General features: G+C 71.9%; 56 protein-coding genes, 1 tRNA gene and 3 pseudogenes (1 of these 60 cut by a window edge). 15 read left to right on the top strand and 45 right to left on the bottom strand.

The features are described from left to right. The 3 genes from BGP03_RS10515 to BGP03_RS10505 form a co-directional block, all read right to left on the bottom strand. On the bottom strand, positions 1-1,284 hold the 5' portion of the coding sequence (locus BGP03_RS10515; protein WP_298799474.1) for an aldehyde dehydrogenase family protein. The gene continues 198 nt to the left of window position 1, outside the view; 1,284 of the gene's 1,482 nt are visible here — the first part of the coding sequence; the start codon lies at positions 1,282-1,284; the stop codon falls past the left edge of the window. A 78-nt stretch (positions 1,285-1,362) separates the two neighbouring features. Next, on the bottom strand, positions 1,363-2,022 hold the full coding sequence (gene nucS / locus BGP03_RS10510; protein WP_298799473.1) for an endonuclease NucS: 660 nt from the start codon (positions 2,020-2,022) through the stop codon (positions 1,363-1,365). Between the two features lie 10 nt (positions 2,023-2,032). Beyond that, on the bottom strand, positions 2,033-4,834 hold the full coding sequence (locus tag BGP03_RS10505) for a LuxR family transcriptional regulator (RefSeq protein ID WP_298799472.1): 2,802 nt from the start codon (positions 4,832-4,834) through the stop codon (positions 2,033-2,035). Positions 4,835-4,919: 85 nt separating this feature from the next. Between BGP03_RS10505 and BGP03_RS10500 the strand changes: the two genes are divergently transcribed. From BGP03_RS10500 to BGP03_RS10485, 4 genes are all read left to right on the top strand, one after another. Beyond that, positions 4,920-6,116: an amidohydrolase family protein gene (locus BGP03_RS10500; RefSeq protein ID WP_298799471.1), complete on the top strand. Its 1,197-nt coding sequence runs from the start codon at positions 4,920-4,922 to the stop codon at positions 6,114-6,116. A gap of 9 nt (positions 6,117-6,125) precedes the next feature. Further along, entirely contained in the window at positions 6,126-6,302 is a 177-nt protein-coding gene (locus BGP03_RS10495) for a hypothetical protein (protein ID WP_296367862.1), read from the top strand. After that, positions 6,280-6,813: an NUDIX hydrolase gene (locus BGP03_RS10490; protein WP_296367861.1), complete on the top strand. Its 534-nt coding sequence runs from the start codon at positions 6,280-6,282 to the stop codon at positions 6,811-6,813. The genes BGP03_RS10495 and BGP03_RS10490 overlap by 23 nt, the downstream gene beginning before the upstream one ends. Positions 6,814-7,117: 304 nt before the next feature. Then, positions 7,118-8,290, top strand: a complete 1,173-nt coding sequence (locus tag BGP03_RS10485; protein WP_296367859.1) for an acyl-CoA dehydrogenase family protein — start codon at positions 7,118-7,120, stop codon at positions 8,288-8,290. Between the two features lie 56 nt (positions 8,291-8,346). Here BGP03_RS10485 and BGP03_RS10480 read toward each other — a convergent pair whose 3' ends face one another. Both BGP03_RS10480 and BGP03_RS10475 read right to left on the bottom strand, forming a co-directional pair. Continuing rightward, positions 8,347-9,408 carry a cytochrome P450 gene (locus BGP03_RS10480; protein ID WP_298799470.1) on the bottom strand — a complete coding sequence of 354 codons (1,062 nt, stop codon included), beginning with the start codon at positions 9,406-9,408 and terminating at the stop codon, positions 8,347-8,349. A 242-nt stretch (positions 9,409-9,650) separates the two neighbouring features. Beyond that, complete coding sequence (locus tag BGP03_RS10475) at positions 9,651-9,785, bottom strand: hypothetical protein (RefSeq protein WP_298799469.1); 135 nt, start codon at positions 9,783-9,785, stop codon at positions 9,651-9,653. An 85-nt stretch (positions 9,786-9,870) separates the two neighbouring features. Here BGP03_RS10475 and BGP03_RS10470 point away from each other — a divergent pair, with 85 nt between their 5' ends. The 3 genes from BGP03_RS10470 (at position 9,871) to BGP03_RS10460 (ending at position 11,950) form a co-directional block, all read left to right on the top strand. After that, positions 9,871-10,644 (top strand): enoyl-CoA hydratase-related protein, encoded by a 774-nt coding sequence (locus tag BGP03_RS10470; RefSeq protein WP_298799468.1) that lies wholly within the window; start codon positions 9,871-9,873, stop codon positions 10,642-10,644. Between the two features lie 83 nt (positions 10,645-10,727). Beyond that, positions 10,728-10,898, top strand: coding sequence for a hypothetical protein (locus tag BGP03_RS10465; RefSeq protein WP_296367853.1), 171 nt, complete (start codon positions 10,728-10,730; stop codon positions 10,896-10,898). Positions 10,899-11,083: 185 nt separating this feature from the next. Then, positions 11,084-11,950 carry a transporter substrate-binding domain-containing protein gene (locus BGP03_RS10460; RefSeq protein ID WP_298799467.1) on the top strand — a complete coding sequence of 289 codons (867 nt, stop codon included), beginning with the start codon at positions 11,084-11,086 and terminating at the stop codon, positions 11,948-11,950. On the opposite strand, the gene ehuA is transcribed toward BGP03_RS10460, so the two are convergent. The 4 genes from ehuA to ehuB are packed head-to-tail and all read right to left on the bottom strand — an operon-like array spanning position 11,951 to position 14,955. Continuing rightward, complete coding sequence (gene ehuA, locus BGP03_RS10455) at positions 11,951-12,712, bottom strand: ectoine/hydroxyectoine ABC transporter ATP-binding protein EhuA (protein WP_296367850.1); 762 nt, start codon at positions 12,710-12,712, stop codon at positions 11,951-11,953. A 16-nt stretch (positions 12,713-12,728) separates the two neighbouring features. Continuing rightward, on the bottom strand, positions 12,729-13,379 hold the full coding sequence (ehuD, locus tag BGP03_RS10450; RefSeq protein WP_296367848.1) for an ectoine/hydroxyectoine ABC transporter permease subunit EhuD: 651 nt from the start codon (positions 13,377-13,379) through the stop codon (positions 12,729-12,731). Beyond that, positions 13,376-14,053 carry an amino acid ABC transporter permease gene (locus tag BGP03_RS10445; protein WP_296367846.1) on the bottom strand — a complete coding sequence of 226 codons (678 nt, stop codon included), beginning with the start codon at positions 14,051-14,053 and terminating at the stop codon, positions 13,376-13,378. The genes ehuD and BGP03_RS10445 overlap by 4 nt, the downstream gene beginning before the upstream one ends. Further along, positions 14,050-14,955: an ectoine/hydroxyectoine ABC transporter substrate-binding protein EhuB gene (ehuB, locus tag BGP03_RS10440; RefSeq protein WP_296367845.1), complete on the bottom strand. Its 906-nt coding sequence runs from the start codon at positions 14,953-14,955 to the stop codon at positions 14,050-14,052. The genes BGP03_RS10445 and ehuB overlap by 4 nt, the downstream gene beginning before the upstream one ends. Before the next feature lie 142 nt (positions 14,956-15,097). On the opposite strand from ehuB, the gene BGP03_RS10435 reads away from it, so the two are divergent. Next, the gene (locus BGP03_RS10435; RefSeq protein WP_296367842.1) at positions 15,098-16,069 is read left to right on the top strand and encodes a hypothetical protein; all 972 of its coding nucleotides are present in this window, start codon (positions 15,098-15,100) and stop codon (positions 16,067-16,069) included. Here BGP03_RS10435 and BGP03_RS10430 read toward each other — a convergent pair whose 3' ends face one another. The 7 genes from BGP03_RS10430 to BGP03_RS10400 form a co-directional block, all read right to left on the bottom strand. Further along, positions 16,070-16,336: a hypothetical protein gene (locus tag BGP03_RS10430; protein WP_296367839.1), complete on the bottom strand. Its 267-nt coding sequence runs from the start codon at positions 16,334-16,336 to the stop codon at positions 16,070-16,072. 413 nt (positions 16,337-16,749) lie between these two features. Continuing rightward, a complete protein-coding gene (locus BGP03_RS10425) occupies positions 16,750-17,754 on the bottom strand; it encodes a dipeptide ABC transporter ATP-binding protein (protein WP_296367838.1) in 1,005 nt (334 codons plus the stop codon). Positions 17,755-17,771: 17 nt separating this feature from the next. Next, positions 17,772-18,794 (bottom strand): ABC transporter ATP-binding protein, encoded by a 1,023-nt coding sequence (locus BGP03_RS10420; protein ID WP_296367836.1) that lies wholly within the window; start codon positions 18,792-18,794, stop codon positions 17,772-17,774. Next, positions 18,791-19,804, bottom strand: coding sequence for an ABC transporter permease (locus tag BGP03_RS10415; protein ID WP_296367833.1), 1,014 nt, complete (start codon positions 19,802-19,804; stop codon positions 18,791-18,793). The genes BGP03_RS10420 and BGP03_RS10415 overlap by 4 nt, the downstream gene beginning before the upstream one ends. Before the next feature lie 101 nt (positions 19,805-19,905). Further along, entirely contained in the window at positions 19,906-21,642 is a 1,737-nt protein-coding gene (locus BGP03_RS10410) for an ABC transporter substrate-binding protein (RefSeq protein ID WP_298799466.1), read from the bottom strand. A 32-nt stretch (positions 21,643-21,674) separates the two neighbouring features. Further along, positions 21,675-22,670 (bottom strand): ABC transporter permease, encoded by a 996-nt coding sequence (locus tag BGP03_RS10405; RefSeq protein ID WP_296367817.1) that lies wholly within the window; start codon positions 22,668-22,670, stop codon positions 21,675-21,677. A gap of 127 nt (positions 22,671-22,797) precedes the next feature. Then, complete coding sequence (locus tag BGP03_RS10400) at positions 22,798-24,792, bottom strand: protein meaA (RefSeq protein WP_298799465.1); 1,995 nt, start codon at positions 24,790-24,792, stop codon at positions 22,798-22,800. 207 nt (positions 24,793-24,999) lie between these two features. On the opposite strand from BGP03_RS10400, the gene BGP03_RS10395 reads away from it, so the two are divergent. Beyond that, on the top strand, positions 25,000-25,326 hold the full coding sequence (locus BGP03_RS10395) for a hypothetical protein (RefSeq protein ID WP_298799464.1): 327 nt from the start codon (positions 25,000-25,002) through the stop codon (positions 25,324-25,326). Between the two features lie 37 nt (positions 25,327-25,363). Here BGP03_RS10395 and BGP03_RS10390 read toward each other — a convergent pair whose 3' ends face one another. Further along, positions 25,364-26,188 (bottom strand): DUF1206 domain-containing protein, encoded by an 825-nt coding sequence (locus BGP03_RS10390; protein ID WP_296367811.1) that lies wholly within the window; start codon positions 26,186-26,188, stop codon positions 25,364-25,366. Between the two features lie 70 nt (positions 26,189-26,258). Next, positions 26,259-27,527, bottom strand: coding sequence for a UDP-N-acetylglucosamine 1-carboxyvinyltransferase (murA, locus tag BGP03_RS10385; RefSeq protein ID WP_298799463.1), 1,269 nt, complete (start codon positions 27,525-27,527; stop codon positions 26,259-26,261). Positions 27,528-27,573: 46 nt separating this feature from the next. Here murA and BGP03_RS10380 point away from each other — a divergent pair, with 46 nt between their 5' ends. Beyond that, positions 27,574-28,152: a cob(I)yrinic acid a,c-diamide adenosyltransferase gene (locus BGP03_RS10380; protein WP_296367808.1), complete on the top strand. Its 579-nt coding sequence runs from the start codon at positions 27,574-27,576 to the stop codon at positions 28,150-28,152. A gap of 229 nt (positions 28,153-28,381) precedes the next feature. Here the strand turns inward: BGP03_RS10380 and BGP03_RS10375 are convergent, their stop codons facing one another. From BGP03_RS10375 to glyA, 13 genes are all read right to left on the bottom strand, one after another. After that, entirely contained in the window at positions 28,382-28,834 is a 453-nt protein-coding gene (locus tag BGP03_RS10375; RefSeq protein ID WP_296367807.1) for a DUF2550 domain-containing protein, read from the bottom strand. A 10-nt stretch (positions 28,835-28,844) separates the two neighbouring features. Further along, positions 28,845-29,228, bottom strand: coding sequence for a F0F1 ATP synthase subunit epsilon (locus tag BGP03_RS10370; RefSeq protein WP_296367806.1), 384 nt, complete (start codon positions 29,226-29,228; stop codon positions 28,845-28,847). Positions 29,229-29,231: 3 nt separating this feature from the next. Then, on the bottom strand, positions 29,232-30,665 hold the full coding sequence (gene atpD, locus BGP03_RS10365) for a F0F1 ATP synthase subunit beta (protein WP_296367804.1): 1,434 nt from the start codon (positions 30,663-30,665) through the stop codon (positions 29,232-29,234). Next, on the bottom strand, positions 30,665-31,636 hold the full coding sequence (locus BGP03_RS10360; RefSeq protein ID WP_296367802.1) for a F0F1 ATP synthase subunit gamma: 972 nt from the start codon (positions 31,634-31,636) through the stop codon (positions 30,665-30,667). The genes atpD and BGP03_RS10360 overlap by 1 nt, the downstream gene beginning before the upstream one ends. 12 nt (positions 31,637-31,648) lie before the next feature. Further along, positions 31,649-33,292: a F0F1 ATP synthase subunit alpha gene (gene atpA, locus BGP03_RS10355; protein WP_296367800.1), complete on the bottom strand. Its 1,644-nt coding sequence runs from the start codon at positions 33,290-33,292 to the stop codon at positions 31,649-31,651. A 63-nt stretch (positions 33,293-33,355) separates the two neighbouring features. Further along, complete coding sequence (locus tag BGP03_RS10350) at positions 33,356-34,186, bottom strand: F0F1 ATP synthase subunit delta (RefSeq protein ID WP_296367798.1); 831 nt, start codon at positions 34,184-34,186, stop codon at positions 33,356-33,358. After that, positions 34,186-34,752, bottom strand: a complete 567-nt coding sequence (locus BGP03_RS10345; protein WP_296367796.1) for a F0F1 ATP synthase subunit B — start codon at positions 34,750-34,752, stop codon at positions 34,186-34,188. The genes BGP03_RS10350 and BGP03_RS10345 overlap by 1 nt, the downstream gene beginning before the upstream one ends. A 25-nt stretch (positions 34,753-34,777) precedes the next feature. Then, a complete protein-coding gene (locus BGP03_RS10340; protein ID WP_296367794.1) occupies positions 34,778-35,059 on the bottom strand; it encodes a F0F1 ATP synthase subunit C in 282 nt (93 codons plus the stop codon). A gap of 46 nt (positions 35,060-35,105) precedes the next feature. Continuing rightward, the gene (locus BGP03_RS10335; RefSeq protein WP_296367792.1) at positions 35,106-35,828 is read right to left on the bottom strand and encodes a FoF1 ATP synthase subunit a; all 723 of its coding nucleotides are present in this window, start codon (positions 35,826-35,828) and stop codon (positions 35,106-35,108) included. Next, positions 35,825-36,229, bottom strand: a complete 405-nt coding sequence (locus BGP03_RS10330; protein ID WP_296367790.1) for a hypothetical protein — start codon at positions 36,227-36,229, stop codon at positions 35,825-35,827. Before BGP03_RS10330 ends, BGP03_RS10335 begins: the two co-directional genes overlap by 4 nt. A gap of 46 nt (positions 36,230-36,275) precedes the next feature. Then, positions 36,276-36,476: an AtpZ/AtpI family protein gene (locus BGP03_RS10325; protein ID WP_296367788.1), complete on the bottom strand. Its 201-nt coding sequence runs from the start codon at positions 36,474-36,476 to the stop codon at positions 36,276-36,278. A 436-nt stretch (positions 36,477-36,912) separates the two neighbouring features. Further along, complete coding sequence (locus BGP03_RS10320; RefSeq protein WP_296367786.1) at positions 36,913-38,112, bottom strand: MraY family glycosyltransferase; 1,200 nt, start codon at positions 38,110-38,112, stop codon at positions 36,913-36,915. A gap of 31 nt (positions 38,113-38,143) precedes the next feature. Next, a complete protein-coding gene (glyA, locus tag BGP03_RS10315) occupies positions 38,144-39,424 on the bottom strand; it encodes a serine hydroxymethyltransferase (RefSeq protein ID WP_296367784.1) in 1,281 nt (426 codons plus the stop codon). A gap of 80 nt (positions 39,425-39,504) precedes the next feature. Here glyA and BGP03_RS10310 point away from each other — a divergent pair, with 80 nt between their 5' ends. Next, a complete protein-coding gene (locus tag BGP03_RS10310) occupies positions 39,505-40,200 on the top strand; it encodes a TetR/AcrR family transcriptional regulator (protein ID WP_298797878.1) in 696 nt (231 codons plus the stop codon). A 161-nt stretch (positions 40,201-40,361) separates the two neighbouring features. Here BGP03_RS10310 and BGP03_RS10305 read toward each other — a convergent pair whose 3' ends face one another. The 7 genes and pseudogenes from BGP03_RS10305 to rho all read right to left on the bottom strand — a co-directional run bounded on the left by BGP03_RS10305 (position 40,362) and on the right by rho (position 46,400). Next, complete coding sequence (locus tag BGP03_RS10305; RefSeq protein WP_296367780.1) at positions 40,362-41,009, bottom strand: L-threonylcarbamoyladenylate synthase; 648 nt, start codon at positions 41,007-41,009, stop codon at positions 40,362-40,364. Positions 41,010-41,026: 17 nt separating this feature from the next. Then, entirely contained in the window at positions 41,027-41,887 is an 861-nt protein-coding gene (gene prmC, locus BGP03_RS10300) for a peptide chain release factor N(5)-glutamine methyltransferase (protein WP_298797876.1), read from the bottom strand. Between the two features lie 88 nt (positions 41,888-41,975). Further along, a complete protein-coding gene (gene prfA / locus BGP03_RS10295; protein ID WP_298797874.1) occupies positions 41,976-43,040 on the bottom strand; it encodes a peptide chain release factor 1 in 1,065 nt (354 codons plus the stop codon). Between the two features lie 139 nt (positions 43,041-43,179). Continuing rightward, the gene (rpmE, locus tag BGP03_RS10290) at positions 43,180-43,395 is read right to left on the bottom strand and encodes a 50S ribosomal protein L31 (RefSeq protein WP_296367774.1); all 216 of its coding nucleotides are present in this window, start codon (positions 43,393-43,395) and stop codon (positions 43,180-43,182) included. Positions 43,396-43,654: 259 nt separating this feature from the next. Beyond that, complete coding sequence (locus BGP03_RS10285; RefSeq protein ID WP_298797873.1) at positions 43,655-43,987, bottom strand: hypothetical protein; 333 nt, start codon at positions 43,985-43,987, stop codon at positions 43,655-43,657. Between the two features lie 9 nt (positions 43,988-43,996). Beyond that, positions 43,997-44,188 (bottom strand): hypothetical protein, encoded by a 192-nt coding sequence (locus tag BGP03_RS10280; protein WP_298797872.1) that lies wholly within the window; start codon positions 44,186-44,188, stop codon positions 43,997-43,999. A gap of 296 nt (positions 44,189-44,484) precedes the next feature. Next, a pseudogene (rho, locus tag BGP03_RS10275) lies at positions 44,485-46,400 on the bottom strand (transcription termination factor Rho). Here rho and BGP03_RS35845 point away from each other — a divergent pair. Further along, complete coding sequence (locus BGP03_RS35845; protein WP_363093546.1) at positions 46,303-46,710, top strand: hypothetical protein; 408 nt, start codon at positions 46,303-46,305, stop codon at positions 46,708-46,710. The pseudogene rho and the gene BGP03_RS35845 overlap by 98 nt on opposite strands. Positions 46,711-46,754: 44 nt before the next feature. Here BGP03_RS35845 and BGP03_RS35840 read toward each other — a convergent pair. The 6 genes and pseudogenes from BGP03_RS35840 to argS all read right to left on the bottom strand — a co-directional run. Next, positions 46,755-46,808: pseudogene (locus BGP03_RS35840) on the bottom strand (hypothetical protein); the annotation flags it as partial. 371 nt (positions 46,809-47,179) lie between these two features. Next, positions 47,180-48,082 carry a homoserine kinase gene (thrB, locus tag BGP03_RS10270; RefSeq protein ID WP_296367767.1) on the bottom strand — a complete coding sequence of 301 codons (903 nt, stop codon included), beginning with the start codon at positions 48,080-48,082 and terminating at the stop codon, positions 47,180-47,182. Beyond that, positions 48,082-49,098 (bottom strand): threonine synthase, encoded by a 1,017-nt coding sequence (gene thrC, locus BGP03_RS10265; RefSeq protein ID WP_296367979.1) that lies wholly within the window; start codon positions 49,096-49,098, stop codon positions 48,082-48,084. The genes thrB and thrC overlap by 1 nt, the downstream gene beginning before the upstream one ends. 86 nt (positions 49,099-49,184) lie before the next feature. Further along, positions 49,185-50,531, bottom strand: a complete 1,347-nt coding sequence (locus BGP03_RS10260) for a homoserine dehydrogenase (RefSeq protein ID WP_296367765.1) — start codon at positions 50,529-50,531, stop codon at positions 49,185-49,187. Between the two features lie 502 nt (positions 50,532-51,033). Further along, a complete protein-coding gene (gene lysA / locus BGP03_RS10255; protein ID WP_296367763.1) occupies positions 51,034-52,476 on the bottom strand; it encodes a diaminopimelate decarboxylase in 1,443 nt (480 codons plus the stop codon). A gap of 94 nt (positions 52,477-52,570) precedes the next feature. Continuing rightward, on the bottom strand, positions 52,571-54,214 hold the full coding sequence (gene argS / locus BGP03_RS10250) for an arginine--tRNA ligase (RefSeq protein WP_296367760.1): 1,644 nt from the start codon (positions 54,212-54,214) through the stop codon (positions 52,571-52,573). Positions 54,215-54,332: 118 nt separating this feature from the next. On the opposite strand from argS, the gene BGP03_RS10245 reads away from it, so the two are divergent. The 3 genes from BGP03_RS10245 (at position 54,333) to BGP03_RS10235 (ending at position 56,149) form a co-directional block, all read left to right on the top strand. Next, a complete protein-coding gene (locus tag BGP03_RS10245) occupies positions 54,333-55,178 on the top strand; it encodes a DUF3105 domain-containing protein (RefSeq protein WP_296367758.1) in 846 nt (281 codons plus the stop codon). After that, the gene (locus tag BGP03_RS10240; RefSeq protein WP_296367756.1) at positions 55,175-55,891 is read left to right on the top strand and encodes a DUF305 domain-containing protein; all 717 of its coding nucleotides are present in this window, start codon (positions 55,175-55,177) and stop codon (positions 55,889-55,891) included. The genes BGP03_RS10245 and BGP03_RS10240 overlap by 4 nt, the downstream gene beginning before the upstream one ends. Before the next feature lie 183 nt (positions 55,892-56,074). Beyond that, a tRNA-Arg gene (locus BGP03_RS10235) sits at positions 56,075-56,149 on the top strand. A 208-nt stretch (positions 56,150-56,357) separates the two neighbouring features. Here BGP03_RS10235 and BGP03_RS10230 read toward each other — a convergent pair. Next, positions 56,358-56,494 (bottom strand): annotated as a pseudogene (locus BGP03_RS10230) (maleylpyruvate isomerase family mycothiol-dependent enzyme); the annotation flags it as partial.

Genomic DNA, 56,494 nt, shown 5'->3' with positions numbered 1-56,494 from the left:
GATGCCGGCGAACGAGATCACGCTGTTGATCGCCACCATGCCGCAGCGCAGCTGCGCCGCGATCTCCTCGCCGCGCTTCTTCGAGAACACGGTGGCGCCCAGGCCGTAGCCGGTGCCGTTGGCGCGGCGCACGGCCTCGTCGACGTCCGGCACGCGGTTGACGACGATCAGCGGCCCGAACGTCTCCTCGGTGATCGCGGTGGAGTCCTCGGGCACGTCGACGATCACGACGGGGTCGATGAACGGCGGGTGCACCGACGACGGCCCGCCGACCACGGCGCGGCCGCCCTTCGCCAGCGCGTCGTCCACGTGACCGGCGACGATGTCGGACTGGGACGCCATGGTCATGGGGCCGAAGTCGCCGGGGCGCAGCGCCTCGGCCTTGCGCACGACGTGGCTGATGAACCGGTCGGCGACCTGCTCGACGACGTACACGCGCTCGACGCCGACGCAGGTCTGACCCGCGTTGGACATGCCGCCCCAGACGGTGGCGTCGGCGGCGGCCTCGAGATCGGCATCCACGTCGACGATCAGCGGGTCCTTGCCGCCGCACTCGATGAGCACCGGGGTGAGGGTGTCGGCGCAGGCGGCCATCACGCGCTTGCCGGTGGCGGTGGAGCCGGTGAAGGCGATCTTGCCGACGCCCTTCGCGCGGCACAGCGCGGCGCCGGTCTCCCCGAACCCGGTGACGACCTGCAGCAGGGGGTGGCCCTCGGCGATCTCGGCGAGCGAGTCGGCCAGCGCGGTGCCGACGCCCGGCGTCAGCTCGCTGGGCTTGAACACCACGGCGTTGCCGGCCGCGAGCGCGTAGCCGATGGAGCCCATCGGTGTGAACACCGGGTAGTTCCACGGCCCGATGACGCCGACGACGCCGATCGGCGCGTAGGTGATCGTCGCGGCCTGGTTGGCCATGAGCATCCCGGACGAGACCTTGCGCTTCCCGAGGACCTTCTCGGCGTGCTTCGCGGCCCAGTCGAGGTGGTCGATGGCCAGTACGAGCTCGAGGCGGGAGTCGTCGAACGGCTTGCCGGTCTCGTCGGACACGACGCGGGCGATGTCGTCGAGGCGCCGGACGAGCGCCTTGCGCCACTCCCCCAGCCGCTTGCCGCGCTCGGTGAAACCGAGACCGGCCCACCACTGGCCCGCCTCGACGGCCCGGGCGACGGCCTGCTCGACGGCGGCCTCGTCGTGGACGGGATGGGTACCGACGACCTCGCCGGTACGGGGGTCGAGCGACTCGAAGGTCGCCGGTACGGCGTCTGCGGGCACCTCGGTGGCGGTCACTACTCCAGAGTAGGCCCCGGGGTCGTGCGCGGAAATCAGTGCTCCGACACCGTTTTCCGCGCACGGGCGGCGGAGCCGCTAGAACAGGCGCAGATCCGTGCTCTCAGTGCCGCGCAGGGCGTCGTAGTCGACCACGAGACAACGGATGCCGCGGTCCTCGGCCAGCGTGCGGGCCTGGGGCTTGATCTGCTGGGCCGCGTAGACGCCCGCGACCGGCGCGAGCAGCGGGTCGCGGTTCATGAGCTCGAGGTAGCGGGTGAGCTGCTCGACGCCGTCGATCTCACCGCGCCGCTTCACCTCGACGGCCACGGACTTCCCCGCCGCGTCGCGCAGCAGCAGGTCGACCGGCCCGATCGCCGTCATGTACTCGCGGCGCACCAGCGTGTAGCCCTCGCCGAACGTGGTCGGGTGGGCGGCCAGAAGCTCCTGCAGGTGTGCCTCCACACCGTCCTTGACCAGGCCGGGGTCGACTCCCAGCTCGTGCTTCGTGTCGTGCAGCACCTCGTCGATGGTGATGACGAGCGACTCGTCGGCCTTGTTGCGCACCGTCCACACGCCGGGCTGCTCCTCGAGCCAGCACGGCGGGCTCATCCAGTTCAGCGGCTTGTAGGCGCGGTCGTCGGCGTGGATGCTCACCGACCCGTCGGCCTTCACCAGCAACAGCCGCGGGGCCATGGGGAGGTGGGCGGTGAGGCGGCCGACGTAGTCGACCTGGCAGCGAGCGATGACGAGACGCACCGGCGAGACCCTACTGCCTCCGGGTCGCCACCCACGCCGCGATCTGGCTGCGGCCGGAGAAGCCCAGCTTGGCCAGGACGTGCTGGACGTGGGTCTCCACCGTGCGCTCGGAGATGTGGGCGGCGGCCGCGATCTGGCGGTTGGTCAGGCCCCGGCCCACCAGCTCGGCGATCTCGGCCTCACGGCGGCTGAGCGGGCCGCCGTCGTCGGAGGCCATTGCGTCGACCTGCGCTCGCAGCGGCGCCATGCCCAGCCGGTCGGCGGTCGCACCGGCCGCGGCGGCCAGGGCGGCGGCCTCGTCGAGGGCCCGGCCACCGGCCCGCAACGCGGTCGCGAGCCGGTAGCGCGCGAGGGCCGCGAACGGCGCCAACCCGGCGGCGTCGTTGACCGTGACGGCCGTGCGCAGGTGCCGGACGGCCGCATCCGGGCGGCCGGCGGCGAGCGCGGCCATGCCCAGATAGAGGTGCATCGAGCCGCTCGTGGTGATCGCCCCGGCGCCGCCGACGGCGTGCAGGTCGGCGTAGGGCAGCAGCAACCGGTGGCAGGTCCCGGCCGTGCCGGCGTCACCGAGGTCGGCGGCCAGCTGCGCCCGCACCACCTCCACGGTCATGCCCATGAACGCCGGGATCCGCGGCGAACCCGGCCCGGGCAGGCCCTCGTACCAGCGGCGGGCCTCGGCCGCCCGACCGGACGCGACGAGCATCTGGGCGTAGGACGCCCGCGACAGACCCGTGAACGACTGTTCCAGGGCGGGGTTGCCGAGGAACCAGGACACGTCGCCGGGATCGCCACCGGTGAGCGCGGCGAGGGTGAAGCGCAGCGACCGGCCCGTCGCGGCGGCCCCCTGGTGCCCGCCGTCCAGCGCGAGGGCGATCGACTCGTCGTTGAGCTGCGCCGCCTCGGTGAACCGGCCGCGCCCGAACGCCAGCGCCACGCGGCTGCGCAGCAGGTGCAGCCGGGCCATCGGCTGGCGGAGTGCGACGACGATGGGTTCCAGCAGGTCCACCTCGGCCTCGGCCTCGGCGACCCGGCCGGCCTGCAGCAGCGCGTCGAACCGCCAGAGGTGGCCCCACATCGCGTCGGACGCGCTGCCCGACCGCTCCGCCACCGCGAGCATGCGCCCGCCGAGCACGAGACGGGCGGCGTTGCCGTCGGCGTCGGAGAAGACCAGCTGCCGGGACCTCAGCGCACTGACCAGCGACGACGAGTCGTCGAGCCGTTCGGCCATCGCGAGGGACTCCTCGCTGGCGGCCAGCATGCCCGGGCGGTCGGCGGCCAGCACGCGACAGTGCGCGAGCTGTGCCAGCAGCCGGGCCCGCAGGGGGCTGTCGGTCCCGGGCAGCCCGCGCAGGGCCTCGGTGCACCACCCCTGCACGGTGACGAGCCATTCGGCCTCCGACACCTCCGGCATGCCGAGCGCAGCCCGCCCCAGCGCGGCGTGGTCGCCCGTGCGCCGCGCCAGCTCCGCCGCCTCGGTACAGGTCCCGATCGCGGCCGGTACGTCGTGGGCGAGCGCCTGCGCCCGGGCGGTGTCCAGCAGGAGCTCGATCCGCTCGGCCGGGACGAGCACCGCGGCACCGACGGCCTGCGCCCGGCCGTACAGGCGCGCCGCCTCCTCGTAGGCCAGCTGCGCCGTGGCCAGCCGGGCCGCGCCGCACGTCCACCCGCACGCCGCGCCGGCGTCGCCGAGCGGGAGCGCCGCGAGCGCGTGGTGGGCCAGCTCCGGCAGCACGTCCGGATCCCCCGCGGCGGGTTCCAGCACGCCGACCGCGGCCAGGTGGATCCGGGCGCGGTCGGCCGGGGCCAGCTCGACGAGCAGCGTCTCCCGCACGAGGTCGTGACCGAACCGCAGCCCGGGACGCCCGGGCGGACGCTCCAGCAGACCGTCGTCGACGGCCGGCCGCAGCAGGTCGAGCAGGTCGCCCGCCGTGACGCCGGCCGCCCCGGCCACCAGCGCGAGATCGGGCTCGCGGCCGATCACCGCGGCGACGTCGAGCAACGCCCGTGCGGCGTCGGGCAGCCGGGCCAGCCGCCGGCGGACCACGTCACGCACGGCGGCCGGCACCCGCGACGCGTCGGGGTCGCTCGTCCACGCCCGGCCCAGCTCGCCGACGAAGAACGGGTTGCCGCGCGTGCGGCGGGTGACCGTGGCGACCATCCCGGCCGACGGGGCCCGGCCGAGGCGGTCGGCCAGTGCCGTCGCCACGTCCGGTTCGTCGAGCCCCGCCAGCTCCAGGCGGACGGCGCCGGGCAGCCAGGTCCCGGCCAGCTCCGCCGTGCGGTAGGTGGCCACCATGAGCAGCCGGGCGTCGGCCGTCTCCCGGGCGAGGTGCGTGAGCAGCGCCCGCGACGCCGGGTCGGCCCACTGCACGTCGTCGAGCACGAGGACGAGGCCGGTGGGCGCCGCGAGGTCGGTGAGGAACCCCGCCACCGTGTCGAAGAGGGCGAAGCGCTGCTCGGGGCCGTCCGTCGGTGCGGCCGGGCCCAGTTCGGGGGCGATCCGCGCCAGGTCCCCACGGCGCCCCGCCAGGAGCGTCCCGACGCGCTCGGGGGAGGCGGTGGCCAGCCAGGCACGCAGGATCCGGCGCCACGGCCAGAACGCGGGTGCGCCGTCCTCGTCGGTGCACCCGCCCCACAGCACGGGCACCGCCCGCGCCGCGGCGAGCCGGCCCAGCTCCGCGACGAGACGGGTCTTGCCGATCCCGGGCTCACCGGAGACGAGGACGAGCCCGGCGCGACCGCCCAGCGCCTCGTCCAGCCGGCCGACGAGCTCCTTCAGCTCGACGGCCCGGCCGACCAACCGGGGCTCCACGGACGACACGCTAGCGCGGATTCAGTACCGCTCCTGCGTGCTTTCCACGATGGCGGGAGCGCTCTGACCTCGTAGAACTTCCGGCATGACCCGATCCCGCACCGCCATCCGCGCCGACCGCCTCTTCGACGGGGCGGCCTCGGTCGCCGACCCGCTCGTCGTCGTCGAGGACAGGAGGATCACCGCCGTCGACTCCGGGCCGCGCGCCCCGGTCCCTCCGGACGCCGAGCTCGTGGAGCTGCCCGGCGCCACCCTGCTGCCCGGTTTGATCGACACCCACGTCCACCTCTGCTTCGACGCCGGCCCCGATCCCGTCGCGTCGCTCGCCGACCGCGACGACGACGCCGTGCTGGCCGCGATGGCCGACGCCGCCGCCGGGCAGCTGGCCGCCGGCGTGACCACCGTGCGCGACCTGGGCGACCGCGACTACCTGTCGCTGCGCTACCGCGAGACCGCGACCGGCCCGCAGCCGACGATCGTGGCCGCCGGCCCGCCGATCACGTCCGAGGGCGGCCACTGCCACTTCCTCGGCGGGATCGCCCGTGGGGTCGACGGCATCCGGGCGGCGGTCGACGAGCACGTGCAGCGCGGAGCCGACGTAATCAAGGTGATGGCCAGCGGCGGCATGATGACCGCCGGCACGGTGGTGCACCAGGCCCAGTTCTCCCCCTCCGAGCTGCGGTTCCTCGTCACCGAGGCCCACCGTCACGGCCTCCCGGTCACCGCCCACGCGCACGCCCTCGACGCGATCGTCGACGCGGTGGCGGCCGGCGTCGACGGCATCGAGCACTGCGCGTTCCGCACCGCCGACGGCGTGCACACCCCCGACGACGTGGTGGCCGCGATCGTGGCCCGCCGGATCGCGGTGGGCGCCACGATGGGGATCCGCCCCGTCGAGGGCATCGTCGCGCCGGCGGAGCTGCTGCGGCACCTGCCCGCGATGCTCGCCGCGATCGGCCGGCTCGTCCGGGAGGGCGCCCTGGTCGTCGCCGGCACCGACGCCGGCATCGCCCCGGTCAAGCCGCACGGCGTGCTGCCCCTCGGCCTCGCGCAGCTCACCGAGCTCGGGATGACGCCGGTCGACGCCCTGCGCGCGGGCACCCACGTGGCCGCTCAGGTGGTGGGGCTCGGCGACCGCAAGGGCCGCGTCGCCCCCGGCTTCGACGCCGACCTGCTCGCCGTCGCGGGCGACCCGCTGGCCGACATCGCCGACCTGCTCCGTCCCGTCGCCGTGCTGGTCGGCGGCCGCTCCGTCCTTCCGTCCCTCTCGCCGTCCGTCTAGGAGACGATCATGAGCAGCTCGAGCATGCCCCACTGGTCACGCGCCCTGCGCGCCTTCGGCCGCGCCGTCGTGCAGCACCTCGCCACCGACAACGGCTGGCTGTGGGCCGCCGGGATCGGATACCCCTACCTCGGCCCCTACCCGCCCCGTCGATACTCGGGCCGTGGAGACGATCAGCAGCCGTGAGGTCTACGCCAACGCCTGGATGACGGTGCGGGAGGACGCCGTCCGGCGCTCCGACGGCACGGACGGGATCTACGGGGTGGTCGACAAGCCGACCGCCGCCGTGGTCATCCCCCGGGACGGCGACCGGCTGCACCTCGTCGAGCAGTTCCGGTACCCGGTCGGGGCGCGGCGCTGGGAGTTCCCCATGGGCACCGCCCCCGACCGGGCCGAGCTCGAGCCCGCCGTGCTCGCGGCCCGCGAGCTGGAGGAGGAGACGGGCCTGGTCGCCGGACGCATGGAGCTGCTGGGGGACATGGACATCGCACCGGGCATGTCCAGCCAGCGCGAGCACGTCTTCCTCGCGACGGAGCTGGTCGAGGGGCCGGTGCGGCGCGAGCACACCGAGCAGGACATGCGGGCCGCCTGGTTCAGCACCGCCGAGTTCGAGGAGATGGTGCGCCGCTCCGAGATCGTCGACGCCCAGACCGTGGCGGCCTACCTGCTCCTGCTGCTCCACGACCGGCGGCCCTGACCGCTCCGAGATGCCGCTCGTCAGGTACGAGCTGGTCTTTCCCTTCGCCGGCGGGCCGGGCACACCAGGCACGGGGTGTAGCGCGGGACCACCCCGCGGAGCGCGGGGCGGCTGAAGCCGGCTGTGGGGTGGTGGACCTGCGCCGGGCCGAACCTGCCGTCGCCGGCCGGCCGCGTCTGGGCGACCGCGAACGGACGCCGACACCGCAACCGTAGGAGCGACCGTCCACTGCGCGCTGCGCACGCGGACGAGCACTTCCGCCCGCCGGTCCCGCACCCCGTTGAGTGCTTCTACTGTGGGACAGATGGATCTCCGGGAGACCGACGAGCAGCAGCTGCTGCGGGCGTCCGTGGCCGCGATGGCCGCCAAGTACGGCCACGACTACTTCCTCGAGAAGGCCCGCTCCGGCGCGAAGACCTCGGAGCTGTGGAAGGAGGCCGGGGACAACGGCTACCTCGGCGTGGCCGTGCCCGCGGAGTACGGCGGCGGCGGGGCCGGGATGGTGGAGCTGTCGATCGTCGCGGAGGAGATCGCGGCGGCGGGATGCCCGCTGCTGCTGATCGTGGTCTCGCCCGCCATCGCCGCCACCGTGATCGCCACCAGCGGCACCGTCGAGCAGAAGGAGCGCTGGCTCCCCCGCTTCGCCGACGGCAGCGCGAAGATGTCGTTCGCCATCACCGAGCCCGACGCGGGGTCCAACTCCCACAACATCACCACGACGGCCCGTCGCGACCCGGCCGGCGGGTGGCGGCTCAGCGGCACCAAGTACTACATCTCCGGCGTCGACGAGACCGAGGCGACGCTCGTGGTGGCGCGGCTGGAAGGGGCCCAGAAGGGGTCGGCACGGGGGACCCTGCGACCGGCCATGTTCATCGTCCCGACCGACACACCGGGCATGACCTACCAGCCCATCGAGATGGCCATCCAGAGCCCGGAGAAGCAGTTCACGGTCTTCTTCGACGACGCCCACCTCCCCGACGACGCGCTGGTCGGCGGCGAGGAGGCCGGGCTCGCGGCCCTGTTCGCCGGGCTCAACCCGGAGCGGATCACCGTCGCCGCGTACTCCAACGGCCTGGCCCGCTACGCGCTGCGCAAGGGCACGGAGTACGCGAAGGACCGCACGGTCTGGAAGGCCCCGATCGGCAGCCACCAGGCGATCGCCCACCCGCTGGCGAAGGCGCACGTGGAGGTGGAGCTGGCCCGGATGGCGACGACCCGGGCGGCGTGGTTCTACGACGCCGGCGACCACGCGGCCGCCGGCGAGGCCGCCAACATCGCCAAGTACGCCGCCGCCGAGGCCGCCATCAACGCCGTGGACGCCGCGGTGCAGGCCCACGGCGGCAACGGCATGGCCGTCGAGTACGGGGTGGGCACGCTGATCGGCGCCGTCCGCACGGCCCGGATCGCCCCGGTGAGCCGGGAGATGATCCTGAACTTCATCGCCCAGCACACGCTGGGGCTGCCGAAGTCCTACTGACACCCCCTGTGCGCGGAAATCAGTGCCAGGGCACTGATTTCCGCGCACGACCGCGGTCAGGCCAGCCGCACCGGGAGGGCGGTCAGCCGGTGCGAGCCGGGCAGCGGCACCCACTCCGTCGGGCCGTCGAGGGCGAGCGCGGGGAACCGGTCCACCAGCGCGTGCAGGGCCACCTCACCCTCCTGCCGGGCCAGGGCGGCACCCAGGCAGTAGTGGGCGCCGTGCCCGAACCCGACGTGCCCGTCGCCGCGGCCCGCGGGCTTCCGGGTGACGTCGAGGCGCTCGGGATCCTCGTAGACGCGCGGGTCGAAGTTCGACGACACCAGCACCGACTGCACCGCGTCACCGGCGTGGATCGTGACACCGCCCAGCTCGACGTCCTCGGTGGCGTAGCGCAGCCGTGTGACGTGCACGGGCCCGCAGAAGCGCATCAGCTCGTCGACCGCGCCCGGCCACAGCGACGGGTCGCGGCGCAGCCGGTCGAGCTGGTCGGGGTGCTGCAGCAGGGCCAGGGTGCCGTTGGAGACCAGGTGCGCGGTGGTCTCGTGGCCGGCCAGCACCAGCGTCAGGATCATGGTGACGATCTCGGTGTCGGTCAGGCGATCGGCGCTGTCGTGCGCCACCGCGGGAGAAAGCACCTCGGCGCCGTCCTCCTGCGCCGCCACCATCCCGGTGATCAGGTCGCCCGTGGGCTCGGCACGGCGCCGGGCGATGAGGTCCCGGCAGTGCGCGACCATGTCCCGCATCGCGCCGGGAATCGTCTCGCGGTTCATCGTCACCAGCGCGGTGGCCCACTTCCGCCACTCCGGCCGGTCCGCCTTCGGCACCCCCACCAGCTCGCTGATCACGGTGATGGGCAGCGGGTAGGCGTACTCGGCGAGCAGGTCGACGCGTTCGGGCAGCCCGTCCAGGAGGTCCGCGGCGATGGCCTCGACGCGCAGGCGCAGCTCGTGCACCCGGCGCACCGTGAACGTGCGGGACACCAGCTTGCGCAGCCGCGCGTGGTCGACGCCGTCGACGTCGAGGATGGTGTCGGTGAGGTAGGGCGTGAACTCGGCCGGGATGCCGAGCTGCTCGAAGATCGCCGCACGGGGGTTGCCGCACGGGGGTTGCCGCACGGGGGTTGCCGCTGCCGGTCCCTCGCGCGATGTCCGGGTCCATGACGAAGCGGTGGTCCGACAGCGCGGTGCGGACGTCCTCCTGGCGCGTCACGTACCAGGCCGGGCTGCCGTCGAAGGATGCGCCGAGCAGCACGGGCGCCTCCTCCCGCAGCCGGCCGTAGCCGCCGAACGGGTCGGCGATCAGCGCCGGGTCCGTCAGGTTCGGTGCACTGGTGGTCATGGTGGTGCTCCCCTCAGGTTCAGCGCACGCGGCGGCGCCACTCGCCGTCGACGTGGGAGATCAGTGATCGGTAGGCCTCGGCGACCTCGGCGGCCAGCTCCGGCGTGACGTGCGGTGACGGGGCCTCCAACGCGCTCGCCATCGCGTAGGCCATCAGGTACGGGCGTCGCGGGCCCGCCGGGCAGGGTGTCGACGAAGAAGAACCCGGCCCCGCCCCCCCCGACGGCTACCGTGGTGCCATGGGTCTTTACGAGAACCTCACGGTCGAGCACGATGGCGACACCGTCCGGATCACGATGAACCGCCCCGAGCGCCGCAACGCGCTGTCCGAGGGGCACCTGCGCGAGCTCCTCGACGCGTTCGAGACCGCGGGCCGTTCCGACGCCACGGGCATCGTGCTGGCCGCGGAGGGCACGGCGTTCTCAGCCGGTCACGACTTCGCCGACGTCTCCTCGCGCGACCTCGCCGGTGTGCGTGACCTGCTGAAACTGTGCACGAAGGTCATGAACACCATCCAGGAGGTGCCCCAGGTCGTGATCGCGCGCGTCCAGGCCATCGCCACGGCCGCGGGCTGCCAGCTCGTCGCCACCTGCGACCTCGCGGTGGCCGCCGAGTCGGCCGGCTTCGCGCTGCCCGGGGGCAAGGGCGGCTGGTTCTGCCACACCCCCGCGGTCCCGGTGGCCCGCAACGTCGGGCGCAAGCGGCTCATGGAGCTGGCCCTGACCGGCGACGCGATCGACGCGGCCACGGCCGCCGACTGGGGCCTCGTCAACTACGCCGTCCCCGACGCCGAGCTCGACCGGGCCGTCGAGGATCTGCTCGCCCGCGCCACCCGCGGCAGCCGCTTCGGCAAGGGCGTCGGCAAGCAGACCCTCTACGCCCAGCTCGACCGCCCCGAGGCCGACGCCTACGCCATCGCCGTCGAGGTCATGGCGTCGCTGTCGCAGAGCCCGGGCGCACGTGAGGGCATGGCGTCGTTCCTGGAGAAGCGGCCGGCGGTCTGGACGGATTGACCTGTCATGCGCGTCACCGTGTCCATCTCCGCCGAACTGCTGCTGGCCGCCGAGCGACTCGCACACGAACGCGGTGAGTCCCTGTGGCCGTCATCGACGCGGCATTGCGGCGCGAGCTCGCGATTCCGGCCCAGCGCACCGACCGTCCCGTCACGCTGACGGTGCTCCTCCTCGGTTCGACCGTCGTCGTGGCCGCCTTCCGGGGCGATCACCTCCTGCACGGTGTCGCGGGCCGTGGTTCGACGATGTCGTGACCGCCGTCGTCGGGCAACGGAATCACCTGCTCGTCGGCCCGGGGCGGCCATCGCGACCGAGCACGGATGCACCATCGCCACGGTCGCCCGCGACTTCGCACGGTGCAGCGGCGTCGAGCACCATCTCCTGCGCGCGTAGGCCGCCCGCCGGGCGCCGCGACGACGCCCGTCATAGCCTGCCCGGGATGCTGAACCGCCGGATGTTCCTCGCCGCGGCCGCCGCGCTGCCGCACGCCGCCGCGTGCGGGCGCTCGGGCGACGCGCTGGAGCGGGCCCGCGGCGACGGCGTGCTGCGCGTGGGTATCGCGGGCGAGGAGCCGTTCGGCTACGCCGACAGCAGTGGCGCCGTCACCGGGGCCCAGCCCGAGGTGGCCCGCGCGGCACTGGCCACGATCGGCATCGGCGGGCTCGAGGCGGTCCAGGTCAACTTCGACCGGCTCATCCCCGGGCTGGTGTCGGGCCAGTTCGACATGATCACCGCCGGCATGACGATCACACCCGGTCGCTGCACGCAGGTGGCGTTCTCCCGGCCGGACTTCGTGGCGCTCCCCGCCTTCCTCGTCCCCGTCGGCAACCCGCGCGGCATCGCGACGTTCGGCGGCGTCGCCCGCTCCGGCCAGCGGCTGGGGGTGATCGCGGCGTCGTCGGAGAAGGACTACGCGCTCGCCGCCGGAGTCGCCCCCGACCGGATCGCCGAGTACGGCGGCCAGAGCACCCTGTTCCGCGCGGTGGCGGCGGGCGAGGTGCCGGTCGGCGCGCTCACGGCGCTGTCGCTGAGGAACGAGCTGCGGCGCAACCCCGGCAGCGGCCTGATGGTCACCCGGCCCGTGGAGCCGGTGGTGGGCGGGGCCACGGTCACCCCCGCCGGCGCGTTCGCCGTGCGGCCCGCGGACACCGACCTCCTCGACGCCCTCGACGGGGCGCTGGACGCCCTGCACAGCTCCGGGGAGTGGCTGCGGATCACCGCCCCGTTCGGCTTCACCGCCGACAACGACCCTCCGGCCGGCCTGACCACGTCGTCGCTGTGCGCGCTGCCGGCCGACGACCGGTGATCAGCGCCCCAGCACCGCCCGCAGGAACTCCTGCGTCCTCGGCTCGCGGGGCGCGGTGAACAGCTCCTCCGGGGGCGCGTCCTCCACGATGCGGCCGCCGTCGAACATCATCACGCGGTGGGAGAAGTCGCGCGCGAACCCCATCTCGTGCGTGACGCACAGGATGGTGATGTCGGTGGTCTCCCCGATCTCGCGCAGCAGCTTCAGCACGCCCGCGACCAGCTCGGGGTCGAGCGCGGAGGTCACCTCGTCGAGCAGCAGGACGTCCGGGCGCATGGCCAGGGCGCGTGCGATCGCCACGCGCTGCTGCTGACCGCCCGAGAGCCGCGACGGGTGCTCGTCGATCTTCTCGGCGAGCCCGACGAGGTCCAGCAGCTCGACGGCCCGGGCGTCCGCCTCGTCCCTGCTCAGGCCCAGCACGCGCGTCGGGGCCTCGACCAGGTTGCCGCGCACCGTCATGTTCGGGAACAGGTTGAACTGCTGGAACACCATCCCGATGTGCTTGCGCACCTCGCGCGAGTGCTTCTCGTCGGCGGGGACGAGCCGGCCGCCCTTCTCCATGTGCGACAACGGTCTCCCGCCGACGCGGATGACCCCGTCGGAGACCGCCTCCAGGCACATGAGCAACCGCAGGATCGTCGTCTTGCCCGACCCGGACGGCCCGATCAGCGTCACGTGCTCGCCGGAGGCCACGGTGAAGTCGAGGTCCGAGAGCACCACGTTGTCCCCGAAGCGCTTCTCCACGCCCTCGAACACGATCATCGGTGCGGTATCGATGTCAGGTGCCGACAACTCGGCGCTCCAATCTCCGGACGAGCAGCGCCGCCGGGTAGCTCAGCACCAGGAACAGCAGGCCCGCGATCGTGTAGACCTCGACGTAGCGGAACGTGGTGTTCCCGGCCTCCCGCGCCTGGCCGACGATGTCGAGCACGCCGATGCCGATCAGCAGCGGGGTCTCCTTGAACATGGAGATGACGTTGTTGCCCAGCGCCGGGAGCACCCGCGGGATCGCCTGCGGGAGAACGACACCCGTCCACACGCGGGAACGCGGCAGGCTCAGCGCGGTGGCCGCCTCCCACTGCCCGCGCGGCACCGCCTCGATGCCGGCGCGGTAGACCTCGGAGTTGTAGGCGGCGTAGTGCAGGCCGAGCGCGATCACCCCGACGACGAGCGCCCCGAGCGTCACCCCGAACTGCGGCAGCACGAAGAACAGGAAGAACACCTGCACCAGCAGAGGAGTGCTGCGCACGAACTCCACCAGCGCCCGCACCACCACCCGCACCGGCGCCGGCCCCCGCATCAGCACCGCGAACACCAGCCCGAGCACCAGCGCCACCAGGGACCCGAGCAGCGTGGCGATGACGGTGATCCGCAGACCGTCCAGCAGGGCGGGCAGGACATCGGCGACGTAGTTCCAGTCCCAGGTCATCCGACGCCCACCGCCACGCGGCCCAGCCGGCGCCCGGCCACCCGTTCCAGCGCCCGCATCCCGGCCGTGATCAGCAGCGAGAGCACCAGGTAGAACGCCAGCGTCAGCAGCAGGATCGGGAAGACGTAGGGGTTGAACGCCGGGATCAGCACGTCGTGGGCCTGCCGGGTGACGTCCTGGACGAACACGAACGACAACAGCGCGGTGCTCTTGAGCAGCTGGATGAACAGGTTGCCCGCCGGCGGCAGCATCTCCACTACCGCCTGCGGCAGGATCACCCGCCGCATCCGCTGCGCGGGCGAGAGGCTCAGCGCCAGTGCGCCCTCGTACTGGGCGCGAGGCACCGACTGCACGGCGCCGCGCACGATCTCCGCCCCGTACGCGCCGTGGTTGAGCCCGAGCACGAGCACGCCCGCCCAGATCGGCACGATCTGGAACCCGACGAGCACCGGCAGCGCGAAGAAGATCCAGAACAGCTGTACGACCTCCGACGTGCCGCGCAGCCCCTCGACGTAGATCCGGCTGACCACGCGCACGGTGCGCGACGGCGACAGCAGCGCCAGCCCGGCCACGAAGGACAGGACCACGGTCAGCGCGATGCCGCCGACGGTCGCGATCAGGGTGGCGGGCAGCCCGAGCAGCAGTACCTGGAACCAGGTACTGAGATCGCTCATGTCGCTGTGCAGAGCTGCTGCGTGGTCAGGCCGGCCGGGGGGAGGTTGGACTCCGAGAAGCCGAACGGCTTCGCGATCTCCGCCCACTTCCCGCTCTTCTGCAGGTTGCCGAGCTCGGTGTCGAAGGCCGCCTTGAGGTCGGCGTCCGCGGTGCGGAAGACGAACCCGCCGGCCGACACGACGTCCTTGCCCTTGGCCTTCGGGGTGAAGCCGGCCGTCACCGTCACGCCGGCCTGCGGGTTCTTGCCGGCCAGCCACTTCAGCGAGATGTCGGTGAGAGCCGCCGCGTCCACCCGCCCCGCGGTGACGGCCTGCAGCAGCGCGTTCTGGTCGGGGAACGTCGTGATGTTGCCGGCCGGCACGCCCGCGTCCGTCGCGTAACCCTGCTCGACCGCCGCCCCCAGCACCGCGAGCTTGAGGTTCTTCGACGCCACGTCCTCGAACGTCGCGACGCCGGTCGGGTTGCCCGTCCTGACCAGGAACGCGGTGAGCGCCGTGTAGTCCGGGATCGAGAACGCGGCCTGCTTGCACCGCTCGGGGGTGATGTTCATGCCCGCACAGACCATGTCGAACTGCTTGGCGTTGAGCCCGGGGATGAGCGACCCGAAGTCCACCTGCTGGGCCGTCACGTCCTTGATGCCCACGGCCCGCAGCACCGCGCGCGCCACCTCGGGCGCCTCACCGGTGACCTTGCCGGTCAGATCCGTGAACCCGTAGGGCTCCTCGCCCGCGATACCGATCTTGATCGTGCCGGCGCTCTTCGCGCCGGCCAGCACGCTGCCACCCGCGCCGGCGCCGGTGCTGGTGCACGCCGAGAGCACCGTGCCGCCGGCGAGCACGGCCGCGCCGGCCGTGGCCGTGCGCATCAGGAAGTCGCGCCTGGTCCAGGATCCCCGGGTCATGGTGTCGTCCCCTCCTCGTCGAATCGGCCGGGAGCTCCGTTGCCCTCGACCTGACGCCCGAACGTAGGGCATTCGGCCGTGTCGGGCCGGGTCTGGCCGGTCGAGCGAGCCGCGAGGGGCCCGGTGCGCGAGGATCACCTCCATGGTGTTGCGCGTAGGTGGGCTGCCGGTGTGGGTCGGCCCCTCGGACATGATCGTCGGAGCTCGGGCGGTGATGGGCTGGACCGATGACGCCGTCGAGGTCATGGTCGACGTCCCCCGGCGCGTGGCCGCCCTGCTCGACGAGGCCGAGGGCCTGGTCGGGCGGATCACCGGGATCGCCGACGCCGTGGACGGCGTCGTCGGGTCCGTGGACGACGTGCTGGGCGACGTCCGGGCCGTGATCGCCCGCGTCGACGACGTGGTGGGCCGCGCCGACGAGCTGGTGGGCCGCGCCGAGCCCCTGCTCGCCGAGGTGTACACGGTGGCCGACGGCGCCGCGGCCCTGGTCGCCCGCGCCGGCGGGGTCGCCGAGGGCGCAGCCGGGCTGGTGGAGCGCGCCGACGGGGTCGCCGGCGGTGCCGCCGCGCTCGTCGAGCGGGCCGGCGGGGTCGCCGAGGGCGCAGCCGCCCTCGTCTCGCGGGCGGACACCGTGGCCGAGAGCGCCTCCGGGCTCGTCTCCCGCGCCGGCGCCGTGGCCGACCGGGCCGCCGGGCTGGTGGAGCGTGCGGACGGGGTGGCCGAGGGCGCCGCGGCGCTGGTGTCGAAGGCCGGTTCCGTCGCCGATGACGCGCGTGGTGTCGTCGGCACCGCAGCGGGTGCGGCCGACGTCGCGAACGACCTGCTGGAGACCTACAAGCCGATCGCCGAACGGGCCGTACCGCTGGCGCGGCGCTTCGTGCAGGAGTTCTCGGAGGAGGAGCTGCAGGCCGCGATCCGGCTGGTGGACCAGCTCCCCCAGATCACCGAGCACGTGGTCAGCGACGTCCTGCCGATCCTGGTCACCCTGGACAAGGTCGGCCCGGACGTCCACGAGCTGCTCAACCAGCTCGACGAGATCCGCCAGGCCATCAACGGCATCCCCGGCTTCCGCCTCCTGCGCCGGCGCGGCGAGGAGAAGGAGAACGGCGGCTGATCAGCCCGGTTCGTCACCCTCGTGCCCCCGGCGCCGGCGGGGTTGGTCCGGGCGGCCCAGTACGGGCTCGGTCAGCAGCTCCGGCTCGGACGTGCGGGTCCGCGGGCTGCGGACCTCGCCACGCCGGGAGCGCCAGCGGGTGCCGTACACCGCCCCGACGATCACCGCGATGATCAGCAACGGGATGCCGGCGAACAGCCCGAGCGCGCCGAGCAAGGTGACGCCCGACGGGTCGGCGGCGGACGAGAGAACCAGATCCACGGTCACCGGCCAGACGCTAGCCCTGTCACCTGTGAGTTCCCCGTGATCGTCCCGAGATGCGGTTCCCCGGTAGTTCGATCAACGTCCGGGCCCGTCTCGGAACGATCACGGCCGTGAGGGAACCTCGGCGGCGCGGGATCCGTCGGTGCTGCCGTGTTCGATCAACCGTTTCGTGGGTCCGCCGCCGTGACTGCAGGGCTCGTCACTCGTGGAGAACTGCGGGGGCCGCGGTTCCGGCGGCGGTTCATCGACTCCTACGTGCGTGCCGACGTCGAGGTGGATCTGGAGCTCCTGCGGCGGGAGGCCCACCTCACCGCCGCTGGATGGGAGATCCTGCGGTTCACCGACGCTGAAGTGCCGGGGAGGCCGCGCTGGGTGGCGGGGACGGTGCGGTGGGTGCGTCGACCCCCGATGATCGTTCAAGCGGGCTGGTTCTCCGGGAAGTGGCAGGCCACCTGGTGCCCGGGCTCCAGCTCCACCATCGGCGGGGTCTCCACCCCGCAGATCTCCTGCGCCTTCCAGCACCGGGTGTGGAACCGGCAGGCCGCCGGCGGGTTGAGCGGGCTGGGCACGTCGCCGGTCAGCAGGATCCGCTCGCGCTTGCCCACGCGCGTCGGGTCCGGGACCGGCACGGCCGAGAGCAGCGCCACGGTGTAGGGGTGCATCGGTCGGCCGTACACCGACGCCGCGTCCCCGATCTCCATGATCCTTCCCAGGTACATCACGGCCACCCGGTCCGACACGTGCCGCACCACCGACAGGTCGTGGGCGATGAGCACGTAGGTCAGGCCGAGCTCGTCCTGCAGGTCCTCCAGCAGGTTCACGACCTGCGCCTGGATCGACACGTCCAGCGCCGACACCGGCTCGTCGGCCACGATCAGCTTCGGCCGCAGGGCCAGGGTGCGGGCGATGCCGATGCGCTGGCGCTGGCCGCCGGAGAACTCGTGCGGGTAGCGGTTGTAGTGCTCCGGAGAAAGCCCCACCAGCGCCAGCAGCTCCTGCACCGTCTTCTTGACGCCGCCCTCGGGCGTGACGCCCTGGATCTCGAACGGCGCACCGACGATCTTGCCGACGGTGTGCCGCGGGTTCAGCGACGAGTACGGGTCCTGGAAGATCATCTGGATGTCGCGGCGCAGCGGCCGTAGCGAGCCCTGGCCGAGATGGGAGATGTCGCGACCCTCGAACTCGACGGTGCCGCCGGTGGGCTCGATCAGCCGCGTCAGCAGCCGCCCCGTGGTGGTCTTGCCGCAGCCCGACTCCCCCACCAGCGACAGCGTCTCGCCCTTGCGCACCTCGAAGTCCAGCCCGTCCACGGCCTGGACGGCGCCGACCTTGCGCTGCAGAAGCCCACGGCGCACCGGGAAGTGCTTCTCCAGCCCTGTGGCCCGCAGCAGCGGCGCCTCGGCGGTCTTGTCGAGCGTCACGATCCCGTCCCCGGCCGTCACAGCTTCGGCCTGATCTCGTCGGTGAAGATCTGCGTCCGTTCCTCGACGGACAGGTGGCACGCCGCCAGGTGGCCGGCGCCGCCGTCGCGCAGCTCGGGACGCTCGGTCTGCGAGCGTCCGCCGGTGCGGTCGGCGAAGTCGCACCGCGGGTGGAACGCGCAGCCCGACGGGATGTTGATCAGGCTGGGCGGGCTGCCCTTGATCGGCAGGAGCCGGTCGGTGCGCTCGCGGTCCCAGCGCGGCATCGACCCCAGCAGCCCCCACGTGTACGGGTGCTGCGGGGCGGTGAACACCTCGAGAGCGGTGCCGTACTCGACGGCCCGCCCGCCGTACATCACGAGGATGTCGTCGGCCAGTTCCGCCACCACGCCGAGGTCGTGGGTGATGATCACGACCGCGGAGTCGAACTCCGACTGCAGGTCGACGATGAGGTCCAGGATCTGCGCCTGCACCGTGACGTCGAGGGCGGTGGTGGGCTCGTCGGCGATGAGCAGGTCGGGGTTGCACGACAGCGCCATCGCGATCATGGCGCGCTGCCGCATCCCACCGGAGAACGTGTGCGGGTAGTCGTCGAAGCGGGACTTCGCCTGCGGGATGCCGACCCGGTCGAGCAGGTCGATCGCACGCTTCTTCGCGTCCGCCTTGCTGACGTCGTTGTGCAGCCGGTAGGCCTCCACGATCTGGTGGCCGACCGAGTAGTACGGGTGCATCGCCGAGAGCGGGTCCTGGAAGATCATCGCCATCGTCGAGCCGCGGAGCTTGCGCACCTGTTCCGGCGTGGACGACACGATCTCGTGACCGCCGACCCAGATCTCGCCGGAGATGTCGGCCGAGCCCGGCTTGTGCAGGCCCATGATCGACAGGCTGGTGACGCTCTTGCCCGAACCGGACTCGCCGACGATGCCCAGCCGCTTGCCACGCTCCAGGCCGAACGACAGCCCGTCGACGGCCTTGACCACGCCGTCGTCGGTGCGGAACTGCACCCTCAGATCCTTGACCTGCAGGAACGGACCCGTCACGACAGCCTCACCCTCGGGTCGATCACGGCGTAGAGCAGGTCGACGATCAGGTTGGCCACGATGATGAAGATGCTGCCGAGCAGTACGACCCCGAGGATCTTGGGCAGGTCGTTGTTGACGATGGCGTCCACCGCGTACTTGCCGATCCCTGGGAGCGAGTAGGTGCTCTCGGTGAGGATGGCGCCACCGAGCAGCAGGCCGAGGTCGAGACCGAAGATGGTCAGGATCGGGGTCAGCGCGGATCTCAGCCCGTGCTTGACCACCACCGTGCGTTCCGGCAGGCCCTTGGCCCGCGCGGTACGGATGTAGTCCTCGCCCATGGTGTCCAGCATCCCGGCCCTCGTCAGGCGGGCGTAGCCGGCGGCGTAGAGGAACGCGAGCGTGATCCACGGCAACAGCAGGTCGTAGGCCCAGACGAACGGGTTGTCCTCGAACGGCGTGTAGCTCCCTCCGGGCGCGGTGATGCCCAGCGCGTAGCTGAACACCGACAGCGACAGCAGGCCGGTGAAGAAGATCGGCAGCGAGACCCCGGCGAGCGCGACGCCCATCGCGGTGCGGTCGAAGACCGAACCGCGTCGCAGGGCGGACAACACACCTGTCGCCACACCGCCCACCAGCCAGAGGACGGCCGCTCCGACGGCGAGCGACAGCGTGACCGGCAACCGGTCCAGCAGGTCCGGCAGCACCGGGTTCTGCGTGATGAAGGAGTACCCGACGCACGGCGCGTCACAGTGCACAGAGATCGGACCCGTGGAGTAGTCGCGACCGAAGACGAGACCGCCGACGAAACGGCCGTACTGCACCACGATCGGATCGGTGAAGCCCAGCCGCACCGCCGCCTCGTGGATCTGATCCGGGCCGGCGCTCTTGCCGACGTAGCGCGACGCGAGGTCGTCAGGAGTGGCACCCGCGAGCCGGGGCACCAGGAAGAAGATCACGAACGTTGCTGCGGTGACGATGAGCAGCAGGATCACTGCGGCGATCAGTCGCCGGACGATGTAGACCGCCATGCTTACGGCCGACGGCCTGCCGGACGGCCCGCACCGGTCGGGTGCGGAGCGTCCGGCAGGCCGGCAGTGCCTTCACCTGCCTCCGGGTCGAATGCGGGGCGTCACTTCCGGGTGGTGCCCAACGCCAGGTAGTCGTACATCTGGAACCCGTCGGAGATGAAGGCGTTGGTCAGGTTCGGCGGCCGGTACAGCAGCCCCTTCGCCCAGATGCCCGGCAGGATGTAGGCGTCGGTCATGACCTTCTTGTCGATGTCGACCCAGATCTTCTCCCGAGCCGCCGTGTCCGTGGTCTGCAGCGCCTTGTCGATCATCGCGTCGACCTCGGGGTCCTTCACACCGAGGTTCGTGTTGCCCGCGGCGCGGATCACCCGGCTGTCGACGATCTGAGCCAGGAAGCCGTAGCCGTCCGGCCAGTCGGCGCCCCAACCGGTGATCATGATGCCGAGGCCGTTGGCCTTGGCGAAGTCCGGCTTGCCCGCGTAGAGCTTGAAGTAGTCGCCGCTCGGGTAGGGCTTGATCGTCAGGTTGATGCCCGCCTTGGCCAGCGACTGCTGCAGCGACTCGGCCGTCGCCTTCTCCTTCGGACGCTCCGCCCGGTAGGAGATGCTCGTGGAGAACCCTCCTGGCTGGCCGCATTGCGCCAGCTGGTCCTTCGCCTTCGCCACGTCGCCGGCGTTGTTCGGGGTGGCGTAGTCGTCGAACTTCTCCGAACCCGGGATGACCGGGGGCAACAGGTTGCTGGCGATCTCACCGCCCGTGGCACCACCGTAGGAACGCTGGTAGCCGGTCTTGTCGGCCGCGTACTCGACAGCCATACGGCAGTGGACGTTGTCCAACGGAGCGACGTCGGAGTTGATGTTGGCGTACCAGAGCCGGGCCACCGTGGCCTCGTCGGTGTTCTTCTTGAGCGACGCGTCCGCCAGGATCTTGCCCTGCGCCGACGGACCGACGCCCGTGCCCTCCACCGCGACGTCGAGATCGCCGGACTGAAGCCGGTTGTCGATGTCGTCGGCGTTGACGTTGAGCGCGACGTCGTAGCCGTCGGGCAGCGGCTTGCGGTTGGGGTCGGTGGCCTGGTCCCAGTTGGGGTTGCGCACCAGCGTGAAGCTCTTACCGAGCTCGTTGGTCTTGAACATGTAGGGGCCCGTGGAGACCACGTGCTCCTTGTACTTCGTACCCGTGTCCTTGGCGACCGGGACCGGCATCGTGGCCGGCAGCTGGGCGAAGTAGTCGAAGCCGCTGAACGGGCTCTTGAGATGGAAGACGATCGTCTGGTCGTCGGGGGTCTCGATCGCCTTGAGCCCGAGCTTGTCCGGGCTCGTGTCCTTGTAGGGACTGGTGTAGCCCTGCAGGTCGAACGCGTCGTTGAAGTAGGTCGGGCCGTTGGGGAACGTGTCCTTGTCCAACGATCGCTCGACCGCGTACTTGACGTCCTTGCTGGTGACGGGCGTGCCGTCCTCGAACTTGACCCCGGTGCGCAGCTTGTAGGTCCACGTCTTGGCGTTGTCGGTGGGGACACCGAGGCTCTCGGCGAGGTCGGGCACCAGCGTGGCGCCGTCGGCCCCGGGCGCCGACTTGAACATCACCAGCGAGCGGCCGTAGAGCCGGGCGAAGTTCCAGGAGTAGGCATAGTAGGTGTCAGCGGGGTCGAGGGAGTCCCAGTCGCCGGAGTTCGCCATCCGGATCGTGCCGCCGGTGACGTCGGACGGGTTGCTGATCCCGTTCGCCGCGGCCGAGGAGCCCGACGAGCTGCTCGCCGAACCACCCCCGCACGCCGCGAGGACCAACGCCGAGACCGCGCCCAGCGCGACCACGGCGACTCTGCGCCTACTACTCATCGAACGCCCCTCTTGTTGTGTGGAGTGGATCGTCATCGGGACCGCGGATCCAGCGCGTCCCGGAGTCCGTCGCCGAACAGGTTGAACGCCAGCACGGTGACGAAGATCGCCAGGCCCGGGAAGACCATGAAGTTGGGCGCGATCTGGAACCAGTGCGTGGCGTCCGACAGCATGCCGCCCCAGCTCGCCGTGGGCGGGCGGATGCCGACCCCGAGGAACGACAGGGCCGCTTCGAACAGGATGTTCGTGGGGATCAGCAGCGTGGAGTACACGAGGATCGGCGCCACGAGGTTGGGCAGCAGCTCGGAGAACAGGATGCGGGGCGCGCGGGCGCCCAGGCTGCGGGCGGCGTCGACGAACTCGCGCTCGCGCAGCGACAGCGTCTGCCCCCGGATGATGCGGCCGATGTACGGCCAGCTCGACAGCCCGACGATCGCGACGATCAGCACGATCCGCAGGGTGTCGCCCTGCAGGCCGAAGGCCGTTTCCGGGATGATCCCGACCAGCGCCAGCGCGAACAGCAGGATCGGGAACGCCAGGAAGATGTCCATCGTGCGGCTGATCAGCGTGTCGATCCAGCCGCCGAAGTACCCCGCGACCACGCCCAGGACGGTGCCGACCAGCACCGCCAGCAGCGTGGCGAAGAACGCGATGAGCAGCGAGATGCGGGCGCCGTAGACGACCCGGCTGAAGATGTCACGCCCGTTGACCGGCTCCACGCCGAACAGGTACGTCGGGGAGATGCCGCCGAAGAACCCCGGCGAGACCTGGAGGTCGGGGTCGACCTGGTCGTAGTGGAACTCCAGCGGATCGTGGCCGAGCACCGCCACGATGGCCGGCGCGAAGATCGCCACCAGGATCAGCAGCACGATGACGATCCCGCCGCCCAGCGCGACCTTGTCGCGGCGCAGCCGGCGCCAGGCGATCTGCCCGAGCGAACGTCCCTCGATGTCGCGGCCCATGCCCACCGTGACGGCCTCGGGATCGGCCTGCACGTCCGATCCCGTCACCTCCTGCGGTGCGGTCATCGTCGCTCCATGTGGCGGTCACCCGGTCCTCACGTCTTGGTCAAGTCGACAGACGCGGAGGACATTAACCGGCCCAGACGTACGCGTCGGTAACGATCCGCGCAAAAACGCTAGACCGTCCGGGTGGTCACGGTGCGCGGTGCGCCGCCACGACGAGCGTGACGATCTCGTCCATCATCTCCGTGAGCTTGTAGTCCTTGGGGGTGAAGACCGCCGCCACGCCCTTGGCGCGCAGGACCGCCTCGTCCTCGGGCGGGATGATCCCGCCGACGACGACGGGGACGTCACCCGCGCCGGCGGCCCGCAGCCCCTCGACGACGGCCGGCACCACCTCGAGGTGCGACCCCGACAGAACCGACAGACCGACCACGTGCACGTCCTCCTGCACCGCGGCCGCGACGATCTGGGCCGGGGTGAGCCGGATGCCCTGGTAGACCACCTCGAAGCCGACGTCGCGCGCGCGCACGGCCACCTGTTCCGCGCCGTTGGAGTGGCCGTCGAGGCCGGGCTTGCCGACGAGCATGCGCAACCGGGTGCCGATCTCGTCGCCCGCGGCCCTGACGCGCTCGCGCACGGCGGTGATCTCCGACGCCGCCTCGCCCCCCGTCACGGCCGCCGAGACGCCCGTGGGCGCCCGGTACTCACCGAAGACCTCCCGGAGCACCCCGGACCACTCGCCGGTCGTCACGCCGACCTTGGCGCACGCGATGGAGGCGTCCATCAGGTTGGTCCCGGTCTTGGCGGCATCGCGGAGCGCGTTGAGCGCGGACTCGACCGCCGATGTTTCGCGGGCCGCCCTCCACTCCCTGATGGCCTCGATCGCCGACGCCTCGGTGGCCGGGTCGACCGACTCGATGGCGGCGGCGCCCTCGGCCTGCAGCGGGCTGGGCTCGGTGGTGTCGAACTTGTTGACGCCGACGACGATGTGCTCGCCGGACTCCATCGCCCGGCGTCGCTCGGACAGCGAGGAGACGAGCTGGCCCTTCATGTACCCGGACTCGACGGCCGCGACGGCGCCGCCCATCTCCTGCACGCGGTCGATCTCCTCGCGCGCGCCGGCGACGAGCTCGGCGACCTTGGCCTCCACCACGACGGAGCCGGTGAACAGGTCCTCGTACTCCAGCAGGTCGGTCTCGTAGGCCAGCACCTGCTGCATGCGCAGTGCCCACTGCTGGTCCCACGGCCGCGGCAGCCCCAGCGCCTCGTTCCAGGCGGGGAGCTGGATGGCGCGCGCGCGGGCGTCCTTGGACAGCGTGACGGCCAGCATCTCCAGCACGATGCGCTGGACGTTGTTCTCCGGCTGGGCCTCGGTGAGCCCCAGCGAGTTGACCTGCACCCCGTAGCGCAGGCGGCGCTGCTTCGGGTTCCCGACGCCGTAGCGCTCCTTCGTGATCTCGTCCCAGAGCTGTCCGAAGGCCCGCATCTTGCACATCTCCTCGACGAAACGCAGGCCCGCGTTGACGAAGAACGAGATGCGCGCGACGACGTCGCCGAACTTCTCCTCCGGCACCTGCCCGGAGTCCTTGACGGCGTCGAGCACGGCGATGGCCGTGGACAGGGCGTACGCCAGCTCCTGCGCGGGCGTGGCCCCGGCCTCCTGCAGGTGGTAGCTGCAGATGTTGATCGGGTTCCACTTCGGGATCTCGGCCACCGACCACGAGATCATGTCCGAGATCAGGCGCATGCTCGGCGCGGGCGGGAACACGTACGTCCCGCGCGAGAGGTACTCCTTGACGATGTCGTTCTGCGTGGTGCCGGCCAGCGTCGCGCGGGGCGCCTCGTGCTCGTCGGCCACCGCGACGTAGAGCGCGAGCAGCCACATGGCGGGCGCGTTGATCGTCATCGAGGTGTTGGCCTCGGCCAGCGGGATGCCGTCGAACAGCGTGCGCATGTCGCCGATGTGGCTGACCGGCACGCCGACCTTGCCGACCTCGCCCTTCGCGAGCTCGTCGTCGGGGTCGTAACCGGTCTGGGTGGGCAGGTCGAACGCCACCGACAGGCCCGTCTGGCCCTTGGCGAGGTTGCGCCGGTAGAGCTCGTTGGACTTCTTGGCCGACGAGTGGCCGGCGTAGGTGCGGATCACCCAGGGCCGGTCACGCTCGTGGTCGGTCGGGTACGGCACCGGACACCTCCGCCATCGGGATTTCGGGAGATGCTACCGGCGCGTAGCTTCCCCGACCGCGTCCGCCGACGGCCGTCACACTCCCTGATCGATCAAGCGGACGGCGGGCGGTCGCCGGGTCTCGACCTCGACGTCGCCGCGGCTGCCGGCCACACCCGTGTTCCTACCGAGGGTGCGCCCCGGGTCGAGGTGACGGAGACTGTCGGGATGGCCGACTGGACCCGCTTCTTCGTGCTCTTCGGCGGGCTGATCATGATGGTCGGGCTGGCGTTCGCCCTGCGCTGGACGTGGGGCACCGGCAAGGAACTGCCCGGCCCCCGCGTCATCGACCCCGACGACCCCACCGGCGACGGCCTCCTCGAGGAGGTCGGGCGGGTGCCCACCGAACCGGCGGCCCAGGTGCTCCGCAACCGCCTGCTGGCCAACGGCATCAGGGCCACGGTGGGCCGCCGGGAGGACGGCTACGGCCTGCTGGTCTTCCCGGCCGACCTGGTGAACGCGAAGCTGGTCCTCAGCCGCAGCGCCCTCGAGTGAGACGGGGGCACCCGGTGATGCCGGCGCCGGAGGGCGTTCAGACCTTGTGGTAGCGCGCGTCGAAGAAGCAGAACACGCCGTAGGCGACCAGTCCCAGCGCCACGACGCCCAGCAGGTACGGCCCGAACGGCTGCGCCACGAGCCCCTTCAGCCCGGCGTCGAGCCCGGAAGCCCTGGCGGGGTCGAAGAGGACGGCGGCCACCAGCACGAGCACGCCGATGAGCGCGATCGAGATGCCCTTCGCCACGAACCCGACCTGCCCCGTCCGGACGACCGCCTGCTTCGCCCGCTGGTCCGCGGGCAGCGACATGTCGTCCAGGAACTTCTTCTTCCAGCCGGCGTAGACCTTCGCACCCCCGACGATCACGATGACGAGACCGGCCGCCCCCACGAGGAACTGGCCACCGGGCAGGCCGAGCAGTCCGGCGGTCGCCTTCTGCTGGCCGCCTCCCCCGCCACCGCCCCCGGCCGCCGTCTGCCCGGCGAGCACGGCCAACCCGGCGAAGACCACGACCTTCACGCCGCTGCTGACCTTCTTGCGGATCTTCTTGGTGGTGTCGGAGATGTAGCCGAATCCCCAGATCGCCTGGGTCAGCCGCCAGAGCGCGGTGGCGACGAAGCCCACGACGAGCACCCAGAGCAGCACGCGACCGAACGGCTGTTTCGCGAGCTCCTGGAACGCTCCGCCCTGGTCGGCCTTCTCCCCGCCCCCGCCCCCGAACGCGATCTGCAGGGCGAGCCAGCCGATGAGCAGGTGCGTGATCCCGTAGGCGAACAGGCCGACGCGGGCACCGATCTTCACCGGCTTGCTCTGGGCGACGTCCTTGGCGGACTGGTTGGCGGAAGCGGCGGCGCTGGTCATGGGCGGCACCGTGACACGAACCGGTCATGAACGCACGTGGTGCTGGGCCGTCCGGCCCAGCGGAGCCGGATCAGCGCTCGGGATCGACACTCACCCGCGAGATCTCCGCCCCCAGGGACCGGAGGTTCTCGACGAAGCGTGGGTAGCCGCGGTCGATGTGCTCGACGTCCCAGACCTCGGTGACGCCGTCGGCGCACAGGGCGGCCAGCACCAGTCCCGCACCGGCGCGGATGTCGCTGGCCCAGACCGGTGCGCTGGAGAGCCGGTCGACCCCCCGGACGACGGCGTGGTGGCCGTCGGTGCGCGCGTCGGCCCCGAGCCGCACCATCTCGTCGACGAACCGGAACCGGCTCTCGAACACGTTCTCGGTGATCATCGAGGTGCCGTCGGCCACGGCGGAGACCGCGATGGCCATCGGCTGCAGGTCCGTGGCGAAGCCGGGATAGGGCAGCGTCACGAAGTCGACGGCCCGGGGGCGGCCGTCCATCGTGAGGGTGAAGCCGCCCGCCTCGATGTCGGTGCGCGCCCCGGCGCTGCGCAGCTTGTCCAGGACGAGGTCGATGTGGTGCGGGTCGACCCCGCGCACGGTGACCTGACCGCGCGTCATCGCCGCGGCGAATGCCCAGGTGGCACCGACGATCCGGTCGCCGATCACGCGGTGCGTGGTGGGCGCGAGCCCGGTGACGCCGTGCACCGTGAGCGTGGACGTGCCGACGCCGTCGATCTTGGCGCCCATCTGCGAGAGCATCAGGCAGAGGTCGACGATCTCGGGCTCGCGCGCGGCGTTGTCGATCACGGTGGTGCCCTCGGCGAGCACCGCGGCCATGAGGATGTTCTCGGTGGCGCCGACGCTGGGGAAGTCCAGCCAGATCTGCGCGCCGCGCAGCGTCTCGGCGGTGGCCACCACGCGGCCGTGCTCGATCTCGGTGGTGGCGCCGAGCTTGCGCAGGCCGGCCTGGTGCATGTCCAGGGGGCGCGAGCCGATCGCGTCACCGCCCGGGAGCGGAACGACCGCGCGCCGGCAGCGGGCCACCAGCGGCCCCAGCACGCAGACCGACGCCCGCAGCTTGGACACCGACTTGTAGTCGGCCTGCGCACCGGGTTCGGCCGGCACGTCGATCGTGACCGTGTCGCCGTCGACGTCCACGGTGCAGCCGAGGCTGCGCAGGACGTCGGCCATCAGCGGGACGTCGAGGATCTCCGGGCAGTTCGTGATGGTCGTCGTGCCCTCGGCGAGCAGCGCCGCCGCCATCAGTTTCAGGACGCTGTTCTTCGCGCCGACCACGTCGACGGTGCCCACCAACCGGGCGCCGCCGCTCACCGCGAAATGCTCTGCCACGAGCCGCGACGCTAGCGCCTCCGCCGCGGCGGGCTACCGTCCCCCCATGGCCGTGCACCTGACCAGGATCTACACGAAGACCGGCGACGACGGCACCACCGCCCTCGGTGACTTCAGCCGCGTCCGCAAGACCGACGTGCGGCTCGCCGCCTACGCCGACACCGACGAGTGCAATGCCGCGCTGGGCGTCGCCGTGACCGTCGGGGGGCTGTCCCCCGAGGTCCTGGCGCCGCTGGCGCAGATCCAGAACGACCTGTTCGACGTGGGCGCGGACCTCTGCGCCCCCATCGTTCCGGACCCGGAGTACCCGCCGCTGCGCATCACCGAGGAGTACGTGACGCGCCTCGAGGGCTGGTGCGACGCGTTCAACGAGGGCCTGCCGAAGCTGGAGTCGTTCATCCTGCCCGGCGGCACCCCCGGCGGGGCGTACCTGCACGTCGCCCGCACGGTCACCCGACGCGCCGAACGGTCGGTCTGGGCGCTGCTGGAGGAGGACGCGGAGCGCACCAACCCGCTCACGGCGAAGTACCTCAACCGCCTGTCCGATCTGCTGTTCATCCTGGGCCGCGTCGCGAACCCCGGCGGCGACGTCCTCTGGCACCCCGGCGGCCCGACGACCCCCTGACCCCAACCCCGCGAGTCGGGGCCTCCGTGCCCGCGAGTCGGGGCCTCCGTGCCCGCGAGTCGGGGCCTCCGTGCCCGCGAGTCGGGGCCTCCGTGCCCGCGAGTCGGGGCCTCCGTGCATGACCCGGCCGCGCCGACAGCCCGAATCGTGCACGCTCAGACCCCGACTCGCGGGTGCTCAGGGCACGACTCGCGGGCGCCCAGGGCACGACTCGCGGGGCGTGGCAGGGTCAGGAGGCCTGGCGGTAGCCCGTGCTCAGGCCGGGCGGGCGGGCCTCCAGCCACGACAGGAAGCCCGTGAGCACCCCGGGGGCCATGGCGAGCTCCAGGTCGGTACCGCGCCCGCGGCAGCGGAGCACCCACGCCGCGTTCGGGATCGCGTAGGTCTCGGCGTCCAGCGGGGCCCGGCGCTCGACGATCTCCAGGTCGGTGCGGTCGAGCACGATCGTGGCACCGGGCCGGAACGACGTGAGCCGGTACCAGGCGAACTGGTCGCCCCGGTACCGGCCCACGCCGAAGTGCCATCCCGCCGAGGCGTCCTTGGACAGCACAGCGGGGCGGCGGCGCAGACAGACGTCCACACCACCGCCCCGCATGAGGCGTACTCGCCTAAAGGCGAGGTATCCCAGGCACAAGCATGCGGCCAGCAGCAGGATGCCGACGACGAACGCCGTTTCTCCCACTGCGGCCCGGCTACTCGGCCGCGCCGGCGGCTTTCAGCCGCGCACGCGCCCGTGCGGCGGCGGCCGCACCGTCGGGGTCGGACTCGTCGGCGCGCTGCAGCGCCGAACGGGCCCGCGACTCGTCGATCTCCGTGGAGACCTCGGCGGACTCCGCCAGGATCGTCACGCCGTCGGGCGAGACGTGGAGGAAGCCGCCGTGCACGGCCACCGTGATGGCGGAGCCGTCCGTGCCGTCGATGCGGACGACACCGGCCTCCTCCAGCTGCGCGAGCGTGGGCTCGTGCCCCGGGAGGATGCCGATCTCACCCATGGTGGTGCGGGCGACGACGAAGGTGGCCTCTCCCGACCAGATCCGCCGCTCGACCGCGACCAGCTCAACCGTCATGTCCGCCATGGTTCAGCTCTCGAGCTTCTTCTTGTTCTTCTCGAGGTCCTCGATGCCACCGCAGAGGAAGAACGCCTGCTCCGGGTAGCTGTCGAACTCACCCTTGGCGATCTTGTCGAACGCCTCGATGGTCTCCTTCAGCGGCACCGTGGAGCCCGGCTGGTTGGTGAACTGCTCGGCCACCAGCAGGTTCTGCGACAGGAAGCGCTCGATGCGGCGGGCCCGGCCCACGAGCTGCCGGTCCTCCTCGGAGAGCTCGTCGATACCGAGGATCGCGATGATGTCCTGCAGGTCCTGGTACTTCTGCAGGATCCGCTTGACCTCGTTGGCGACGCGGAAGTGCTCGTCACCGACGTACTGCGGGTCGAGGATCCGGGACGTCGACGTCAGCGGGTCGACCGCCGGGTAGATGCCCTTCTGCGAGATCGGGCGGGAGAGCTCCGTGGTGGCGTCCAGGTGGGCGAACGTGGTGGCCGGCGCGGGGTCGGTGTAGTCGTCCGCAGGCACGTAGATCGCCTGCATCGAGGTGATCGAGCGACCACGCGTGGACGTGATGCGCTCCTGCAGCTCACCCATCTCGTCGGCCAGCGTCGGCTGGTACCCGACCGCCGACGGCATGCGGCCAAGCAACGTGGAGACCTCGGAACCCGCCTGCGTGAACCGGAAGATGTTGTCGATGAACAGCAGCACGTCCTGGTTCTGGACGTCGCGGAAGTACTCGGCCATCGTCAGCGCCGACAGGGCGACGCGCATACGCGTGCCCGGCGGCTCGTCCATCTGGCCGAAGACCAGGGCGGTGTCCTTGATGACGTCGGCCTCGGTCATCTCCGTGATGAGGTCGTTGCCCTCACGGGTGCGCTCACCGACGCCGGCGAACACCGAGGTGCCACCGAAGTTCTTCGCGACGCGCTGGATCATCTCCTGGATCAGCACCGTCTTGCCGACGCCGGCCCCACCGAACAGGCCGATCTTGCCGCCGACCACGTACGGGGTGAGCAGGTCGAGCACCTTGATGCCGGTCTCCAGCATCTCGGTCTTGCCCTCGAGCTGGTCGAAGTTCGGCGCCTTGCGGTGGATGCCCCACAGCTCGCCGGTGATCTCCAGGTCGGGCTTGTCCAGGCACTCGCCGAGCGCGTTGAACACGTGCCCCTTGACCTGGTCGCCGACCGGGACGGAGATCGGACGACCGAGGTCGGTGACCTCCTGGCCGCGGACCACGCCGTCGGTGGGCTGCATGGAGATGGTGCGCACGACGTTGTCGCCGAGGTGCTGCGCGATCTCCAGCGTCAGCGTCTTGGCGAGGTCACCGAAGGCGACCTCGAGGGTGAGGGCGTTGTAGAGCTCCGGCACCTGGTTGCGCGGGAACTCCACGTCGACGACCGGGCCGGTGACCCGGACTACCCGGCCAACCCTGGTCTGGGTGCCTGAATCAACGGTGGCGGTCATCAGTTCTCACTTCCTGCGGTCACGAGAGCATCGGCGCCACCGACGATCTCACTGATCTCCTGGGTGATCTGGGCCTGACGGGCCTGGTTGCTCTGCAGTGTCAGGGTACGGATCAATTCGTTGGCGTTGTCGGTGGCGGCCTTCATGGCCCGCTGCCGGTTCGCCGATTCCGAAGCCGCCGACTCGAGCAGCGCCGCGAAGAGCCGCGCACCGATGTACTTCGGCAGCAGCGCGTCGAAGAGCGCCTCTGCGTCGGGCTCGAACTCGTAGAGCGGCTTGATCTCGGCGGACGCCGACTCGGACTTCTCGTCCTCCTCGGTGTACTCGACCTCCATGGGCGCCATCCGCCGCGCCTGCGGCGTCTGGGAGACCATGTTGTTGAACTGGGTGTAGACGAGGTGGAGCTCGTCCACGGCCTCGACGTCGGCCTTCGGGGCACCCGTGACCTCGGCGGCCTCGTCGGTGTCCTTATCGCCCGCCCCGGCCATGAACGCCGCCACCAGCACCCGGGCCGCCTCGGCGGCGTCGGCGTACGTCGGCTGCTCGGAGAAGCCCGTCCAGGCCGCTGCGACCGTGCGCTTGCGGAAGCGGTAGTAGCCCACACCCTTGCGCCCGATGACGTAGAGCACCGGCTCCTTGCCCTGCTCGCGGAGCAGGGACTGGAGCTGCTCGGCCTCGCGCAGCACGTTGGCGTTGTAGCCGCCGCACTGCCCTCGGTCGCTGGTGACCACCAGGATCGCGGCCTTCTTCGGCTCCGCCCGCTCCACGAGCAGCGGGTGGTCGAGCGCCGAGTTGCTGGCCAGCTCCGTGAGCATGGTGGTCATCTGCTCGGCGTAGGGCTTGGCTTCCTCCACCCGCGCCCGCGCCTTCACGATGCGGGACGTGGCGATGAGCTCCATCGCCCGGGTGATCTTCTTGATGGACTGCGTCGACTTGATCCGCCGCCGCAGCACTCGGATCTGTGCCGCCATTGCGCTACCCGATCAGCTCGTGGCCGGAGCCGGCTTGTTGACCTTGACGGTCTCCTGGTCGACCTCGTCCTCGTCGAGCGCCTTCTCGTCCTTCGGGACGACCGACGAGCCGTCCGAGGCCGTGAACTGCTCCTTGAACTTCTTCGTCACGTCCTCGAGGCGGGCGATGTTCTCGTCGGTGAGCTTGCCGCTGTCGCGGATCTCGGCGAGGGCGCCCTCCTCGTTGCGACGGAGGTTGTCGAGGAACTCCGACTCGAAGCGCTGGATGTCGGCCACCGGGACCGAGTCGAGCTGGCCGGTGGTGCCCAGCCACAGCGAGGCCACCTGCTCCTCGACGGGCTGCGGTGCGTACTGGCCCTGCTTGAGCAGCTCGACCAGGCGGCTACCGCGGCCCAGCGCGCGCGCGGAGGCCTCGTCCAGGTCGGAGCCGAACGCGGCGAAGGCCTCCAGCTCGCGGTACTGCGACAGGTCGAGACGCAGCGAGCCGGACACCGACTTCATCGCCTTGATCTGCGCCGAGCCACCGACCCGGGAGACCGAGATACCGACGTTGATGGCGGGCCGGACGCCCTGGTTGAACAGGTCGGACTCCAGGAAGACCTGGCCGTCGGTGATCGAGATGACGTTGGTCGGGATGAACGCCGACACGTCGTTGGCCTTGGTCTCGATGATCGGCAGGCCGGTCATCGAGCCCGCGCCCAGCTCGTCCGACAGCTTCGCGCAACGCTCCAGCAGGCGGGAGTGCAGGTAGAAGACGTCGCCGGGGTACGCCTCGCGGCCCGGCGGGCGGCGCAGCAGCAGCGAGATGGCGCGGTAGGCGTCGGCCTGCTTGGACAGGTCGTCGAAGATGATGAGGACGTGGTTGCCCTGGTACATCCAGTGCTGGCCCAGCGCCGAGCCGGTGTAGGGGGCGAGCCACTTGAAGCCGGCCGGGTCGGAGGCGGGAGCCGCGACGATCGTGGTGTACTCGAGCGCGCCCGCGTCCTCCAGCGACTGCCGGATGCCGGCGATCGTGGAGCCCTTCTGGCCGATGGCGACGTAGATGCAGCGGACCTGCTTCTTCGGGTCGCCGCTCTCCCAGTTCTGCTTCTGGTTGATGATCGTGTCGACGCAGACCGCGGTCTTGCCGGTCTTGCGGTCACCGATGATCAGCTGTCGCTGGCCGCGGCCGATCGGCGTCATGGCGTCGATGGCCTTGATGCCGGTCTGCAGGGGCTCCGACACACTCTGGCGCTCGACCACCGAGGCGGCCTGCAGCTCGAGCACGCGCTGCGTCTCGGCCTCGATGTCGCCCAGGCCGTCGATCGGCGCACCCAGGGGGTCGATGACCCGGCCCAGGAAGTTGTCGCCGACGGGCACCGAGAGGATATTGCCCGTGCGCCGGACCTGCTGGCCCTCCTCGATGCCGCCGTAGGCCCCGAGGACGACCGCGCCGATCTCGCGCTGGTCGAGGTTGAGCGCCACCCCGAGGACGCCGCCGGAGAACTCCAGCAGCTCGTTGGTCATGCACGAGGGCAGGCCCTCGACGTGCGCGATGCCGTCGCCGGTGTCGGAGACGGTGCCCACCTCCTCGCGGGAGGTTTCGGTCTCCAGCGACGAGACGTAGCCGGAGATCGCACTCCGGATCTCCTCGGAGGAGATCGTCAGCTCAGTCATGGCTGTTCCGTCTTCCTATCTGATGCGCGATCTGCGTCGCGGGCGGGGGCGGTCATGGGTGGCTCAGCTCGGCAGCTTGCGTCGCGCCGTGGCGAGCTTGCTGGACACGCTGCCGTCGATGAGCTCTCCGCCGACCTGGACGACGAGGCCGCCCAGCAACGAGGGATCGAGCTCGACCTGCAACGAGATCGGCCGGTTGTAGAGCCTGGTGAGGGAGTCGGTGAGCCGCTGCTCCTGCTCCGCCGTGAGCCGCACCGGGGTGCGGACGTGCGCGACGTAGCGGTCGCGGCGGGCGGCCGCGAGCTCCGAGAGCTCCTCGGCCGCGACCTGCAGGTTGCGGCCGCGGGGGATGCGGACGGTCTGCTCCAGCAGCGTCTCCGCGACGGGCGAGACCTTGCCGCCGAGCACCGTGTGCAGCAACGCGACGCGCTTGTCGGCCGGGGTGCTCTGGTCGGCCAGCAGCGAGGAGAGCTGCGGCTCGCGGTCGAGGATGCGACCGAAGCGGAACAGCTGGTCCTCGACGTCGTCGAGGGTGCTGTCCTTCTCCGCGACGCCCAGCGTGGCCCGCCGGGCCAGCACCTCGACGCCCTCCAGGAGGTCACCGGTCCTCGACCAGCGGGCCGACACGAGGTCGTTCACCACGTCCAGCGCGGAACGGCTGATCTTGCCGTTCAGCAGGCGGTCGGCGAGACCCGAGCGGGCCGCCCCGGGGGTGGTGGGGTCGGCGAGCGAACGCCGGAGCCCGATCTCGGTGGTCAGCAGCCGCAGCACGGCGAACAGGTCGTCGCCCAGCTGCTTGAGGTCGGCCGCCGACGAGCCGTCGACGCGGGCGTCGAGGTGGTCGCCCGCCTCGGCCAGCGCGTCGCGGCTGGCGGACTGGAGTACGGCCGCCATCAGCTCTGTCCGCCGCCGGTGCCGGCGCCCTGCGCGGGAAGGCCCTCCAGCTCGGAGAGGAAGCTGTCGACCGTGGCCCGGCGGCTGCTCTCGTCGCCCAGGGAGTTGCCGACGATCCGCTCGGCCAGCTGCATGGACAGGCCGCCGATCTCGGTGCGCAGCTCACGAACGGTCTGGTCCCGCTGGCTCGCCAGCTGCTCCTCGCCGCGCTGCCGGATGCGGGCGACCTCGGCCTCCGCCTGCTCCTTGAGCTCCTCGCGGATGCGCGTGGCATCGGCCCGGGCGTCGTCGCGGATGCGAGCGGCCTCGGTGCGCGCCTCGGCCAGGGCCGACTCGTAGCGCTCCTCGGCCTGCTTGAGCTTGCGGGTGGCCTCCTCGCTGTCCTCGACCTGCTTGCGGATCATCGCCTGCCGGTCGTTCATGGCCTTCGAGAGAGGCGGCCACACGTACTTGCGCAGGATGAAGAGGATCAGCAGGAAGGCCAGAACCTCGATGACCAGCGTGAAGTCGGGAATGAGGAAGTTGTTGGTACTGCCGCCTTCAGCGGCGAGGACCGATCCAGTCATCGTGAGCTCCGCTCAGGTGGAGGAGTCAGGCGCCGGGCGTGGCGAAGACGAACAGCGCCATGAAGGCCAGGTTGATGAAGTACGCGGCCTCACAGAGACCGACGGTGATCAGGAACTGGCCGAACAGACGGCCCTGGGCCTCCGGCTGGCGGGCGATACCGGCGATGACCTGACCACCGGCGTAACCGTCACCGATGGCCGCACCGATGGCGCCACCGGCGAGGGCGATACCACCGGCGAGGAGGCCGGCGGCCTTCAGGGTGCTGGTGTCAGCGGCGGCCTGGGCCAGGTAGATCGTGGCAGACACTTTCTCTCCTTCAATGGTTGTACAACGTCGAGGGGGGAGCAGTGGATCAGTGAGCGCCTTCGGCGGCCTTGACGTCCTCGTTCACGACGGCCTGTCCGAAGTAGACGATGGTGAGCACGGTGAAGATCACGGCCTGCAGGACACCGATGAAGATGTCGAACAGCTTCCAGATCGTGAACGGCACCCAGAAGACGTAGATGGGCAGCAGCACGATGACCTGGATCATGATCACGCCGGACAGCACGTTGCCGAACAGTCGCAGAGCCAGCGAGAGCGGCTTGACGATCTCCTCGATGATGGCCAGCGGGTTCTTGAACTCACCGAAGAAGTGGCCCGGGTTCCGCTTGATGGCGGTGAACCAGACGCAGAGCATGACCACCAGCGAGAGCGCGAACGTCAGGTTCGTGTCGGCGGTGGGCGGAGGCAGGACCTCCTCGGTGGGCAGGATCGCCAGGAGGTTGCAGAAGAGGATCATCAGGGCGATCGCGAAGGCGAACGGCACCACCCACGGCGCGGTGCGGATCCCGAGGCTCTGCTCCACCTGGTCCTCGATGGCGTCCTTGGTGGTCTCGAACGCCAGCTGCACCTTGGTCGGCCTGCCGACGCTCGCGCCGCGCGCCACGTAGAGGCCCAGCCCGATCACGATGGCCCCCGCGATCAGGGTGGCGACGATCGTGTCGAGGTTGACGGACATGCCGAAGATCGACCCTGTCCAGTGCTCCCCGACGGAGACGCCACCGCCGGCGGCCAGGACGATGTTGCCGCTCACCACGAGCGCACCTCTTTCGTGATGGGAATGGCCGCCACGACGGCGGCGATGAACTGGAAGACGGCGACCCCGACGATGGCGCCGATGCCGGCCGGCCGGAAGAACACGGCGCACCCGAAGGCGATGACGGAGATGACGGCGAGGCGGCCGATGGAGCCGACCGCGAAGCCCTTCTTGCCGGACCCACCACGGTTGGCGTAGGACGCGGCGGCCCGCTGGACCATGGCCAGGTTGAGCACGCCGAGACCGAGGCCGGCGGCGAGGAAGACGCCCCAGAGAGCCTGCTGGAGGACGACGAGGACGACGACGGCCAGCACGGCCGCCACGGCGGCGGCGATGACCGAACGACGGAAGACGGACCGGATGTTGGGCGGGATGTAGGGCGCGTCCGCACCCGGCATCGACGTCACATCACTCTCCCATTCAGGACATTGGGCCTTGCGTCACTCACATGAACCTCTTCGACAGCCGATACACCGTTGCACCTGCAGAGACCAGACCGAGCCCGAAGCCGACGAACGCGAAGACGGGGAACGTGCCCACAGCCGTGTCCAGGAGCCAACCGAGACCGAACCCGACGGCCAGGTTGGCGGCGAGCGCAACACCCAGGCCGAACAGATCACCGAGGCCCGGACCGTTTCCGCTCACACTGGAGGGCTGGTCACGCAGAACACCGTGTGCGGTCCACCGTCAAGGGCAACTCCTCCAGTCGTGTCTCCGGACGGAGTTCGCTCGCACCGTCGGGAGGGCCATGCTGAATCGGATATCCGGGCGGCAACCATCCCGGCAGCGGCGACGTTACCACAGGGTCACCGACCCTCCTTACACCCCATGACCTGCGACAAGGCCGCTCGTGCACAAATTCACAAGGGTGATCGAGACGGTCGGAACGGACAGGTGGACGACCCCACCGGACGGCACGACCGGGGCGCACCGATCGAAGGCGGCAGGCGGGACGTTCCACCGAGGTCAGACACGCTCCGCCGCAGATCCGGATGCGCGATCCCGTTCGACCACCTGGCCGAGTGGGACCGGGGATCTGCCACGACCACGTGCCGTCACCACCCTCGGGCGGTGAGCAAGATCACGAATGTGTGCTTCGTCCGGTACGCTGGACCGGCGGCACCGGGGCGGTGGCCGGGGCGGCCGCCGCACGACGGCGCGCCCGCGGCACCAGCGAGGCGAGCACGGCGAGCAGCAGGCCGATCCCGACGGCCCACAGGACGACCGCCGGGTCGCCGATGAGCGACAGCGCCACGGCCCCGAACGCGAGCACACCGGCCCACAGGTAGATCAGCAGCACCGCGCGCCGGTGGCTGTGACCGATCTCGAGCAGCCGGTGGTGCAGGTGCATCTTGTCCGGCGCGAACGGGCTCATCCCCTTGCGGGTGCGCCGGACCACGGCCATCAGCAGGTCCAGCACGGGCACGAACACCACGGACGCGAGCACGATCACCGGCGCGAACAGCGCCAGCGCGTTGAACGAGGCGTTCTCGTCGAGCGGGGTCTTGCCCGACTCCATGGTGCTGGCGGCCGCGAGCAGCAGGCCGATCAGCATCGAGCCGGAGTCGCCCATGAAGATCCGGGCCGGGTTGAAGTTGTGCGGCAGGAAGCCCAGACAGGCCCCGGCGAGCACCGCGGCGATGAGCGCGGGCGAGTAGTAGGACGGGTCGTTGCCCACCTTGACGATCAGCCCGAGCGCGAACGCCCCGCTGGCCACCGCCGAGATCATGCCCAGGCCCGCGGCCAGTCCGTCGAGGCCGTCGACGAAGTTCATCGCGTTCACCAGCGCCACGGTCAGCAGCACCGTGACCAGCAGGCCCTGCTCCAGCCCGAGCACCAGGAAGTTGCCCTGGCCGGTGCCGCCCCACGGCACCCACAGCGACACCCACTGCACGCCGAAGATGACCAGGATGCCGGCCGACATCACCTGGCCGGCGAACTTCGTGAGCGCGTCGAGGTCGTAGCGGTCGTCGAGCGCGCCGACGACCACGAGCACCACGGCGGCGATCATGACGCCGACGACCTCGTTGGAGAAGTCGAAGGCCAGCCGCAGCGCCGGCAGCTGGAACGCCATCAGCACCCCGGCGAGCACGCCGCCGAGCATCGCGATCCCGCCCCAGCGCGGCGTGGGCGTGACGTGGACGTCGCGCCCACGGGGCCAGGCGACCGCGCCGAGCTTGAGCGCGAGCACCCGCACCGGCCCGACCAGCAGGAACGTGATGACCGCCGCCGTCAGCCCGGCGAGCAGGAACTCCCGGTACGGGACGACCAACGCCGGCACGGCCGCGGGATCGATGGCGGTCCTCCGACGGTCAGGAGCGGGGGTACGCGGGAGCCCGCGCAACGAGCGCGCTCACGGCCTCCGCGACCGCGGCGAGCTCGGCATCGCCGGCGGCGGTGCCGTGCTCGGCCTTGACCGCCCGCGCGAGCAGCGACCCGATCTCCGCCATGTCCGACTCCACCATGCCCTGCGTCGTGACGCTCGGCGAGCCCACCCGCAGGCCCGAGGGCTTCATCGGCGGGGCCGGGTCGTAGGGGATGGCGTTCTTGTTGAGCGTGATGCGGGCGAGCCCGGAACGCTCCTCGGCGTCCGCCCCGGTGACGCCGATGGGGCGCAGGTCGATGAGCGAGAGGTGGGTGTCGGTGCCACCGGAGACCGCGCGCATGCCCTCCGCCTCGAGGCTCTTGGCCAGCGCCTGCGAGTTGGCGACCACCTGTGTGGCGTAGGCCTGGTAGGCGGGCTGCGCCGCCTCGCGCATGGCGACGGCCTTGGCCGCGACGGCGTGCATCAGCGGGCCGCCCTGCGAGAACGGGAAGACGGCCTTGTCGATCGCCTTCGCGTGCTCCTCGCGGGCGAGGATCATGCCGCCGCGCGGGCCGCGCAGCACCTTGTGCGTGGTGGCCGTGACGACGTCGGCGTAGGGCACCGGCGAGGGGATGGCCTTGCCGGCCACCAGGCCGATGAAGTGCGCCGCGTCGACCATGAGGATGGCGCCGACCTCGTCGGCGATCTCGCGGAAGGCCTTGAAGTCGATCAGGCGCGGGTACGCGGTGGCGCCGGCGATGATCATCTTGGGCCGGTGCTCGCGGGCCAGGTCGCGGACCTGGTCGTAGTCGATCAGCTCGGTGTCCTGGCGGACCGAGTAGCTGACGTTGTGGAACCACTTGCCGGAGAAGCTGACCTTGGAGCCGTGGGTGAGGTGACCACCCTGCTTGAGGTCCATGGCGAGCACCGTGTCGCCGGGCTGGGTGAACGCCCCGTAGACGGCGAAGTTGGCCGACGCGCCGGAGTGCGGCTGCAGGTTGGCGTGCTCGGCGCCGAAGAGCTCCTTCGTGCGCGCGTTGCCGATCTCCTCGGCCCGGTCCACGACCTCGCAGCCGCCGTAGTAGCGGCGGCCGGGGTAGCCCTCGGCGTACTTGTTCGACAGCGTGGACCCGAGGGCGGCCAGCACGGCCGGGCTCGTGAGGTTCTCGCTGGCGATGAGCTGCAGGCCGCCGCGCAGGCGGGCCAGCTCGTCGAGCACCACTCCCGCGATCTCCGGGTCCTGGTGCTGAAGCGCGTCGAAGTCGGGGCCCCAGAACGGTGTCGTCACGATGGACCACGGTACCCGCTGCGCCAGGTGTCGCGGCGCGCGGTCCCGGAGCAATGCTCTGCTGCCGGTACAGTGCTCGCATGAGCGCCGCCGGAACCCGTGCCCGCGTCCGCGCCGAGCTGACCCGCGAGATCGCCGAGGTGGCCCGCACCCACCTCGCGTCCGACGGCGCGGCGGCCCTGTCCCTGCGGGCCGTGGCCCGCGAGCTGGGCATGGCCAGCTCCGCGGTCTACCGCTACTTCCCCAGCCGCGACGAGCTGCTCACGGCGTTGATCATCGACGCCTACAACGCGCTGGGCGAGGCCGCCGAGCAGGCCGACGCGGCACTCGCCCGCGACGACCTGCGGGGCCGCTGGCGCGCGGTGTGCACCACGATCCGGACGTGGGCCGTGACCCGTCCCCACGAGTACGCACTGGTCTACGGCTCCCCCGTGCCCGGTTACGCCGCACCGGAGGCCACGATCGAACCGGCCTCCCGCGTGGACCTCGTCCTCGCCGGGATCCTGGCCGACGGCGTCCGGACCGGCGCCGTCGACGCGACGTCGGACGGCTCGGGCGCCGACGCGGCCCTCTCCCCCGGCCTGGCGGCGATGATCGACCTGCCGGACGACCCCACCGGGTCGGTGGCGGCCCGCGCCGTCTACGCCTGGTCGAGCCTCTTCGGCCTGCTCACCTTCGAGCTGTTCGGCCACGCCCACAACGTGGTGGCCGACCACGAGGCGCTGTTCGCGGACGCGGTGGAGCGGATCGGCACGCAGGCCGGCCTCCCCACCTGACAGGTGCTCATCACGGCGGGGCTCGGCGTCGCCTGCCGGGGGGCGAGCGACGAGTCGTCATGATCGGCGCCCACCGCACCCCGCCGCCCTCGGCAGGGCCACCACGTGCGGCGCACGACGATCACGGCCGATACGGCACCAGGCGGCGGCGTACGGGGAGGTCAGGCGGTCAGGACCTCCTGGCCCAGGACCTTCGCCACCTCGTCGCGGGTGACCGCGCCCTCGCGCAGGACGCGGGGGGTGTCGCCCGTCAGGTCGACGATCGTGGACGCGACCGGCTCGCCGGACGGACCGCCGTCGAGGTACACCCCGACCCGGTCGCCCAGCTGCCCGACCGCCTCGGCGGCCGTGGTGGCCGGCGGACGGCCGGACACGTTCGCGCTGGACACGGCCATCGGGCCCACGTCGCGCAGCAGCTCCAGGGCCACCGGGTGCAGCGGCATGCGCAGCATCACCGTGCCCTTGGTGGAACCGAGGTCCCACGACAGCGACGGCGCGTGCGGCAGCACGATCGACAGCCCGCCCGGCCAGAACGCCTCGATGAGGTCGCGGGCGGCCTTCGGCACGCCGAGCACCAGGCCGTCGATCGTGGACCAGGAGCCGACGAGCACGGGCACGGGCATGTCCGGGCCGCGGTTCTTCGCGGCGAGCAGGCCGCGGACCGCGGCGGCGGAGAAGGCGTCGCAGCCCAGCCCGTACACGGTGTCGGTGGGCAGGACGACGAGCCGACCGGTGCGCACGGTGCGGGCCGCCGAGGCGAGTCCGTCGGTGCGGGCGTCCGGGTCGGAGCAGTCGAAGGTCGTTGGCACGGGGGGCAGCCTAGAACTCAGGCCTGGGGAAGCCGCCGGGCGGTGGCGAAGCGGGGCCGGCCGTTGAGGTCGGTGTGCTCCTCGACGTCGGTGAGCACCCGGCGGCGGCGCAGCAGCGCGGGCACGGCCTCGCCATGGGTGTCGTCGTGCTCGATGGCCAGGTGGCCGCCGTAGCGCAGCAGGCCGGCGGACGCGCCGATGACGGCTCGGATGATCTCCAGGCCGTCCGGGCCCCCGAACACCGCGCCGTGGGGGTCCCAGTCCTCGACCTCCGGGGGCACCGGCGTGTGGTCGGGCACGTAGGGCGGGTTGCACAGCACGAGGTCGACGTGGGACTCCAGCTCGATGAGCAGGTCGGTCCAGCGCACGTCGGCCGCGTGCAGCGTGACGGTGCCGCCGTGCGCGGCGATGTTGCGCTGCGCCCACGTCAGCGCACCGGCGTCGGCCTCGACGGCGTGCACCACGGCGTCCGGACGCGAGGCGGCGACAGCGAGCGCGAGCGCCCCCGAGCCGGTGCACAGGTCCACCACCAGCGGCGACGGCACGTCCGCGATCGCCGTGAGCCCCCACTCCAGCAGCAGCTCGGTCTCCGGTCGCGGGGTGAACACCCCCGGTCCGACCGCCACCTCGACCGGCCCGAGCACGGCCGTGCCGAGCAGGTGCTGCAGCGGCTCGCGGGACGCCCGCCGGACGACGAGCTTGCGCAGCTCCTCCACCACCGGCGGGTCGACGAGCGGGTGCATCATCAGCTTGCTGCGCTCCACCCCGACGACGTGCGCGGCGAGGGTCTCGGCGTCGAAGCGGGGCGACGACACCCCGCACTCGGCGAGCATGCGCTCGGCCTCGGCGATGGCCAGCCGCAGCGGCTGGCGGCTCATCGCACTGCCGGCCGCAGTACCGGCCCGGGGTCGTGCGCGGAAATCAGGGCCCCGGCACTGTTTTCCGCGCACGGGCGCCGGAGGCGCATCACGACGCCAGCTGGGAGGCGCGATCGGCGGAGGACAGGGCCTCGAGCACGCCGTCCAGATCGCCGTCGAGCACCGTGCTCAGGTTGTGGGCCTTGTAGCCGACGCGGTGGTCGGAGATGCGGTTCTCCGGGAAGTTGTAGGTGCGGATGCGCTCGGAGCGGTCGACGGTGCGCACCTGCGAGCGGCGCTCCTCCGACGCGGTGGCCTCGAGCTCGGCCTCGTGCAGGGCCTGCAGCCGCGACCGCAGCACCTCCATCGCCCGCGCCCGGTTCTGTAGCTGGGAGCGCTCGTTCTGGCAGCTCACCACGAGCCCGGTGGGCAGGTGCGTGATGCGCACGGCCGAGTCGGTGGTGTTGACGCTCTGCCCGCCGTGGCCCGACGAGCGGAACACGTCGACGCGCAGGTCCTTCCCGTCGATCTCGACGTCGGCGTCCTCCCCGGTGTCGGGGTAGACGAGCACCCCGGCGGCCGAGGTGTGGATGCGCCCCTGCGACTCCGTGACCGGCACCCGCTGCACGCGGTGCACGCCGCCCTCGAACTTCAGCGCCGACCAGACACCGTCGGGGTCGGTGCCGCGTGAGCGCACCACCATCGTGATGTCCTTGACGCCGCCGAGGTCGCTGGGCGTGGAGTCGAGGACCTCGACCTTCCATCCGCGACGCTCGGCGTAGCGCGTGTACATGCGCACGAGGTCGCCGGCGAACAGCGCCGACTCGTCGCCGCCCTCCCCCGACTTGACCTCCATCACGACGTCATCGCCGTCGTGCGGGTCGCGCGGGACGAGCAGCTCCGCGAGCTTCGTCTCCAGCGCGGGGATGCGGGCCGCGAGGGCCTCGGCCTCGGCGGCGAACGACGGGTCCTCGTCGGCCAGCTCGCGGGCGGCGGCCTCGTCCTCCCGGACGGCCGCCAGCTCCTTCGCGGCGCCGACCACCTGGCCCAACTCGGCGTAGCGGCGGCCCAGCTTCTTGGCCGCGCCCGCATCGGCGTGCACCGAGGGGTCGGCGAGCGCGCGCTCCAGCTCGGCGTGCTCCATGAGCAGCGCGTCGACGGATGGTGCGCTCACGTGCCCTCCTCGCTGACGCTCGTCGAGCGCGTTCGCGCCGCTGCTGCGTTGAATGGTGAGCTCGCAAGCTCGCTCACGTGGACTCCTCCGAACATGCGGACGGCGCCCACCCCCGAGGGAGTGAGCGCCGTGGGTGAAGCTACTTGCCCGCGCGCTTGCCGTAGCGAGCCTCGAAGCGGGCGACGCGACCGCCGGCGTCGAGGATCTTCTGCTTGCCGGTGTAGAACGGGTGGCAGGCGGAGCAGACCTCGACGGTGATCGCACCGTTGGCCTTCGTGCTGCGGGTGGTGAACTGGTTGCCGCAACCGCAGGTGACCTGGGTGTCGACGTACTGGGGGTGAATGCCCTGACGCACGGTGGTTCCTCTCGATGTGGCGCCGGGTCCCCGTGGGAGGGGTGAACCGGAGCCGGAGCGTGACGTGTCATTGAACCATCCGGCCCCCGCCGATGTTCCCGCGCCCTATCGGCAGGTGGCCGTGCCGCTGTCGACGTCGGGTGCGCCGACGAACCGCCAGTCGTGACCGTCGGGGCGCCGGGTCATCGCCAGCACCCCGAACGAGTCCGGCCAGCGGAGCCTGCTGTTCGGCGCGGGATCGCGGAAGCCGCGCAGGCTGTCACCGCCGGTGCCGACGACGAACTCGACGGGCCCGCGCCGGTCCGCCTTCCCCGACGCGTCCTGCGGCGCGAGGCGTTCGTAGGTGGCCGTGCCCGTTCAGGACGACGTCCACACCGGCCTTCTGCAGCTGCGCCCACAGCGGGGCGACCGGCTGGTGGTCGCCGTGCTCCTCGCCGGAGGAGAACCGCGGCCGGTGCCACGCGGCGAGCGTGCAGCGCGGCGTGCCGGCGGCCGGTTGACCGGCCAGCCACCGCCCCTCGTCGGAGCCGTCGCGGCAGCCGCCGATCTCGTCGCACTCGGAGGTGAGCACGAGCACCCGCCAGCCGCCCACGTCGGTGTCCTACCAGCCCTGGCCGGGTGGGCCGGCCCGGTCGCCGAAGCAGTCGACGTAACCGGTGGCGCCGGGCTTCTGGTACTCGTGGTTGCCGACGACGGGGTGGGTGATGTCGAGGAACCGGCCCCGGCTCGCGTCGGAGGAGGCGAACTCGTCCTTCGCGCCGTCCTCGTACTGGTCGTGGCCCAGGGGCAGCACCGCCGTGGGCTGCAGGCCCGCGATCAGGCCGGCGGTGGTCTGCTGACCTCAGTCCCGGTCGGCGGCAGCGCGGCCGGGCGGGCAGGCGATGTCCCCGGCGGCCACCAGCACGACCGCGGCCGGCCGCGGAGCGGGGGTCGACGACGAACGGGCCGAGGTCGCCGCGACGAACGACGGGACGCCCGGGACCGACATCGCGCAGCCGGCGAGCGGCAGGACCGCCGCGCACCAGGCCCACGCCGAACGGGCCGGCCCGCCGTGGTGGCGGACCGGCCCGTTCGCGGGGCTGCCGACGGTCAGTCCTCGGTACCGGTGGTGCCCGGCGAGTTCTTCGCCACCTGCATGAGGAACTCGATGTTGGTGCGGGTCTTCTTGAGCTGACCCAGCACCAGGTCGAGGGCCTGCTGGTCGTCGAGGGCCGCGAGCACCCGGCGGAGCTTGACGGTGACCGCCAGCTCGTCGGGCGAGAGCAGCAGCTCCTCCTTGCGGGTGCCGGACGCGTCGATGTCGATGGCGGGGAAGACCCGCTTGTCGGCGATCTTGCGGTCCAGCTTCAGCTCGGCGTTGCCGGTGCCCTTGAACTCCTCGAAGATCACCGTGTCCATCGTGGACCCGGTCTCCACGAGCGCCGTGGCGAAGATGGTGAGCGAGCCCCCGTCCTCGATGTTGCGCGCGGCGCCGAGGAAGCGCTTCGGCGGGTAGAGCGCCGTGGAGTCGACACCACCGGAGAGGATCCGGCCCGACGCGGGCGCGGCCAGGTTGTAGGCCCGGCCCAGCCGCGTGATCGAGTCGAGCAGCACGACGACGTCGTGGCCCATCTCGACCAGGCGCTTCGCGCGCTCGATGGCCAGCTCGGCGACCGTGGTGTGGTCCGACGGCGGGCGGTCGAACGTGGACGCGATGACCTCGCCCTTCACCGACCGCTGCATGTCGGTGACCTCCTCCGGCCGCTCGTCCACGAGGACGACCATGAGGTGGCATTCGGGGTTGTTCGTGGTGATCGCGTTGGCGATCGACTGCATGATCATGGTCTTGCCGGCCTTGGGCGGCGACACGATCAGCGCACGCTGCCCCTTGCCGATCGGCATGACCAGGTCGATCACGCGCGTGGTGAGCTTGCTCGGCTCGGTCTCCAGACGCAGGCGCTCATTGGGGTAGAGCGGCGTGAGCTTGGTGAACTCCGGACGGTTCTTCAGCGTCTCGGGGTCCTGGCCGTTGATCGAGTCGACGCGCACCAGCGGGTTGAACTTCTGGCGCGACTGCTCGCCCTCGCGGGGCTCGCGCACCGCACCGGTGATGGCGTCACCGCGACGCAGGCCGTACTTGCGCACGACCGACAGCGACACGTAGACGTCGGTGGGCCCGGACAGGTAGCCGGTCGTGCGGACGAACGCGTAGTTGTCCAGCACGTCGATGATGCCGGCGACGGGGAGCAGGACGTCGCCGTCGCGCACCTCGGTGTCGACGTTGCCCTGGCCACCGTTGCCCTGACCGCCACCGGCCGCACGGTCGCCCCGGTCCCGGCCGCGGCGACGGTCGCGGAAGCGGCGGCCACGACGGCCACCGCCCTCCTCGTCACCGTCGTCGTCCGGGCGGTTGTCGCGGGGGCCCCGGTTCGCGTCCTGGTTGCGGTTGGCGTCCTGGTTGCGGTCCTGGGTGCGGTTGTCGCCGCCCCCGTTGCGGTCGCCGCCGCCGTTGCGGTTGCCGTCCTGGTTGCGGGTATCGCCACCGTTGCGGCCGTTGCCCCGGTCGTTGCGGGCACCGTCGTTGCGGTTCTCGCCACCGTTGCGGTTCTCGCCACGTTGCGGTTCTCGCCACCGTTGCGGTTCTCGCCACCGTTGCGGTTCTCGCCACCGTTGCGGTTCTCGCCACCGTTGCGGCGGCCCTCGCCGCGCTGCGGGCGGTCGGTGTCGCCGGCGGTGTCGGTGGACGCCGCCACGGTCTCGCTAGCCGTCTCGGCCGGAGCCGCGGACCCGTTCTGGGTGACACCGTTCGGGGCGGCACCGTTCTGGGCGGCGCCGCTCTGGGCCGCGCCGCTCTGCTCACCGCGGCTGCGGCGCTGCCGGGAACGACGGCCACCGGTCTCGGGGACCGACTCGGGGGCGTCTTCGGCCGTGGGCGCCGCACCGTTGGTGGCGGCGCCGTTGGTGGCGGCGCCATTGGTGGCGGCGCCGTTGGTGGCGGCCACCTCGGCGGCGGGCGCGTCGGCCACGGGCGCGGGGGTGTTGTCGGCGGCCGGCGCCGCGGCCGCGGCCGGCGCGGCGGCGGGCTGCGGGTCCGGGGCGCCCGCGGGGCGCGACGCGGCGCGACGGCGTCGCGGGGCAGGGGTGCTGACCTCGGCCGCGGGAGCGGCGTCCGGGCTGGCCACCGGGGCGGCGGAGGTCTCCGCCGTGGCCGCGGGAGCGGCGTCCGGGCTGGTCACCGGGGCGGCGGAGGTCTCCGCCGCGGGCGCGGTGGCCTTCTCGGCCGCGCCGCTCTCCGCCAGCGACAGCTGCGCCGAGCCGGCCGAGCCGGAGGCCTGACGCTCCTTGATGGCGGCGATGAGATCGCCCTTGCGCATCCCCGTGGTGTCGGGGATCTTCAGTTCCCCGGCCAGCTGGCGGAGCTCCGCCAACACCATTCCGGTGAGGCCTCCACGCTTGCGGGGGGCTCCGGTGCTGACGAGATCGGTCTCGCTCAACGATTGTCCTTCCTGACCAACCGGGCCGAGCCCGGGTCAGCGGATTTCACACACATTTGCCACCGGCGGTGTGCCGGTGGACATGTCGGTCAACGGATCGCGGGATGAGCGGCCGCCCCGACTGGCGGGCCGGCGATTCATCGCGACGGTCGCGGGAAGAGGCCCCTCGGCGCATGCCGGATCTGGGAAACGGAATTCGCAGAGCCGGCGCGAGAGGCCACGCGGATGACGCGTGGATCGCCGTTGCGAGCGCCAGCGTAGACGTAACCACTGGTCGGGGCAACAACCCCCCGCAGCAACACGCCGGGTGGTCAGGCGATCTCGACCCGTGCACCGTCGGCGTCGACCGGCAGTGGCAACACGGTGAAGCCGTGCAGATCGACACCGTCCGGGATCACGCCGTCGGAGGTGAAGGCGAGCACGGTGGGCCCGGCGCCGGAGATGGCGGCCGGGATGCCGTGCGCACGCAGCACGTCCACCAGATCGGCCGACTCCGGGTAGGCCGGACGTCGGTATCCCTGGTGCAGACGGTCCTCCGTGGCGGGCAGCAGCAGCTCGGGACGCTGGGTGAACGCCAGCACCGCGAGCGCGGTGCGGCTGCCGGTGAAGGCGGCGTCCACCAGCGGGACCCGGTCGGGCAGGAGCCCGCGGGTGGTGCTGGTGAGGGACTCGGTTCCCGCGACGAGCGCCACCGGACGGATGCCCGGGTGCGCGTCGAGCCGTACAGCGTGGAAGCGCTCCGCGGTATTCCCGACGGTCTCCCAGGCGACCACGAACCCGCCGAGCAGGCTGGCCGCCGCGTTGTCGGCGTGCCCCTCCATACCCGCGGTGACCTGCAGCAACGTGTCGCGTTCCAGCTCGGGATCGCGCCCGGCCAGCACGACGGCCGCCACCGCCCCGGCGACGGCCGCGGCCGCGGAGCTGCCCAGCCCGCGCGAGTGCGGGATCGCGTTGCGGCAGCGCATGCGCACGCCCGAGGGGGCGTCCCCGGTGATGTTCCAGGTGGTCTGCATGGCGCGGTAGACGAGGTGCGAGTCGTCGCAGGGCACGCGGCCCGCACCCTCTCCCTCCACCTCGACGGCGACGCCGGACGGCGCGACGCAGACCTCGACGTCGTCGTAGAGGCCCAGGGCGAGGCCGAGCGAGTCGAAGCCGGGCCCGAGGTTGGCCGAGGAGGCCGGCACGCGCACTCGGACTTCCCGCGGCCGGCCCATCAGGCGAGCTCCAGCGCCGCCGCCACGGCCGCCGGGTCGATCGGCACGACGACGGGATCGGGGGCCGTGAGCAGCGCGGTGTCGGGGTCCTTCAGGCCGTGGCCCGTAACGGTGCACACCACCAGCGAGCCGCGCGGCAGCGTGCCGTCGGCGGAGGACTGCAGCAGCCCCGCCACGCTCGCCGCGGACGCGGGCTCGACGAACACGGCCTCGCGCGCCGAGAGCAACCGGTACGCGGCGAGGATCTCGTCGTCGGTGACCGCGGCGAACTTCCCGTCCGACTCGTCGCGTGCGGTCATCGCCGCCCCCCACGACGCGGGTGCGCCGATCCGGATGGCCGTCGCGATCGTCTCCGGGTTCTTCACCGGGGCCCCGTTGACCAGGGGCGCGGCTCCCGCCGCCTGGTAGCCGAACATCCGCGGCGCGGCGGGGATCAGGCCGTCGGCGAGGTAGGAGGTGTAGCCCTTCCAGTACGCGGTGATGTTGCCGGCGTTGCCCACGGGCAGGCAGTGGACGTCGGGGGCGCGGCCCAGCTCGTCGCAGATCTCGTAGGCGGCGCTGGCCTGACCCGCGATGCGGGTGGGGTTCACCGAGTTGACGAGCGCGGCCACCGGGTAGTCGGCGGCGGTCTTGCGGGCGAGCTCGAGGCAGTCGTCGAAGTTGCCGTCGATCTGCAGGATGCGTGCGCCGTGCGCCACGGCCTGGGCGAGCTTGCCGAGCGCGATCTTGCCCTGCGGGATGAGCACGGCGCAGGTCATGCCCGCGCGGGCGGCGTAGGCGGCGGCCGAGGCCGAGGTGTTGCCGGTGGACGCGCAGATGACGCCCTGCTGGCCACCGGCCAGGGCGGCCGTGACCGCCATCGTCATGCCGCGGTCCTTGAACGACCCCGTCGGGTTGGCGCCGTCGACCTTGAGGAAGACCTCGCAGCCGGTCAGCTCGGACAGGTGGGGCGCGGGCAGCAGCGGCGTGCCGCCCTCGCCGAGCGTGATGATCCTCCAGCCGGCCTCGACGGGCATCCGGTCGCGGTAGGCCTCGATGACCCCCGGCCAACGGCGGAGCTCGGCGGCGGCGGTCAGCACTGATGGTTCGCTCACAAGTTCGCTCACCGCACTCCCTTTCGTCCCAGGTCCTCGACCCTCAGCACGCTGTCGACGCCGTGCACGATGTCCAGCCCGGCCAGCACCTCGACGCACCCGGCGAGCGAGGCCTCGGGGGCGGCGTGCGTGACGACGACGAGCCGCGCGGGCGCCCCCGGCTCGGGATCGGGCGCGCCGTCGTAGGTGGTGCCGCCGCCGGTCTGGCGCACCGCGGCGATGCTCACGCCGTGACGGGCGAACTCACCGGCGATGGTGGACAGCACGCCCGCGCGGTCGGCCACGTCGAGGCTGACGTGGTAGCGGGTGGGCACGGCGCCCATCGGGCGGACCGGCAGGCTCGCGTAGGCGCTCTCGCGCGGCCCGCGCCCGCCGACCACCCGGTTGCGCGCGACGGCGACGAGATCGCCGAGCACGGCGCTCGCGGTGGGAGCACCACCGGCGCCCTGCCCGTAGAACATCAGCTGGCCCGCGGCCTCGGCCTCGACGAACACCGCGTTGAACGCACCGTCGACCGTGGCCAGCGGGTGCGCGGCCGGGATCATCGCCGGGTAGACGCGCGCCGACACCGACTCGGGCGCGTCCGCGGTGCCCGGGGTCCGCTCGCAGATCGCCAGCAGCTTGATCACGCAGCCGAGGCCCTTCGCGGCCGCGATGTCGGCGGCCGTGACGTGGCGGATGCCCTCGCAGTGCACGTCCGCGCTGCTCACGCGGGTGTGGAAGGCCAGCGTGGCGAGGATCGCGGCCTTGGACGCCGCGTCGTAGCCGTCGACGTCCGCGCTGGGGTCGGCCTCGGCGTAGCCGAGTCGCGTGGCCTCGTCGAGCGCGTCGGCGTAGCTCGCGCCGGACTCGGTCATGGCCGAGAGGATGAAGTTCGTGGTGCCGTTGACGATGCCGGCCACGCGGGTGATGCGGTCGCCGGCCAGCGACTCGCGCAGCGGGCGCAGCAGCGGGATGGCCCCGGCCACCGAGGCCTCGTAGTACAGGTCGGCGCCCGACGCGTCGGCCGCCTCGGCCAGCGACGCGCCGTCCTCGGCGAGCAGCGCCTTGTTGGCGGTGACCACCGACTTGCCGGCCTTGAGGGCCTCCAGCAGCAACGAGCGGGCGGGCTCGATACCGCCGATCACCTCGACGACGACGTCCACGTCCTCGCGGGTGACCAGCGCGGACGCGTCCGTGGTGAGCAGGGGGCCCAGCTCGGGGTGCTTGTGCGGGCGGCGCACGGCCACCCCCACCAGCTCGACGGGGGCGCCGGCGCGGGCGGCCAGCTCGTCGGCCTGGTCGCGCAGCAGGCGCACCACCTCGCCGCCGACGGTGCCGCAGCCGAGCATCGCGACGCGGATCGGGGCGCTCATGCGCGAGCCGTGATCGTCATCTGGGGACCTTCCACCGCGGGGGCGGCCGTTGCGCGTCCCGAACCGGCGATCATGAACCGTGGCCGCCCCGTCGTCCGGGTACCGGTTGCGCGAGACGCGCACGATCCTGCCACGACGCCGCGCGTGGCGGCGTCGGCAGTGGTCACACCGACACCTCGGGCGGGAATCACCTCCGGAGTCTAGGAGGTGCCGCTCGCCTCTTCCCGGGTGGCACGTCCGGCCCGGACCGCAGTGGCCCGGGCCGGGGACTACCGACGTGGTGGTCGGGTCACGGCCGGTCGTCGGCCAGGTGTCCGGCGACCGCCGGACCGCATGACCAGCCGCCTGGTACGTTTCCGGCCGGATGTGGCCGTTCCGGCGCCGAACTGCTGATCATGGGACCGCCCGTGCCGGAGGGCGAACCCGCAGGGCGCGACTCGCGCGCACGGAGACCCCGACTCGCGGGCAGTTCGTCGCCGGCGACCGCGTGACCAGGTCCTCGCTAGAGCGAGGCCTCGAGCCGGAACTGGTCCTCCACCGTCTCGCGCCGCAGCAGCACGCGAGCCACCCCGTCCTTCACCGCGACGACGGCGGGGCGCGGCAGGCGGTTGTAGGCGCTGGCCATGGAGTAGCAGTACGCGCCGGTGGCCGCGACGCCCAGCAGGTCACCGGGGGCGAGGTCGGCCGGGAGCCAGCAGTCGCGCACCACGATGTCACCGCTCTCGCAGTGCTTGCCGACCACCCGCGACAGCGCGGCCTCGCCGGTGCCGTCGCTCTCGGAGCTGCGGGAGACCAGCCGGCAGTCGTACACGGCGTCGTAGAGGGCCGTGCGGATGTTGTCGCTCATACCCCCGTCGACGCTGACGTAACGGCGGCCCGTGGAGCCGCCCAGGTCGACGTCCTTGAGCGTGCCCACCTCGTAGAGGGTGACGGTGCCCGGCCCGGCGATGGCGCGGCCGGGCTCGACCGCGATCTCGGGCACGTCCAGCTCGGCGGCGTGGCACTCGCGCTTGACGATCTCGCGCAGCTCCCCCGCCAGCTCCGCGACGTTCAGCGGCGACTCCTGCGCGCGGTAGGCGATGCCGAACCCGCCGCCCAGGTCGAGCGTGGTGAGCGCCTCCAGCGCGTCGCCGCCGTGCTCCTTGTGCAGCTGCGCGAGGAACCGGACGACGCGGTGCGCGGCGACCTCGAAGCCCTCGGTGTCGAAGATCTGGCTGCCGATGTGGCTGTGCAGCCCGACCAGCGACAGTCCCTCGGCCCTGACGACGCGCCGCGCGGCCTCGGCGGCGGCGCTCGTCTCACCGCCGGAGATCGAGAACCCGAACTTCTGGTCCTCGTGGGCGGTGGCGATGAACTCGTGGGTGTGGGCCTCGACGCCGACGGTCAGCCGGATCATCACCGGCGCCACGACGCCCCGCTCGCGCGCGACGGCGTCGAGGCGGGCGATCTCGTGGAACGAGTCGAGCACCACCCGGCCGACGCCGGCCTCGACCGCGTCGACGAGCTCCTCGGTGGACTTGTTGTTGCCGTGCAACGCGATCCGACCGGCCGGGAAGCCCGCGCGCAGGGCCACGGCCAGCTCGCCGCCGCTGCAGACGTCGAGCGAGAGGCCCTCGGCGGCCACCCACCGCGCCACCTCGACCGACAGGAAGGCCTTGGCCGCGTAGTGCACCGCGCCCGCCCCGAACGCGGCGGCGAACTCCGCGGCACGGGAGCGGAAGTCCTCCTCGTCGACGACGAACAGCGGCGTGCCGTAGGTCTCGGCGAGCTCCCGGACGTCGACGCCGGCGATCTCCAGCACCCCGGTGGCGCCCCGCGCGGCGTTGCGCGGCCACACGGCCGGGGCCAGCTCGTCGAGCTCGGCGGCGCCGGACGGGTGCGGCCCGGCGGTCTCGGGTGGCGCGGAGATCCCGGCGTGCAGCGGCCCCGCCGGATGCGCCCTCACGAGGCACTCCCCCGGTTTGCCGACGATTGTGCGCGTTCGCGCGCGTTCCGGGGCGCGCGAGGACACGAAATCGCCGGCAAACCCGGCTCGCCGTTCACATGCGCTCCGGAGCACTGACGCCCAGCACGGCCAGCCCGTTGGCCAGCACCTGACGCGCCGCGACGCACAGTGCGAGGCGGGCGCGGTGCAGGTCGCTGATCTCCTCGTCGCCCATCGGCAGGACGCGGCAGGAGTCGTAGAACTTGTGGTAGGCCGCGGCGAGGGTCTCCAGGTAGCGGGCCACCCGGTGCGGCTCACGCAGCTCCGCCGCCGAGGCCAGCACGGCCGGGAACTCGCCGATCGTGCGGATCAGGTCGCCCTCGCGGGGGTGCTCCAGCAGGCCCAGCTCCGTGCCCGGCGTCATCCCCAGGTCGGCGGCGTTGCGCGCCAGCGACGCCAGCCGCGCGTGGGCGTACTGCACGTAGAAGACGGGGTTGTCGTTGCTCTTCTTCGTGAGCAGGTCGAGGTCGATGTCGAGCGACGAGTCCACCGAGGAACGGATCAACGAGTACCGCGCGGCGTCGACGCCCACGGCCTCCACCAGGTCCTCCATCGTGACGACGGTGCCGGCGCGCTTGCTCATCCGCACCGGCTTCCCGTCCTTGACGAGGTTGACCAGCTGCCCGATGAGCACCTCCACGACCGCGGGGTCGTCGCCGAACGCGGCGGCGGCCGCCTTGAGCCGGCCGACGTAGCCGTGGTGGTCGGCGCCCAGCATGTAGATGCACAGGTTGAACCCGCGCGAGCGCTTGTCGAGGAAGTACGCGATGTCGCCGGCGATGTAGGCCGGGTTGCCGTCGCTCTTGATGACGACGCGGTCCTTGTCGTCGCCGAACTCGGTGGAGCGCAGCCACCACGCGCCCTCGGACTCGTAGAGCTGCCCGGAGGTCTTGAGCCGGTTCACCGCCGTCTCGACCGCGCCGGAGTCGTGCAGCGACTGCTCGTGGAACCACACGTCGAAGTCGGTGCCGAAGTCGTGCAGCGCCTGCTTGATCTCGACGAACATCAGGTCGATGCCGACGCGGCGGAACACCTCGTCGCGGTCGGGCGACTCCAGCGCGCCGGGCTCCGCGGCGAGGACCTGCGCGGCGATGTCGTGGATGTAGGCGCCGCCGTAGCCGTTGTCCGGGGTGGGCTCACCCTTCGCCGCGGCCACGAGCGAGTCGACGAACCGGTTGATCTGCGCGCCGGCGTCGTTGAAGTAGTACTCGCGGGTGACCTTCGCACCGCGCGCGGTGAGCACCCGGCCCAGCGCGTCGCCGGCCGCGGCCCAGCGCGTGCCGCCCAGGTGCAGGGGACCCGTCGGGTTGGCCGAGACGAACTCGAGGTTCACGTTCTTGTCGGCGAGCTCGTCGCCCGTGCCGTACGCGTCGCCCGCCGCGAGCACCTCGCTGACGATGGCGCCCTGGGCGTCGGTGGCGAGGCGCAGGTTGATGAAGCCGGGCCCGGCGATCTCGGCGCTGGCGATACCACCCTTACCCGTCAGCTCCTCGACGAGCCAGCCCGCCAGGTCACGCGGCGAGACCCCGGCCTTCTTGGCCGTGCGCATCGCGACGTTGGTGGCGTAGTCGCCGTGCTCGGGGTTGCGCGGGCGCTCGACGCCGACGTCGGCGGGCAGCGCGGCGAGATCCAGACCGCGTCGCGTCATGACGTCGGACGCAGCGGCACGGACCAGGTCGGCGAGCAGGGCGGGAGTCACCACCCGAGTCTAGGAGGTGCTGCTCATCGGTTTCTCAGGTGGCGCTCCTACACTCCACGGTCGCAAGGGCCGTCCGGGTGACGGCTGCTCCCACGGTTCTCGAGAAGTCTGGACGGACATGGCCAGCGGCAAGAACAGCAAGGCGGTGCGCGACGCACGCGCCGCCGTCGTCACGCAGCGCTCGACGCCGTGGGGCATGATCGCCGGAATCCTCGTGGTCGTGCTGTTCGCGGGCGCGATCTTCGGCTACTACGTGGTGCAGAACAACGCCAAGCAGGCCAAGGTCGCCGCGCTGGCGGAGTTCACGCCCACCGCCGACAACAAGGACCCGTCCACGAAGATCCCCGGCGTCATCACCGTGCCCTACACCGGCGGGCAGCACGTCCAGCCCACCCAGAGGGTGGCGTACACGCACAGCCCGCCGTTCGGCGGCACGCACGACGGCTTCTGGGCCGCCTGCAACGGCATCGTCTACCCGACGGCCGTACGCAGCGAGAACATGGTGCACGCACTCGAGCACGGCTCGGTCTGGATCGCCTACAACCCCGACCGGATCACCGGTGCCGCCGTGCAGACGCTGGCCGCGAAGGTCAAGGACCAGCCCTACACGCTGATGTCGCCCTACCCCGGCCTCGACCAGCCCATCTCGTTGCAGTCCTGGGGCCACCAGCTCAAGCTGTCGGATGTGGACGACCCGCGGATCGACCAGTTCATCCAGGCGCTGCGCACCAACCAGTACGCCTACCCCGAGGTGGGCGCGAGCTGCCAGGCGCTGGGCCCGGGCCAGTTCGACCAGGACAACCCGCCGCCGTTCGTCCCCGCGCCGCCGGTCAGCGCCGTGAACAACACCACGGTGATGCCCGAGATCGTGGCCGGTGCCGCCACCGGCGCCGTGCCCGACGCCGCGAAGGGCGCCACACCGCCGGCCACGGGGACGGGCACGGGGACGGGCACGGGAGGATGAGCACCGAGACGGCGCTCCCGCCCGTGGACGACGACGAGCCGCCGGTCGACACCCACCGGCGCGAGCCGGGCTGGGTGCGGCCGTTCGTCGTGGCGGCGGCCGTGCTCGTGCTGCTGCTCGTCGGGGCCACCGCGGGCCTGCTGGTGGCCCGCTCCGACACCTCGACCCTGCCCGTTCCCGCCGCCGACTCCGTGGACGTCGGGTTCGCGCAGGACATGACCGTGCACCACCAGCAGGCCGTACAGATGGCGGCGTGGGAGCGTGACCACACCACCGACCCCGACCTCCACCAGCTCGCCTACGACATCGAGTCCACCCAGACGGCGCAGGTCGGCCGCATGCAGGGCTGGCTGGAACTGTGGGGCGCCGCGGGCCAGCCGGTCGGGCGGCCGTACATGACGTGGATGGCGCCGGACGCGTCGCACGGCATGGTCATGGGCAGCGACGGGGTGGCCACCATGCCCGGGATGGCCACGGCCGAGGACCTCAGGAACCTCCGCGCGGCCACCGGCAAGCAGCTCGACGTGCTGTTCCTGCAGCTGATGCTGCGCCACCACGAGGGCGGCCGCTCCATGCTCGCCGACGCGGCCCAGCACGCCAGCCAGCCGCAGGTGCGCAACCTCGCGGCCCAGATGCTGAGCTCGCAGTCGTCGGAGGCCGACTACATGAAGCAGCTTCTCGCCCAGCGGGGTGCGGCCCCGCTGCCGCTCTGAGGGTCCACCCCGGCCGCCGGTCATGAGCGCCGGGAGTGGGACATGAACTGCATATGTGCAGGTCATGCCCCGATCCTGGCGATCATGGCCTCGCGCTGATCATCCGGGCGGCACGAGTCGGTCGAGGCCGGGAGACCGCCGCCGATCCGGCTGGAGGGGTGCGCTAGGCTTTCTCCCGTCTGAGCCCCCGTAGCTCAGGGGATAGAGCGTCGCCCTCCGGAGGCGAAAGCGCAGGTTCGAATCCTGCCGGGGGCACCAACCGGATGCTCACCGTGCCGCCACCGTCCGACTCACGGTGAGCGGCAGCGGAATCCCGGCCCTCGCGGGCGGCCAGGTCGGCGGGGGATCCGCCCAGCCGGCCGATCGCGTCCCGCGTCCGTTCGATCAGCGTGGTCCCCGATGCCCACACGGTGGTGCGGCGGGCCGCACCAGACCGTGTCGGGCAGGGGCGGCCGACGCTGTGGGGTTATTCGGTGAGGTCGGCTTCCGGCAGCGGGCCCAGCAGGGAGAAGGCGTCGAGGTAGGGCTCGATGTCGCCGCGGACGGTCCACGAACGCAGCTGCGCTGCCGAGCGGCGGGTGACCAGGGCCCGGGCCAGGTCGA

The organism is Pseudonocardia sp. 73-21, assembly GCF_001899645.1.
Lineage (GTDB): Bacteria > Actinomycetota > Actinomycetes > Mycobacteriales > Pseudonocardiaceae > Pseudonocardia.
The sequence above is the reverse complement of the archived record's forward strand: the minus strand, read 5'-3'. Positions and strand labels throughout refer to the sequence as shown.

Excerpts from the sequence above, each read along its gene's own strand:
- BGP03_RS10500 (WP_298799471.1), top strand. The coding sequence starts at position 4,920 with ATGACCCGATCCCGCACCGCCATCCGCGCCGACCGCCTCTTCGACGGG.
- BGP03_RS10495 (WP_296367862.1), top strand. The coding sequence starts at position 6,126 with ATGAGCAGCTCGAGCATGCCCCACTGGTCACGCGCCCTGCGCGCCTTC.
- BGP03_RS10485 (WP_296367859.1), top strand. The coding sequence starts at position 7,118 with ATGGATCTCCGGGAGACCGACGAGCAGCAGCTGCTGCGGGCGTCCGTG.
- BGP03_RS10475 (WP_298799469.1), bottom strand. The coding sequence starts at position 9,785 with ATGGCCTACGCGATGGCGAGCGCGTTGGAGGCCCCGTCACCGCACGTC.
- BGP03_RS10470 (WP_298799468.1), top strand. The coding sequence starts at position 9,871 with ATGGGTCTTTACGAGAACCTCACGGTCGAGCACGATGGCGACACCGTC.
- BGP03_RS10460 (WP_298799467.1), top strand. The coding sequence starts at position 11,084 with ATGCTGAACCGCCGGATGTTCCTCGCCGCGGCCGCCGCGCTGCCGCAC.
- ehuA (WP_296367850.1), bottom strand. The coding sequence starts at position 12,712 with ATGATCGTGTTCGAGGGCGTGGAGAAGCGCTTCGGGGACAACGTGGTG.
- ehuD (WP_296367848.1), bottom strand. The coding sequence starts at position 13,379 with ATGACCTGGGACTGGAACTACGTCGCCGATGTCCTGCCCGCCCTGCTG.
- BGP03_RS10445 (WP_296367846.1), bottom strand. The coding sequence starts at position 14,053 with ATGAGCGATCTCAGTACCTGGTTCCAGGTACTGCTGCTCGGGCTGCCC.
- ehuB (WP_296367845.1), bottom strand. The coding sequence starts at position 14,955 with ATGACCCGGGGATCCTGGACCAGGCGCGACTTCCTGATGCGCACGGCC.
- BGP03_RS10435 (WP_296367842.1), top strand. The coding sequence starts at position 15,098 with ATGGTGTTGCGCGTAGGTGGGCTGCCGGTGTGGGTCGGCCCCTCGGAC.
- BGP03_RS10415 (WP_296367833.1), bottom strand. The coding sequence starts at position 19,804 with ATGGCGGTCTACATCGTCCGGCGACTGATCGCCGCAGTGATCCTGCTG.
- BGP03_RS10410 (WP_298799466.1), bottom strand. The coding sequence starts at position 21,642 with ATGAGTAGTAGGCGCAGAGTCGCCGTGGTCGCGCTGGGCGCGGTCTCG.
- BGP03_RS10405 (WP_296367817.1), bottom strand. The coding sequence starts at position 22,670 with ATGACCGCACCGCAGGAGGTGACGGGATCGGACGTGCAGGCCGATCCC.
- BGP03_RS10395 (WP_298799464.1), top strand. The coding sequence starts at position 25,000 with ATGGCCGACTGGACCCGCTTCTTCGTGCTCTTCGGCGGGCTGATCATG.
- BGP03_RS10390 (WP_296367811.1), bottom strand. The coding sequence starts at position 26,188 with ATGACCAGCGCCGCCGCTTCCGCCAACCAGTCCGCCAAGGACGTCGCC.
- BGP03_RS10380 (WP_296367808.1), top strand. The coding sequence starts at position 27,574 with ATGGCCGTGCACCTGACCAGGATCTACACGAAGACCGGCGACGACGGC.
- BGP03_RS10370 (WP_296367806.1), bottom strand. The coding sequence starts at position 29,228 with ATGGCGGACATGACGGTTGAGCTGGTCGCGGTCGAGCGGCGGATCTGG.
- atpD (WP_296367804.1), bottom strand. The coding sequence starts at position 30,665 with ATGACCGCCACCGTTGATTCAGGCACCCAGACCAGGGTTGGCCGGGTA.
- BGP03_RS10360 (WP_296367802.1), bottom strand. The coding sequence starts at position 31,636 with ATGGCGGCACAGATCCGAGTGCTGCGGCGGCGGATCAAGTCGACGCAG.
- atpA (WP_296367800.1), bottom strand. The coding sequence starts at position 33,292 with ATGACTGAGCTGACGATCTCCTCCGAGGAGATCCGGAGTGCGATCTCC.
- BGP03_RS10350 (WP_296367798.1), bottom strand. The coding sequence starts at position 34,186 with ATGGCGGCCGTACTCCAGTCCGCCAGCCGCGACGCGCTGGCCGAGGCG.
- BGP03_RS10345 (WP_296367796.1), bottom strand. The coding sequence starts at position 34,752 with ATGACTGGATCGGTCCTCGCCGCTGAAGGCGGCAGTACCAACAACTTC.
- BGP03_RS10330 (WP_296367790.1), bottom strand. The coding sequence starts at position 36,229 with ATGCCGGGTGCGGACGCGCCCTACATCCCGCCCAACATCCGGTCCGTC.
- BGP03_RS10310 (WP_298797878.1), top strand. The coding sequence starts at position 39,505 with ATGAGCGCCGCCGGAACCCGTGCCCGCGTCCGCGCCGAGCTGACCCGC.
- prmC (WP_298797876.1), bottom strand. The coding sequence starts at position 41,887 with ATGAGCCGCCAGCCGCTGCGGCTGGCCATCGCCGAGGCCGAGCGCATG.
- thrB (WP_296367767.1), bottom strand. The coding sequence starts at position 48,082 with ATGGGCCGGCCGCGGGAAGTCCGAGTGCGCGTGCCGGCCTCCTCGGCC.
- thrC (WP_296367979.1), bottom strand. The coding sequence starts at position 49,098 with ATGCCCGTCGAGGCCGGCTGGAGGATCATCACGCTCGGCGAGGGCGGC.
- BGP03_RS10260 (WP_296367765.1), bottom strand. The coding sequence starts at position 50,531 with ATGAGCGCCCCGATCCGCGTCGCGATGCTCGGCTGCGGCACCGTCGGC.
- BGP03_RS10245 (WP_296367758.1), top strand. The coding sequence starts at position 54,333 with ATGGCCAGCGGCAAGAACAGCAAGGCGGTGCGCGACGCACGCGCCGCC.
- BGP03_RS10240 (WP_296367756.1), top strand. The coding sequence starts at position 55,175 with ATGAGCACCGAGACGGCGCTCCCGCCCGTGGACGACGACGAGCCGCCG.